This window comes from Actinomycetospora flava, assembly GCF_037400335.1.
GTDB classification, from domain to species: domain Bacteria; phylum Actinomycetota; class Actinomycetes; order Mycobacteriales; family Pseudonocardiaceae; genus Actinomycetospora; species Actinomycetospora flava.
In genome coordinates, this window is sequence record NZ_JBBEGM010000001.1 from 340,368 (window position 1) to 396,756 (window position 56,389).

Here is a 56,389-nt window from a genome sequence, read left to right on the forward strand (position 1 = left end):
GGCGCACGGCACCCGGCTCGTCGAGGGCCTGCGGCGGCTCCCCGACGCGGTGGAGACGGCGCTGCAGTCGAGCGACGACGTCGCCGAGGTGGCCCGCCGCTACGCCGACGCGCGGTCGATGTTCTACCTGGGCCGGGTGCGCGGCGCGGCCGTCGCGCGCGAGGGCGCCCAGAAGCTCAAGGAGATCTCCTACGTGCACGCCGAGGCGTACGCGGCCGCGGAGCTCAAGCACGGGCCGCTCGCGCTCGTCGACGCCGCCATGCCCTGCGTGGTGGTCGTGCCCGACGACGAGCTGCTGGCCAAGAACATCAGCACCATCGAGCAGATCCGGGCGCGCGGCGGGCCGGTGATCGCCGTGACCAACGCCCAGCTGCCCGACGGGCTCGCCGACGCCGTGCTGCGCGTCCCGCGCCTCGAGCCCGAGCTCGACCCGATCCTGCTCGGCGTCCCGCTGCAGCTCCTCGCCTACCACTGCGCGGCGGTGCTGGGCCGCGACATCGACAAGCCCCGCAACCTCGCCAAGAGCGTCACGGTGGAGTAGCCCCTCGTGAGCACTTTCCGGGCCTCTGGGCCCGGAGCTCACGTGGGGAGGCCGACCTCGATCGTCAGGGGCCCGTCCGGATCGGGGGCGTCGACGGTGGCGTGCCCGCCCGGGCGCAGGGCGCCGGCGACGATCCGGCGCGACAGCGCCCGGTCGAGGTCCCGCGTGACGGCCCGCCGCATGGGCCGGGCGTCCAGCGCCGGGTCGTGGCCCCGGGCGACGAGGACGTCGACGGCCGCGGGCGTCACCGTCAGCCCGATGTCCTGGGCGCCGAGGCGCTCGCGCGTCCCGTCGAGGAGCAGCTCGACCACCGCGCTCCGGGCGTCGTGGTCGAGCGGGGTGAACAGCACGACCTCGTCGACGCGTCCGAGGAACTCCGGGCGCAGGGCCCGCGCGAGGGCGGCGAGCACACTCGCGCGGGCCTCGTCGGGGTCGCGACCCTCGGTGAGGGCGGCGGCGCCGAGGTTGCTCGTCATGATCACCACGGCGTCGGCGAACGACACCGTGCGCCCGCGCCCGTCGGTCAGCCGCCCGGCGTCGAGCACCCCGAGCAGCAGCGCGAGCACGTCGGGGTGCGCCTTCTCGATCTCGTCGAGCAGCACCACGCACGACGGCGTGCGGCGCAGGGCCTCGGTGAGCTCGCCGGGACGGTCGTGCCCGACGTAGCCGGGGGGCGCGCCGGTGAGGCGGCTGACGGTGTGCGCCTCGCGGAACTCGCCCAGGTCGAGGCGCACGAGGCGCTCGTCGGACCCGTGCAGCGCCTCGGCCAGCGCGCGGGCGAGCTCGGTCTTGCCGACCCCGGTCGGCCCGGCGAACAGGAACGACGCCACCGGGCGGCCCGGCTGGCCCATCCCCGCCCGCCCGGCGAGCACCGCGTCGGTGACCGCCTCGAGCGCGTGGTCCTGGCCGACGACGCGGCGCCGCAGGTGGTCGGCGAGCCCGAGCAGCCGCGTGCGCTCGGAGTCGGTGAGGTGTGCGACGGGCAGGCCCGTCCGGTCGGCGACGACCTGCGCGACGTCGGTGACCGACACCGTCGCCGACGCCCCCGGGTCCTCGCCGCGCCGCAGCCGCACGCGCGCCGCGGCGGTGTCGAGCGCGTCGATGGCCTTGTCGGGCAGGAAGCGGTCGCGGACGTGGCGCGCGGTGAGCTCGACGGCGGCCCGGCAGGCGTCCTCGGGCAGCCGCACGCCGTGGTGGTCCTCGTAGCGGGCCCGCAGGCCGTCGAGGATCGCGACGGTCTGCTCGACGGTGGGCTCGTCGACGGTGATCGGGGCGAAGCGCCGTTCGAGCGCGGGGTCGGACTCGACGTGGCGGCGGTACTCCTCCAGCGTGGTCGCCCCGACGACCTGCAGCTCGCCGCGCGCGAGCGCGGGCTTGAGGATGTCGGCGGCGTCCATCGTGCCCTCGACCCCGGCACCGGCCCCGACGACGGTGTGCACCTCGTCGAGGAAGAGGATCACCGCGCGCTCGGTGGCGGTGACCTCGTCCACCAGCCGCCGCAGCCGCTCCTCGAACTCGCCGCGGTACTTCGTGCCGGCGACGAGCCCGGCCAGGTCGAGGGCGACGACGCGCCGGCCCGCCGCCCCCGGCACGGTGCCGGCCGCGATCTTGGCCGCGATGCCCTCGACGATCGCGGTCTTGCCCACGCCGGGGTCCCCCACCAGCACCGGGTTGTTCTTGGTGCGCCGCCCGAGGATCTCGAGGACGGCGGCGACCTCGCGCTCGCGGCCGACCACCGGGTCGAGACGCCCGGCGCGGGCCGCGGCGGTGAGGTCGCGGCCGAAGCGGTCGAGGACGGGCGTGCGCCCGTCGCCCCGCGGCCGACCGGCGTCCTCACCACCCTGCGGGCCCGGGCCACCCAGATCGCCGAAGCCCTCGACGAGCCGCCCGATCAGCTCCTCGAGGGGGTTGGTCCAGCCGCCGGGGCCGTCCGGACCGTCGGGTCCGCGATCACGTCGGGCGTCGTCGCTCACGCCTCCACTATGCGCGCGGCGCGGTCAGCAGGACGGCTCGACCGACAGGACGCCCGGGAGCGTCCGGACGCGGTCGGCGAACTCGGCGCACTCGGCGCTGGTCAGCGCGACGGTGCACTGGACGCACGAGCACGAGACGCCCTCGTGGACGTCGACGGAGAAGTCCGGGACCCGGTAGCCGAGCGAGCAGAGCGCCGACGCGAGGTCCATGACGCCGGGCATCCCACCCGTGGTGAGGATGGTGAACGGGCGGGGCAGGCGGGAGAGACGACGGGCGGGGGCCGGCTCGAGCGTGGTCACGGGGTGCTCCTGGGGATCCGGTGGTGGAGTGGATCCGAGCCAGGTCTCGGCGGTGCCGCTGCGAGCCCCCTAGCGGGGCGAGCGGTGGTGCGCGCCGGGGCCCTGGCTCACCCGGCGCGCCGAAGTACTACCTCTCGACGAAGAAGTCGCACGGCCTGCATGTCGACCATGTTACCCCCGCCACTCCCTCTCCGGTCAATCGGGCGCACCGCCCGTCCGGTGGGTGTTCTGGATCGTTCTGACGACGCAGAACACCCACCGTCGGTCAGACCATCACGATGCCGCCGTCGATCATCACCGCCTGGCCGGTCATGTAGTCCGCGTCGCGGCTCGCGAGGTACGAGACGAAGGACGCGACGTCCTCGGGCGTCTGCACCCGGCCCAGCGCGATGAGCTGCGAGTACTGCTTCAGCGCCTCGCCCTTGCCGGTGCCGAGGTAGCCGCCGAGGCCCTCGTCGATCTCGTCCCACATGGTCGTGCCGACGATCCCCGGGCAGTACGCGTTGACGGTGATCCGGTGCTGCGCGAGCTCCTTGGCCGCCGCCTGGGTCAGGGCCCGCACGGCGAACTTCGACGCCGAGTAGTGCCCGAGGTGGTCGAAGCCCTGGTGGCCGGCGATCGACGCGGCGTTGATGATCTTCCCGCCGTGGCCCTGCTCGATCATCGCCTCCGCCGCGGCCTGCAGGCACCACATGACGCCGCCGACGTTGATCGACAGCATCCGCTGCAGGTCGTCGGGCGTCACCTCGAGCAGCGTCTTCACCTGAGCGATGCCGGCGTTCGCGACCATCACGTCGATCGACCCGAAGCGCTCGCGGGTGGCGGCGACCAGCGCGACGACGGCGTCGCGGTCGGCCACGTCGGTGGTCGTCGCGGCGGCCTGGCCGCCCGCGTCGGTGATCTCCTTCGCCACGGCCTGCGCGGTCGCCGGGTCGATGTCGGACACCATCACCGCGAGGCCGTCGGAGGCGAGGCGGCGGGCGATCGCGGCGCCGATCCCCCGTCCGGCGCCGGTGACGACGGCGACGCGCGTCCCGGCGGCGTCCTGCGCGGCCGTCACGGGTGCACCAGGATCTTCACGTTGGTCTCCTTGTGGTCGATCAGCTCGCGGAAGCCCTGGTCGACGATGTCCTCGAGGGCGATGCGGCCGGTGATGAACTGCTCGACGTCGACGACGCCGTCGCGGATGAGGTCGATGACCTCGGGGTGGCGGCCCGCGTAGGCGAGCGAGCCGATGAGCCGGATCTCGGAGAACACCAGCGAGTTGACGTCGAAGGTCGCCGGGTGGCCCCAGATCGAGACGTTCACGCAGGTGCCGCCGGGGCGCGTCGACGCCACGGCCTGGGCGAGGACCGGGTCGAGGCCCGCGCACTCGAACGTCACGTCCGCGCCGGCGCCGTCGGTGAGCTCGCGGATGGCCTCGGGCACGTCGGTCTCGGTGGGGTCGAGGACGTGGTCGGCGCCCGCGCCCGGCGCCTTGGCCTTGCGCGCGTCGGCGGGCTCGACGACGACGATCTGGCCCGCGCCGGCCGCCCGCAGGGCCGCGGCGGTGACCAGGCCGATCGGCCCGGAGCCGAACACCGCGGCGGTCTGGCCCTTCTGGATGCCCGAGAGCTTGGTGGCGTGGTAACCGACGGCCAGGGGCTCGACGAGCGCCCCCTGCTCGGTGGTCAGGCCGTCGATGGAGTGCACCCAGCGCTGGTCGACGACCATCGTCTCGGCGAACCCGCCCTGGTCGCCGTCGAGGCCGATGAACCCGAGCTGGCGGCACACGTTGTAGCGCCCGGCGCGGCAGGCCACGCACGTCCCGCACACGTCGTAGGGCTCGACGACGACCCGGTCGCCCTCGGACACCCCGGTGACGCCGGAGCCGACGCCCGCCACCACCCCGGAGAACTCGTGTCCGAGCGTGATCGGGATGGCGCCGCCGGTCAGGGGATGGGGCGCCTGCGGGGTGGGCGTGAAGATCGGGCCGTCGAGGAACTCGTGCAGGTCGGTGCCGCAGATGCCGCACCACTCGACGGCGACCTGGACCTGGCCGGGGCCGGGACGGGGCTCGGGCACGTCCTCGACGCGCACGTCACCCCGACCGTGGAAGCGAGCAGCCTTCATGGGTGTCCTCCTGCGATGGGCTACGTCCATCCCAGGAGGGTGACCCCGGTCACGGCCAGGGTTGCAGCGGTGTTGCACGCATCCCGAAGAGCCGCACGGTGTCCTCCGGCGACGGCGGGACGACCTCGACACCCGGCGCGATCCGGTACGGGCGCGCAGCGAGCAGGCCTCCCAGCACGCGGCGCAGCCGGGAGAGCTCGGCGCGCACGGTGACGAGGTGGTCGGCGTCGTCGTAGAGCGCGCGGCTGATCGCGGCCGCGTCGAGCCCCGCGCTCCCGGCCTGCATCAGCAGGGCGACGATCTGCAGGTGGCGCCGCCCGAGCGTGTGGCGCCAGACCTCGTGGCCCTCGACCAGCGCGGCGGGCGGGTCGGCGTCGAGGTCCAGGCGCAGGCGGGTGCGGCCCTGGCCCGCGGTGTCCGACGGGCGCAGCAGCCAGCCGCCCGGGACGCGGTCGGGCAGGCACGCGCCGAGCCCGTGGACCAGCATCGCCTCGCCGGCCTGGGGCACCCCGACGCGGTCGCGCGGCGCCATGCCCGTCGCGGCGGCGACCCACCCGTGGTCGTCGACGACGAGCGCCGGCCCGGTCTGGCGGGCGAGCACGGGCGCGGCGACCGCGCGGAGGCTCTCCAGCCGGGTCTCGTGCGCGGCCCACAGCCCGGTCTCGGCGAGCCGGACGGCGGTGTGGACCAGCGCGACGGTGGTCGGGTGGACCGTCGGGGCGGGCCCGGAGAGGTCGACGACGCCGAGCATCTCGCCGGTGCGCGGGTCGTGGATGGGACTCGCGGTGCACGTCCACGGGTGCTGCGCGCGGACGAAGTGCTCGGCGGAGAACAGCTGTACCGAGGCGTGCTCGGCCAGCGCGGTGCCGATGGCGTTCGTGCCGACCGACGCCTCGGTCCAGTCGGCGCCGGGCAGGAAGCCGAGCGAGTCGGCGAGCCGGCCGACCCGCACCGCGCCCTCGCGCCAGAGCACGAACCCGTCGGCCGCGGTGATGACCATGATGTGCTCGGCGTCCTCGGCCACCGCCGTCAGGCTCGCCCGCAGCTGCGGCAGCACCCCGGCGATCGGCGACGCGGCCCGCCGCTGCTCGACGATCTCCGGCGCGGCGGGGTCGTCCAGCGAGCGCCCGTCCGGCGCGACGCCGTAGGACAGGACGCGGTCCCAGGACCGGCTCACCACCCGGCGCAGCGGCGTCGTCGGACGGCTCCCGGACAGACGAGCGTCGTGGGCCTGGTGGAGCAGGCGCGCGTGCTGGCGCAGGTCGGTGCTCCGCGTGACCGCGCAGACCCCGTCGTCGGCGTGAGGCACGGGCACCTCCTCGGCGTCGACGGACCTCGCCGCAGCCTAGGCACCGGCCCGTGACCGGCGCCATAGACCGGGCGCCGACGACGCCGCCGGCGTCACTGGACGCAGAACTCGTTGCCCTCCGGGTCGGCCATCACCAGGCACCAGCCCGTCGCCTCGTCGACCTCGCGCAGGAACCGCGCCCCGGCCGCCTCGAGCTTCTCGCGGTGGGCGTGGGCGAGCTCCCGGCGGCCCTCGCCGCCGTCGCTGACGTTGACGTCGAGGTGCACGCGGTTCTTCACCGTCTTGTCCTCGGGCACCTTCTGGAACAGCACCCGCGGGCCGGCGCCGGCCGGGTCGACGACCGCGTTCAGCCGGTCCCGGTCCTCGCGCGGGACGCCGATCTTCTCCGCGAAGGCGAACCAGCTGTCGAAGCCGGGCGGCGGGGGCTGGACGACGTAGTCGAGCGCGAGCGCCCAGAACTCGGCCTGCTTCACCGTGTCGTGGGCGTCGAAGGTGATCTGCACTCCCATGGCCATGGCGCGCAGCATGGCGGAGGTGGCGGACAGCTCGCGTCCGGCACTCAGCCGAGCGTGCCGAGGCGTCGGAGGGCGCGGTGGGAAACGGTGGGTGGGGCGAGGGTCGGGTCGAGGGCGCAGCGCACCAGGGCGGTCGCGAGGTCGTCGACGCCGAGGGCGATCGGCGCGAGCAGCCGGCGCGTCAGTGCGGTGACCGCGTCGACCCGACGAACCCGGTGGCCCCGGTGAGCACGACGCGCACGCCGCCATCCTGCTCCCCGCGTTGGCGGGCGCCCCGGCGCGGGCACCCCGCCGGGTGACCGAACCCTTGTTCACCACCGATCAGCACGCGGACCCACCGCCGGACCTCGAGACCCTCCGGGCGCAGGCCGCCGGGTGCACCGCCTGCGAGCTGCACCACGACACCACCGGCACGGTCTTCGGCACCGGTGCCCCGCAGGCGCGCCTGGTGATGGTCGGCGAGCAGCCCGGGGACCAGGAGGACCGGCAGCAGGCGCCGTTCGTCGGGCCGGCCGGTCGCCTGCTGGACGAGGCGCTGGACGAGGCCGGGGTGGCCCGCGACGACGCCTACGTCACCAACGCGGTGAAGCACTTCAACTTCCGCTACCAGGGCAAACGGCGCATCCACGAAACGCCGAAGGCCGGGCACATCCGCGCCTGCCGGCCGTGGCTCGACGCCGAGCTGGCGCTGGTGAAGCCGCAGGTGCTGCTGACCCTCGGTGCCACCGCGGGCAAGGCGCTGCTCGGGTCGTCGTTCCGGATCACCGCGGAACGCGGCGAGCCGCGGCCCTGGAACGACCTCACCCTCGTGCCGACCATCCACCCGTCGGCGATCCTGCGCGCCGACCCGGCCCGCGGGCAGGACCGCGACGAGATGTTCGCGGGCTTCGTCGCCGACCTGCGGACGGCCGGCGAGCTGCTCGCCTAGCTGACCCCCGCCGCGTCCATCCCCCGCATCTCCTTCTTGAGGTCGGCGATCTCGTCGCGCAGGCGCCCGGCGAGCTCGAACTGCAGGTCGCGGGCCGCGGCCATCATCTGGTCGGTGAGCTGCTGGATGAGGTCCGCCAGCTCGGCGCGCGCCATCCCCGAGGTGTCGCGGTGCGGGGCGATGCCCGAGCTGCCGCGGCCGCCGCCGGCCTCGCCCGCCGCGCGGCGTCCGCGGGAGCTGTTGCGCGCCGACCCGCCGATCTCGACCGACTCCTCGGTGTCCTCGGCCTCGCGGTACACGCGGTCGAGGATGTCGGCGATGTTCTTGCGCAGCGGCTGGGGATCGACGCCCCGCTCGGTGTTGTAGGCGATCTGCTTCTCGCGGCGCCGGTTGGTCTCGTCGATGGCGTACTGCATCGAGTCGGTGACCGTGTCGGCGTACATGTGCACCTGACCCGACACGTTGCGGGCCGCGCGGCCGATCGTCTGGATGAGGGAGCGCTCGCTGCGCAGGAAGCCCTCCTTGTCGGCGTCGAGGATCGCGACCAGCGACACCTCCGGCAGGTCGAGCCCCTCGCGCAGCAGGTTGATGCCGACCAGCACGTCGTACTCACCGGAGCGCAGCTGACGCAGCAGCTCGACGCGGCGCAGGGTGTCGACCTCGGAGTGCAGGTAGCGGACCTTGATGCCGAGCTCGAGCAGGTAGTCGGTGAGGTCCTCGGCCATCTTCTTGGTCAGCGTGGTGACCAGCACGCGCTCGTCCTTGTCGACCCGCGTGCGGATCTCGCCCACCAGGTCGTCGATCTGGCCCTTCGTGGGCTTCACGACGACCTCGGGGTCGATCAGCCCGGTGGGCCGGATGACCTGCTCGACGAACTCGCCGCCGGCCATGCGCATCTCGTAGTCGCCCGGCGTTGCCGACAGGTAGACCGTCTGCCCGATACGGTCGGCGAACTCCTCCCAGGTCAGCGGCCGGTTGTCGGTGGCCGACGGCAGCCGGAAGCCGTACTCGACGAGGTTGCGCTTGCGCGACATGTCGCCCTCGTACATGCCGCCGATCTGGGGCACCGTCACGTGCGACTCGTCGATGACCAGCAGGAAGTCCTGCGGGAAGTAGTCGATGAGCGTGGCGGGCGCCGTGCCCGGGCCGCGGCCGTCGATGTGGCGCGAGTAGTTCTCGATGCCCGAGCAGAACCCGACCTGGCGGATCATCTCGATGTCGTAGGTGGTGCGCATGCGCAGCCGCTGGGCCTCGAGCATCTTGCCCTGGCGCTCGAGCTCGGCCAGGCGCTCCTCGAGCTCGGCCTCGATGGCCTTGACCGCCTTCTCCATGCGCTCGGGCCCGGCGACGTAGTGGGTGGCCGGGAAGATCCGCACGTCGTCGACCTGCTTGACGACGTCGCCGGTGAGCGGGTTGAGGTAGTAGAGCGACTCGATCTCGTCGCCGAAGAACTCGATGCGGACCGCGAGCTCCTCGTACGCCGGGATGATCTCCACGGTGTCGCCGCGCACCCGGAACGTGCCGCGGGCGAACGACATGTCGTTGCGGGTGTACTGCACGTCGACCAGCGCGCGCAGCAGCTGGTCGCGATCGAGCTCGTCGCCGACGTTCAGCTGCACCGACCGGTCGAGGTACGACTGCGGCGTGCCGAGGCCGTAGATGCACGACACCGAGGCGACCACGACGACGTCACGACGCGAGAGCAGGTTGGACGTCGCCGAGTGCCGCAGCCGCTCGACGTCCTCGTTGATCGAGGAGTCCTTCTCGATGTAGGTGTCGGTCTGCGCGATGTACGCCTCGGGCTGGTAGTAGTCGTAGTACGAGACGAAGTACTCGACCGAGTTGTTGGGCAGCAGCTCGCGCAGCTCGTTGGCCAGCTGGGCGGCCAGCGTCTTGTTCGGCGCCATCACCAGCGTGGGGCGCTGCACCCGCTCGATGAGCCAGGCCGCCGTCGCCGACTTGCCCGTGCCGGTGGCGCCGAGCAGCACGATGTCGTGCTCGCCCGCCTTCACCCGCTTCTCGAGCTCGTCGATCGCGGCGGGCTGGTCGCCCGCGGGGTCGTAGTCGCTGACGACCTCGAACGCGACACCGGTGCGCTCGATCTCGCCCACCGGACGGAACTCCGAGTGCGCGAGGGCGTCGTCGGGCAGCCCCTCGGGGTTCTCCCCGTCGCGGGCCGAGCCCGGTACCTCTGTCGCGAAGGCCATGGTATCGAGGTTAACCGCGACCCCCGACAGCGTCCGTCCCGCCGGCCGCCACCCGCTGCCACGAGCTGCGCAGCGGCGCGGTGTCGTAGCAGATGAGCAGGCGGGCGATGCGGTGCCGGGCGTCGGTCAGCGTCACGAGGTCGACCACGTCGAACGGGCGCGCGTGCCGTCGCCGAGCACCCACGCGTCGTGGAAGGCGAGCGCGACCTCGCGGTCGTCGTCGGGGTCGACGTACACGCGGCGCAGCTCCGCCTGACCCGGTACGGCACGGCGATCTGGACCGGCCTGGCGGTGGTCGTCGTCGCCGCCTCGGAGATCCCCGTCGTCCTCATCGACGCCACCACCGCGACCCACATCGCCCTCGCCGCCGTCCACCTCGCCGTCGGCGCCGTGCTGATCCGCGCACGGGGGCGGGTGTCGCCGTGTCTGACCTAGGGTCACGCCCCGTGGGCCTGCACTCCCCGAAGATCGAGACCTTCGACGTCGCCGCCGGCACCAACACCGACCCCAAGGGCTTCGTCCGCGCGGTCGACGTGTACCGCGAGGAACCCTTCGGGCTCTACGTGAGCCGGGCGATGGTCGACCACCCGACCCTGACCCACCTGCGGTCGTGGCTGCTGCCCGGCCTCGGCATCCGCGTCACCGACTTCACCTGGAAGCCCGGCGAGGAGCGCCTCCAGGACCACTACATCGACGTCGCCGACGTCACCCGCGACGGCACGACCTGGTGGACCGAGGACCACTACGTCGACCTCGTGGTGCACACCGGCGAGCGCACCGAGGTCCTCGATCTCGACGAGCTCGCCGAGGCCGTCGCCGCCGGGCTCCTCGACGCCGAGCGGGCCGAGCGGGCGCTGGCCACGAGCCACCGCACGCTGGCGGGCCTCGCCGAGCAGGGCCACGACCTGGACCGATGGCTGGCCCGCCACGACGTTGCCCTGACCTGGTCGTGACCTGCGTCACCTCGTGAATGACACCGCTGGCATTCGGGTAGGGGTCGCCTCCTGGCCACTCGGACGGGTGTCCTAGGGTCCACCGCCGTGAGCCCGGTCGTCTCCCGCCAGCTGGTCGAGGTCGTCGACACCCGTGCGGCGACCCGCACCCTCCCCCTCGCCGGAGAACAGGTCCTCGAACAGGCCCTCGACCGGTGGACCGTCGCCGACGGTCACCTGCGCACGACGGTGCTGAGCCCCGAGGACCCGTTCGTCCTGGCGGAGACGTGCTGGTACGTCGCCGACCACGGGCTGCGGATACGCCGGCGCCTCCCGCGCGACGGCGACGCCGCGGCCGTGACCACCGAGATCGGCGCGGTGCGCATCGGCGTCGACGGCCCGCAGTGGCGCTGCACCGACCTGCTGCTCGGCCTCGAGGTCGTCCCGGGACGCCCGGCGCGCGTCGTCCACGACGCCGACTTCGCCGCGGCCGTCGCGGGTGGGGTGCTCTCGGGCGCCGACGCCGACGAGGCGATGAGCACCGTGCACCGCGTGCTCGGCGAGCTCGTCGACGCCCGCCACGACCTCGAGACGTGGACGGACGCGCTCGGCACGGGGTCGCTCACCCGGTGATCCACCGGTCCCCTCCGGGCACACGGTAGAACGACGGGCCATGGGCACCTTGCTGGTCGTCGTCCTCGGCCTGCTGGTGATCGCCTCCGTCCGGGTCGTCGCCGAGCGCGTCGGTGTCGCGGCGCCGCTGCTGCTGGTGCTGGTGGGCGTCGCGGTGTCGGTGCTGCCCGGCGTGCCGCCCGTCGTCGTCGACCCCGAGTGGATCCTCGCGGGCATCCTGCCGCCGCTGCTCTTCTCGTCGGCCGTGGCGATGCCCGCCATGGACTTCCGCCGCGCGTTCGGCGCCGTCAGCGGGCTGTCGGTCCTGCTCGTGGTGATCTCGTCGGTGCTGATCGGGCTGCTCGCGACCCTGCTGGTCCCCGGTCTCGGGATCGCGGGCGGGATCGCGCTCGGGGCGATCCTGTCCCCCACCGACGCCACCGCGACCGCGATCGTGCGGCGGGTCGGGGTGACGTCGCGGGTGGTCACGGTGCTCGACGGCGAGGGGCTGCTCAACGACGCGACCGCGCTGGTGCTGCTGCGCGCGGCCATCGCCGCGAGCGCGGCGTCGGTGTCGATCGGCGGTGTCGTCGGCCGGTTCGCCCTCGCGGTCGTCGTCGCGGTCGTGCTCGGCGTCGTCGTCGGTCGCCTGGGCCTCGCCGTCCGCCGGCGGATCGGCGACCCGACGGTCAACACGGTGCTCTCGTTCGCGACGCCGTTCGTCGCCTCGCTGCCCGCCGAGGAGCTCGGCGCGTCCGGGCTGGTCGCCGCGGTGGCCGCCGGGCTCGTCACCGGGCACGGCGCCACCCGCCGGCTCCCCGTGCAGCACCGCCTGTCGGACACCGAGAGCTGGCGCACCGTCGAGCTCGTCCTCGAGGGCACGATCTTCCTGCTGATGGGGCTCGAGCTCACCGCGGTGGTCGAGGACCTGCACCGTGACGGCGGGGCGGTCGGGTTCGGTGCGGGGCTCGCGGCGGTCGCGCTCGTCGCGACGGTCGTCGTCCGCGCCGGTTACGTGTCCGCGCTCGTGCTGTGGGTGCGGACGACCGCCCGGCGCGGGTCGGCGATGCAGCCCCAGCTGCAGGAGATGAACGCCCAGCTCGAGGCGGGCGAGCCGGTGACGATCCGGGGCCGGGCGGTCTCGCTCACCAGCCCGCGCCGGATCGCCGCGTTCGGCCGGCGCCTGCGCCTGCAGATCGCCGACATCGACTACTTCCGGCAGGCGCCCCTCGGACCGCGCGAGGGCACCGTGATCGTCTGGGCGGGGATGCGCGGCGCGGTGACCCTCGCCGCGGCCCAGACCCTGCCGGCCGACTTCCCGGAGCGCTCGCTGCTGGTGTTCGTGGCGTTCACGGTCGCCGCGGGGTCGCTGCTGCTGCAGGGCGGCACGCTCGCACTGCTCGTGCGGTGGATCCGGCCGGCGCCCGCCGAGGTGTCGTCGCCCGCGGAGCAGGAGGCGCTGCGGGACCGGCTGACGGAGGCGAACCTCGCGGTGCTCGACCGGCACGCCGACGAGCCGGACGTCGCGGCGTTCCGGCAGCGCCTGACCGACCGCGACGCCCGTCCGGACCAGACGCTCGCCTCCGACAGCCGCACCCGCGTGCGCCTGGAGATGATCGAGGCGCAGCGGGCGGCCCTGCTCGACGCGCGCGACGAGGGACGGTTCACGTCGTCGGCGCTGTCGGCGGCCCTGGAGAACCTGGACGCCGAGCAGATCAGCCTGGAGCTGCGCAGCAACCGCTGATCACGGCAGCGCGACCTCGGCGCGGACGGCGTCCGGGTCCGCTGCCACCCGGTCGGGGTCCCGACGCGCACGCTCGCGGGCGTCGACGATCGCCTGCGCCTGCTTCGCCTCGCGCCGGCGCTTGCCGTCGAGGACAAGCACGCGTGCCGGCCGGGCCGGGTCGGCGGAGCCGTGGCGCCCCGGGCCGGTGCGCGGGAAGCCGGCGGCCTCGAAGGCGGCGGCGAGGTCGTCGCCCGGCTTGTCGGCCTCGACGAGGACGTCGACGACGTCGGGGGCGGGCAGGCCGGGGATCGCCCCCGGTCCGACGAGCTCGACGCGGCGCACCGTGTCGCCCCCGGACGCGGCCAGGCGGGCGGCGAGGCGGCGGCCGGCCTGCTCCCGGTCCTCGGCCGGCGGCACGATCCCGGTCGGCACCGGCACGGCCTTGCCGAGCTCGACGTTCTCGGCGAACGGCACGAGCCGCTCGTGCCACAGGCGCTCGACCTGCTCGCGCAGGGCCCCGGCGGCGCCGGCGTTCTCGAGCCAGACGTCGGCGGCGGCGCGCCGGGCCTCGTCGTCGGCCTGGGCCGCCATGCGGGCGCGGGCGTCCTCGACGGTCATGCCGCGGGTGTCGACGAGGCGGGCGACGCGAACGTCCACCGGCGCGTCGACCACCACGACCAGCGCGAACGCCGCACCCATCCCGTTCTCCACGAGCAGCGGGACGTCGTGGACGATCACCGCGTCGTCGGCGGCCTCGGCGGCGATCTCGGCGGTCCGGGCGCCGATCCGCGGGTGCAGGATGCCGTTGAGCTGCTGACGCCTGGCGTCGTCGCCGAAGACGATCTGTCCGAGCGCGGGGCGGTCGAGGGCGCCGTCGGCGTCGAGCACGTCCTCGCCGAAGGCCGCGACGACCTCGGCCAGGCCCTCGGTGCCGGGTTCGACGACCTCGCGGGCGATCCGGTCGGCGTCGATCACCACCGCGCCCAGCTCGGTGAGCGTCTCCGCCACCGTCGACTTGCCCGCCCCGATCCCACCGGTGAGTCCCAGCCTCAGCACGCCCGCAGTGTGCCCAGCGGGTGGCGGGCTCACTCGACCCGGGGTCGAGACTCGCGCGCCGAGTCACTCGTGTCCCGTGCGTAACAGCGGTACGGTGGCGCCTCGTCCGCACCATCCGTCTCACCCGAGGAGCCGCCGCGTGTTCCGTTCGCGACGCCCCGCCGGCCGCCACCGCCTCGGTGACCCCGGTCTGACCTGGTGCCGGGCCCTGCCCCAGATCGCCGCGGCCCTCGACGCGCCGCACATCGCCCGCCGCGGCCTCGTCGAGCGCTTCCTCGCGGGCTCGCGGCACCTGCGCCCGGCCTTCGGCACGGCGGCGCCCCCGGCGTTCGGCTAGGTCCTCGGCGCGCGCCCGAGCGGCTCCGGTGGCGCGAGGGCGTCCCTCGCTGCCTCCCACGCACTCGAGGAGTCCCTCGCTCCACGGGGCGCGCCCGGCGCACGACGACGGGCCCCCACCCCGCGAGGGATGAGGGCCCGTCGGTCGAGCTCAGCGACCGGTGCTCGTGGGTCGAGCTCCGCTGCGCTTCGTCTCCCGCAGATCAGCCGCCGGAGAGCTTCTCGCGGAGAGCCGCGAGCTGGGCGTCGCTGGCCAGCGCGCCGCCGCCGGACTGCGAGGGCGGGCCCTGGCCCGGGTCCTCGTCGTCACGCTCGTCGGAGGCGTCGCCACCGTCGGACGGGCCGCCCGAGGAGTAGTTGGCCGGCGCGGCCTCGGCCGCCTCCGCCTCCTGCTCCTGGGTGCGCTGCAGCTGAGCGATGTGCTGCTCGTAGCGGGCGTAGGCCGCCTGGTACTGGCGCTCCCACTCCTCGCGCTGCGACTCGTACCCCTCGCGCCACTCGCCGGTGTCCGGGTCGAAGCCCTCGGGGTAGATGTAGTTGCCCGCGTCGTCGTACTCGGCCGCCATGCCGTAGAGCGCCGGGTCGAATTCGGTCTCCGGCGTCATGCCCTCGTTGGCCTGCTTGAGCGAGAGCGAGATGCGGCGACGGTCGAGGTCGATGTCGATGACCTTGACCATGACGTCGTTGCCGACCTGGACGACCTGCTCCGGCACCTCGACGTGGCGCTCGGCCAGCTCCGAGATGTGGACCAGGCCCTCGATGCCCTCGTCCACGCGGACGAACGCACCGAACGGCACCAGCTTCGTGACCTTGCCGGGCACGATCTGGCCGATCTGGTGGGTGCGGGCGAACTGGCGCCACGGGTCCTCCTGCGTCGCCTTCAGCGACAGGGAGACCCGCTCGCGGTCGAGGTCGACGTCGAGGACCTCGACCTTGACCTCCTGGCCCACCTCGACGACCTCGGACGGGTGGTCGATGTGCTTCCAGGACAGCTCGGAGACGTGGACCAGACCGTCGACGCCGCCGAGGTCGACGAACGCGCCGAAGTTGACGATCGACGAGACCTGGCCGGACCGGATCTGGCCCTTGGCGAGCTGGTTGAGGAACTCGCTGCGCACCGCCGACTGGGTCTGCTCCAGCCACGCACGGCGGGAGAGGACGACGTTGTTGCGGTTCTTGTCCAGCTCGATGATCTTGGCCTCGATCTCCTTGCCCACGTAGGGCTGGAGGTCGCGGACGCGGCGCATCTCGACCAGGGAGGCGGGGAGGAAGCCGCGGAGGCCGATGTCGAGGATGAGACCACCCTTGACGACCTCGATGACGGTGCCCTTGACGGGCTCGTCGTTGTCCTTGAGCTGCTCGATCGTGCCCCAGGCGCGCTCGTACTGCGCACGCTTCTTGGACAGGATCAGCCGGCCCTCCTTGTCCTCCTTCTGGAGGACGAGGGCTTCGACCTCGTCGCCGACGGCGACGACCTCGTTGGGGTCGACATCGTGCTTGATGGACAGCTCGCGCGAGGGGATGACGCCCTCGGTCTTGTAGCCGATGTCGAGCAGGACCTCGTCCCGGTCGACCTTCACGATGGTTCCTTCGACGATGTCGCCATCGTTGAAGTACTTGATCGTCTGGTCGATGGCGGCGAGGAAGTCCTCTTCCGACCCGATGTCGTTGATCGCGACCTGCGGGCTGGTCGACGTCGGGGCGGTGTGGGTGTCGATGGACATACGGTGGACGGCTCCGGGAACATGGTCAGATCGAGCGTGCAGGGACCCCACGTGGGGGCCGCCGTCCTGAACGCGCGCACCGTCGAGCCCGACGAACGCCGAGGTGGAGACGAGAATCGCCGCCCACCGCTGCCTGAGTAGCGGAACGCGGACAGGGCGAGACCACTCACGTGGACCTTCATCGTAACCGTGTCCGACACGGCCCGGCAATCGGGGCACCTCGTACCGGTCCCCGGCGTGTCGCAGGGCGAATCCACGGCGTGTCGCTCCCGCGGCGCCCCCGCGCGGGGGACGCGGACCCCGCATCCGGGCGTGTCAGGATGCCCCGGTGCCGAACCCGCCGCCGCCCCCTCACGCGGAGGAGCACGCGGAGGGGTCGTCGGCGGAGGTCGCGCTCGGTGCGGCGGGCGTCGCCCGGCGGGCGGTCGGGCCGGAGGAGTCGAGCGCCGCGAGCCGGGCCTGGTGGGACGCCGACGCCGACGACTACCAGGCCGAGCACGGCGCGTTCCTCGGCGACGACGACTTCGTCTGGTGCCCCGAGCGCCTGCGCGAGGCCGACGCGCACCTGCTCGGTGACCTCACCGGCGCCCGCGTCCTCGAGGTCGGGTGCGGCGCCGCCTCGTGCTCGCGGTGGCTCGCCGGCACCGGGGCGCGGGTCGTCGGGCTCGACCTCTCGGCCGGCATGCTGCGCCACGCCCGCGACGCCGACGCCCGCACCGGGGCGACCGTCCCGCTGGTGCAGGCCGACGCCGGCGCGATCCCGCTGCGCGACGGCAGCGTGGACGCCGCCTTCTCGGCCTTCGGCGCCGTCCCCTTCGTCGCCGACCCCGGCGCGGTGATGCGCGAGGTGGCGCGGGTGCTGCGCCCCGGCGGTCCCTGGGTGTTCGCCGTGAACCACCCCATGCGCTGGATGTTCCCCGACGACCCCGGCCCCGACGGCCTGACCGTGTCCCAGTCGTACTTCGACCGCACGCCCTACGCCGAGGTCGACGACGACGGCCGCGCGGTCTACGTCGAGCACCACCGCACGCTCGGCGACCGGGTCGCCGACGTCGTCCGCGCGGGCCTGGTGCTCGAGCGGTTGGTCGAGCCGGAATGGCCGGACGACCTCGACGCCGTGTGGGGCCAGTGGTCGCCGCTGCGGGGCCGGCTCTTCCCGGGCACGGCGATCTTCTGCTGCCGGAGACCCGCGTGATCGGCCGCTCGCGGGCCACGGGCCGCTCCCCCGAGCTCGTCCTCACCGAGCTGCTGCGCGACCAGCAGGCGCGCTTCGCCGAGATCGACGCCGGCCTGCCGCCGGCGGTGCTGCCCCCGCCCGGCGACGTGGTGGTCGTCGACACCGGCGCCGCGGGCGAGGCCGCCGCCGTCGTCACCCACCACAGCTGGCCCGCGGGCAGCGCTCCCCTGCTCTGGTCGGCGGCCGAGGTCACCGAGCTGCACCCGGTGCTCGGCCACTCCGGGCGCGCCGGCGCGGACGCGCTGGTCACCGAGTGGCTCGCCCGCATCCCCGCGCGGGTCCGCGCGGCGAACGACTCGGCCGCCGTGGTCACCTGGCCCAGCCGCGACGTCGCCGCGGCGCGCGCGTTCCTCGACCATGGGCTCGTGCCCCTCGCGGTGCTCGCCGTGCGCCCGCCCGGGCCGCTGCCCGCCGTCGCCGACCCCGACCCGGCGCTCGTCCTGCGCCCGGCCCGCGACGACGACCTCGACGCCTGCCTCGAGCTGGCCATGCACGAGATCGCCTACTCCAGCATGGTCGGCGGCAGCGTGCTGCGCCCCGACGCCGAGGCGGTGAAGCGCGCGGCCCTGCGCGAGCGCTGGCACCGCGGCGAGCCGATCTGGGTCGCCGAGCGCGACGCCCGGCTGGTCGGGCTGCTGGAGTGCGGCCTCACCGACGCCACCCCGGGCACCTGGCTCGCCGGCCTGCTGCCCGCCGGCCGGTGGGGCTACGTCAACTGTGCGTCGGTGCTGCCCGGCCTGCGCGGGCACGGGGTCGGGCACGCGCTCGTCACCGCCGCCCTGCCGACGCTCCAGCCGCCGGGCTCGCGGGGGACGTACCTGTACTACAACCCGCCGAACCCGGTGTCGTCGGTGTTCTGGCCCCGCCACGGCTACCGGCCGCTGTGGACGCTGTGGGAGGTCCGGCCGGCGTCGGCACTGCGCTGATCCCCTCAGCTGCGCGCCAGGGCGTGCTCGACGAGCACGATCAGCGCGCGGGTGCAGGAGTCGTCGTCACGGGCGTCGACGTGCACCAGCGGGCAGCCCGGCGGCACCGCCAGAGCGTCGCGCACGAGGTCGTCGTCGACGCCGTCGGTGCCCGGGAACTCGTTGAGGGCGACGACGAACGGCAGCCCCCGGTTCTCGAAGTAGTCGATCGCGGCGAAGCAGTCGTCGATGCGGCGCAGGTCGACGAGCACGACGGCGCCGACGGCCCCCCGCGACAGCTCGTCCCACATGAACCAGAACCGCGACTGGCCCGGGGTGCCGAACAGGTAGAGGACCAGGGAGTCGTCGATCGTGACGCGGCCGAAGTCCATGGCGACGGTCGTCGTGGTCTTCTCGGGGACGATGCTCGTGTCGTCGACACCGTCGGACAGGCTGGTCATCTGCTGCTCGGTCGACAGCGGCGGCACCTCCGAGAGGGCCCCGACCAGCGTCGTCTTGCCGACGCCGAAGCCGCCCGCGACGAGGATCTTCAGCGGGAGCAGGTCGCGGCGCGGCGCCTCGGCGACACCGCCGGCCGTACCCGCCCGATCGTCAGCGTGTACGGAGTCCATCGAGCAGCCTCTCCAGGAGTTCGCGTCGGGGGCGACCGTCCGTCCCGACCAGGGGCAGGTGCACAGCCAGGTGATCGTCGGCGGCGAGGTCGCTGACGAGGACGCGCGCGACGCCGACGGGGACGCCGAGCAGCGCGCCGATCTCGGCGAGCGACTGCGGCTCGGTGCTCGCCTCGACGATCGCCCGCGACTCGGGCGGCATCCCCGGTGCCTTCGCGAGGCCCAGCTCGGTGGCGGTCACCAGGGCCTCGATGGGCATGTCGCTCCCGGCGAGCGACCGGGTGCGGCCGCCGGTGAACGCGTAGTTCGGGACGACCCGCCCGCCGTCGGCCTGCGGTCGCTGGCGGCGGTCCACGCTCACGGCGCTGACGTGTCGCGACCGCGCCCGGCGGCCACGCCCGGGGTGAGGGCGTGGCCGACGCGCGCGGCGAGCAGGGTCATCTCGTAGCCGACGAGGCCCATGTCGGCGGACCGGTCGGTGACCACCGCCAGCGTGGAGCCCAGGCTGATCGACGTCGCGAACAGGTAGCCGCCGTCCATCTCGACGATCGTCTGCGTCACCGGCTCGGCGTCGATGAGCGTCGCGGTGCCCCGCGCCAGGCTCACGAGGCCGGACACCGCGGCGCAGAGCTGGTCGGCGAGGTGCGGGGCGACCCCGTCGCTGACGGCGAGGCGCAGCCCGTCGGCGGACACGACGAGGACGTGGAACACGCCCGGGGTGCCGTGGGCGAACTCCGAGAGCAGCCAGTCCAGTCCGCTGTCGGTCGGTGCACTCACGTCTGCCTCCCGGGGGTGCTCGACGGGGTCCCGTCGTCGGAGATCGCGGACCGCGCGGCGGCCCGGCTGGCCTGGTAGGCCGAGAGCGCGCTCATCGCGCCGCCCTCGCCGGGTGGCGCGGCCGGGCGGCCGGCGCCCGGTCCGGCACCCGGTCCGGCACCCGGTCCGGCGCCCGGTCCGGCACCGGGCGGCGTGGCGTGGGCGGCGGTCGCGGGGGTGGCCGCCGGGATGCCGGGGGTCCTGCGGATGAGCTCCGGCGCCAGGTGGGTCTGGGGCCGGCGGCGGGCGAGCACGAGGCCGTTCGGGCCGACCGCGACCGGGTCGTCCTCGTCCGAGCGGCGCGGGGCGGGGGCCGCGGGGGCGGCGGCCGCGGGTGCCTCCTCGTCGGCGGGGGCCGGCGGCGGCACGACGATCGGGTGGATCAGGCCCCGCCGGGCGGGGGCGGGCGGGACGTCCTCGAGCGTGGCGTGCGGGTCGCCGTCCCCGCCGGCGCCGTCGGCCGCGACGGGGACCTCGGGGGCGGCCGTCTCGTCCTCGGTGCCGGGCGCCGCGTGCGCACCGCGCCGCGCGCGCTCACCGTTCCCGCCGTGGCCGTTCTCCTGGTCCGGGCCCGTGCGCCCCGGCCAGGCGTGGCGGCCGTTGACGGGCACGGGACCGGAGACGGGCGCGGCGCCGTTGCCGCGCGCCGGGGTGCGCTCGCCGCCGTCGGCCGAGCCGCGGCGCGGGACCGGCACCGCGGAGGCCGGGACCCGCTCGAGGCCGCGATCACCGACCGCGGGCACGGTCGGCTCCGCGGCCAGCGCCTCGGCGAACAGGGCCGCCGGGAGCAGGAGGACGGCGGTGAGGCCGCACCCCGGGGTCGGGGTGAGCGAGACCCCGATGCCGTGGCGCTGCGCGAGGCGGGCGACGACGTGGAAGCCGAGGCGGCGCGCGGCCTCCGACACGTCGGCGTCCTGCGGCCGGGCCAGCAGCTCGTTGGCCGCGGCCAGCTCGGCGGGCGGCATGCCGATGCCCGTGTCCTCGATGACGAGCAGGTGCGCGCCCGGCGACCGGAGGTAGGCGCGGCTCTGGATCACCACGGGCGCCGAGGGCGGCGAGTAGCGGGCGGCGTTCTCCACGAGCTCGGCGATCATGTGCGTCAGGTCGGCGACCGTGCTGCCGGTGAGCCGCTGGCGCTCGTCGACGACGAGGGTGACGCGGTCGAGGTCCTCGGTCTCGGCGACGCCCGCGCGCACGACGTCGCGCAGAGCGACCGGCGCCGACCACACGCGCGCCGGCTGCTCGCCGGAGAGCACGAGCAGGCTCTCGGCGTTGCGGCGCACGCGGGTGGCGAGGTGGTCGAGCCGGAAGAGGTCGGCGAGCGCGTCGGGGTCGCGCTCGCGCTCCTCGAGATCGTTGATGATGTCCAGCTGCCGGTGGAACATGCTCTGGTTCCGGCGGGCGAGGTTCAGCAGCAGTTCGGACGTGAACTCCTGCTGGCGCACCTTCGAGTCGTGCAATTCCTTGGTGAGCTCGATGCGGCGCCGCTGCTCGTCCTGCGTGATCTTGACGAAGATCGCGACACCGGCGCACGCGAGGAGCACCGCGAAACCGTGGATCACCGACCACAGCCACGGCGAGTGCTGCGCGGCGTGGTGGTTGAAGAACAGCGTCGGCACCAGGATCGTGCCGAGGCCGTGGCTCACGGTCGTGAAGACGATGTTGACCACGAACGGCACCCAGTGCTGGTACAGCATCAGGAAACCGATGATCACGAAGAACGAGAAGTGTGCCTCGATGTAGCCGCCGGAGAGGATCACCAGGCCGCCGCACGACGCGGAGAGGCCCGCGGACACGAAGATCATCCCGGGCATCCGGCCGGGCACGAGCCAGCCGCCGGCCGCCGTGAGCAGGGGCACGAGGGCGACCAGGCCGGCGAACAGCAGCGAGTTGCCGACGGCGAGCCCGAACACCAGCAGGATCGGCGCGAGCGAGACCAGCACCCCGAGGAGGAAATGGTGACGCCGCTGCCAGGCCGCGTCGTCGACCATGTCCCCGCGGGGGAGGTAGTCCATGACACGGGTCATGCGGGCGATTTACCGTCCTCGGGTTCCGAGAGTGCTGTCGGACGAACGCCGCGGAACCGTACACGCGCCGTTCACCATGTCCGCGCGACGAAGGGGTATGCGTCCTTCTCTCGCCCACTCGGTCGTGCACGATGTGACGCAGCGCTGCAGACCCGGTGTCGTCCGGGACCGGACGACGCACATTCCCGGCGCCCGAACGGAGTGCCGCCCGCACGCCGTTCGGCCTCACCGGTCCTCGGCGCCCAGGCTGTGGAAAAAGGCTCCGAAAGAGTTCGCGGCTGCGCCGGGTGTGGGCGCGCCTCCGATGTGCGGAGCGATTCGCCCGCGCGTCCGGCCGGTCGCGCTGGCCCGAGCGGCGCACGGCGTCGCACGCGAACGCTTCGGACCCGGACGACCACGGCCCGTGACCCCGTGATCGCGCTCCGCCGACGGCCTCAGGCCGGTCCGCGGGGCCGCAGCCCGGCGGGATCGGTGAGATCGGCGGGGACCTCGTCGGGCTGCCGCGCGCCCCACTCGCTGGTCGCCAGGGCCCGGTAGACCGCGGCCAGCGCCTCCCCCGGCGCCGGGCTCATCCCGGCGTCGGCCTGGGTCGCGGCGATCTCGGTCATCTCGTCGACGAAGCGCCACGCCTTGGTCGCCGCGACGGCCGCCGTCGGCACGCCGGCGTCGGGGAAGCTCAGCCGCAGGTCGTCGACGACCGTGTCCAGCACACCGTGCTCGGCCGCGGTGACGAGCGCCTGCGCGAGCAGCGCCTGGTGGCCCTTGCGGACCGACGCCGTGCACATCTTCGCCGCGCTCGCCGCGCCGACCGGCCCGTCGAGCACCAGCCAGCGCACGCCAGGGGCGGTCAGCGCCGCGACCTCGGCGGCGCGCGGCCCGGACAGGAACACGCGCGTGGGCGCCACGGCGTCGGGGCGCGGCGGCGGGCCGGAGATCGCGCCGTCGACGACGTCGCCCGGCAGGTCGGCGGCGATCGCCGCGACGGTCGCGGGGGCGACGGCGTCCAGCTCGGCGACCAGCGGGCGCGCTCCGGTCCGTGCGCACGCCGCCGCGACGTCGGCACCCGCCGCGCGCGCCGAGCCGGGTGGCACCACGAGCAGCAGCACGTCGACGGCGGCGACGAGGCCGTCGAGGTCGCCGGCGTCGTCCAGGCCGTGCTCGCGGGCGCGCGCGACCGTCTCCGGGGAGCGGCCGGCGAGGCTCGCGAGGACCCGGTGCCCGCCGGCGGTCAGGCAGCCGCCGAGGGCCGCGCCCATGGCGCCGGGGGCGAGGACGCCCACGGTCGACATGCTCAGCCCGCCGCGCGCTCGGCCGCGGCCTCCCGCCGGGCGGACCTCGCCGGCACGAAGCGCATCGCGGCGTCGTCGACCCGGCTGCGGCGCAGCGCCACGGCGTCGACCGCGTAGTTCATCGCGAGCCGCCACGGCGCGCGGGTGCCCTGCTTCGGGAGCTCGTCGATCGAGCGCTGGACGTAGCCGGCGCCGAAGTCGAGGAACGGCGCCTCCTCGACCTCGGGGTCGCGCTCGGGCACCGCGACGCCGAGCCCGTGCTCGCGCAGGTGGCGCAGCAGCCGCACGACGTACTCGCCGACGAGGTCGACCTTGAGCGTCCAGGAGGCGTTGGTGTAGCCGATCATGTAGACGAGGTTCGGCACGCCGGAGAGCATCATGCCCTTGTACGCCATGGTGTCGGGCAGGTGCACCGGCTCGCCGTCGACGACGAGCTCGGCACCGCCGAACATCTGCAGTGTCAGGCCGGTGGCCGTGACGACGATGTCCGCCTCGAGCTCGCGGCCCGAGGCGAGCCGGATGCCGGTCTCGGTGAACGTGTCGACGGTGTCGGTGACGATCTCCGCGTCGCCGCGGCGGATCGCCCGGAACAGGTCGCCGTCCGGCACCATGCACATCCGCTGGTCCCACGGGTCGTAGCGCGGGTTGAAGTGGGTGTCGACGTCGTAGCCCTCGGGCAGCGCCGACTGCGTCGTCCGGCGCAGCAGGCCGCGGACGAAGCGCGGGAAGCGCTGGCTGATCTGGTAGAGCGCGATGATCTGGGCGATGTTCTTCGCGCGCGTGAGCGGGTCGGCGACCGCCCGGGGCAGCCAGCGCGAGAGCGTCGCGGCGACCGGGTCGGTGCGGCCGATCGACAGGACGTAGCTCGGCGAGCGCTGGAGCTGGGTGACGTGGGCGGCGGCGTTCTCCCCCTCGAGCATGGCGGGGACCAGCGTCACTGCCGTCGCCCCGCTGCCGATCACCACGACGCGCTTCCCGGCGTAGTCCAGCTCGGGGTCCCAGAGCTGCGGGTGCACGACCGTGCCGCCGAAGCGCTCCCTGCCCGGGAGGTCGGGCGTGTAGCCGTGGTCGTAGCGGTAGTAGCCCGAGCACATGAGCAGGAACGAGCAGGTCAGCGGCGCCTGCCCGGCGATCTCGAGGGTCCAGCGCTGGGCGTCGGAGTCCCAGGACGCGCGGGTGACGCGGTGCCCGTAACGGATCTTCCCCTCGACGTCGTACTCGCGCGCCGTGTCGCGCACGTACTCCAGGATCGACGGGCCGTCGGCCAGCGCCGTGGCGCTGCTCCACGGGCGGAAGCGGTAGCCGAGGGTGTGCATGTCCGAGTCCGAGCGGATGCCCGGATAGCGGAACAGGCTCCACGTGCCGCCCAGGTCCTCCCGCGCCTCCAGCACCGCGTAGCGGGTGCCGGGCAGGTCGCGCTCGAGGTGGCACGCGGTCCCGATGCCGGACAGGCCCGCACCGACGATGACGACGTCGAGATGCTCGGTACTCACGCGTACCACCCTAGCGCGTGGTACTCGTGCGTACCAGTCACAGTCCCCGACGGGTGGCGAGGGCCGCCAGGTCGGTCCGCGGCGAGGGCCCGGGCCGCGCACGCGGCCCGGGCGCTCAGTGCGCCGCCTGGTCCCAGGACCGCCCGAAGCCGACCGACACCTCGAGCGGGACGTCGAGCTCGAACGCCGCCCCCATCTCGCGGCGCACCAGCTCGGTGACCTGCTCCTTCTCCTCGGACGCGACCTCGAGCACGAGCTCGTCGTGCACCTGCAGGAGGATCCGTGACCGCAGACCCTCGTCGCGCAGCGCCTGGTGCACCCCGAGCATCGCGACCTTGATGATGTCGGCCGCGCTGCCCTGGATCGGGGCGTTCAGCGCCATCCGCTCGGCCATCTCGCGGCGCTGGCGGTTGTCGCTGGTGAGGTCGGGCAGGTAGCGCCGCCGCCCGAGGATCGAGGACGTGTAGCCGTCCTTGCCGGCCTGGATGACCACCTGGCGCAGGTAGTCGCGCACGCCGCCGAACCGTGCGAAGTACTCCTCCATCAGCTCCTTGGCCTCGTCGGTGGAGATCCGGAGCTGGGCGGAGAGCCCGTAGGCGGACAGGCCGTACGCCAGCCCGTAGTTCATCGCCTTGATCTTGGCGCGCTGCGCGGGATCGACCTCGTCCTCGCCGACCCCGAACACGCGCGCGGCCGTCGCCGAGTGGAAGTCGTAGCCCGACTGGAAGGCCTCGATGAGCGCGTCGTCGCGGGAGAGGTGCGCCATGATGCGCATCTCGATCTGCGAGTAGTCGACGGTCATGAGGTCGGAGAACGCGCCGTCGGCGGAGTCGGACCCGACGACGAACGTGTCGCGGATGCGCCGGCCCTCGGCGGTGCGCACCGGGATGTTCTGCAGGTTGGGCTCGGTGGAGCTCAGCCGCCCGGTGCGCGCAATGGTCTGGTTGAACGTGGTGTGGATGCGCCCGTCGTCGGACAGCGCGTCGAGCAGGCCCTTGACCGTCACCCGCAGCCGCGTCGCGTCGCGGTGCTCCAGCAGGTGTTCGAGGAAGGGGTGGGGGTTCGACTCGTTGAGGGTCTGCAGCGCGTCGGCGTCGGTGGTGTAGCCGGTCTTGGTGCGCTTGGTCTTCGGCATCTCGAGCTCGTCGAACAGCACGACCTGCAGCTGCTTCGGGGAGCCGAGGTTGATCTCCTTGCCGATGACGTCGTACGCCGACTGCGCCGCCGCCTGGACGCGGGCGCCGAACTGCGACTCGAGGTCGTGCAGGGCGCTGACGTCGACCGCGACGCCGGCGGCCTCGAGATCGGCGAGCACCGCGAGCAGCGGCAGCTCGAGCTCGGTGAGCAGGGCGGTGCCGCCGAGCTCGGCGAGGTCGGCGTCGAGCTTGTCGGCGAGGTCGATGACGGCGCGGGCGCGCAGCATCTCGGCCTGCGCGAGCGCGGTGTCGGCCTCCTCCTCGCCGCCGTCGAGCGTGAGCTGCTCGCTCCCGCCGCTCTCCTCGACCCGCAGCTCGCGGCGCAGGTAGCGCAGCGCGAGATCGGCGAGGTCGAAGCTGCGCTCGCCGGGGCGGGCGAGGTAGGCCGCGAGTGCGGTGTCGCTGGTGACGCCGTCGAGCGTCCAGCCCCGCGCGCGCACCGCGTGGATCGGCCCCTTGATCTCGTGGCCGGCCTTGGGGACATCGACGTCGGCGAGCCACGCCGCGAGCGCCTTCTCGTCGGACTCGTCCATCGCGTGGACGTCGAGGTAGGCCGTCTCGCCGTCGGCGGCGGCGAGCGCCACGCCCTCGAGATCGCCCGTGCCGTGCGCCCAGTGCCCCCGGAACGCGAGCCCGACCCGCGAGCCGTCGCGCGCGTGGTCGGTGAGCCAGTCGGCCACCGCGCCCGTCTCGAGCGCGGACCCGCGGACCTCGAAGCCCTCGTCCGCCTCGGGCTCGGGGGCCGTGAGCGTGGAGAACAGCCGCTCGCGCAGGACCCGGAACTCGAGCTGGTCGAACAGCTGGTGCACCGCGTCGCGGTCCCACTGCCGCACCACCAGGTCGTCCGGGCCCATGCCGATGCCCTCGACGTCGCGCACGAGCTCGGTGAGCTGGCGGTTGAGCACCACCGAGCTCAGGTGCTCGCGCAGCGCGTCGCCGGCCTTGCCGCGCACCTCGTCGACCCGGTCGACCAGCGCGTCGAGGGACCCGAACTCGCGGATCCACTTCTGCGCGGTCTTCTCCCCCACCCCCGGGATGCTCGGGAGGTTGTCGCTCGGGTCGCCGCGCAGGGCCGCGAAGTCCGGGTACTGCTCGGGGGTGAGCGTGTACCGCTCCATGACCTGCTCGGGCGTGTAGCGCACGAGATCGGACACGCCCTTGCGCGGGTAGAGCACGGTGACGTCGGGGCTGACCAGCTGGAACGCGTCGCGGTCGCCCGTACAGATCGACACCGACATCCCCTCCGCGACCGCCTGGGTGGTCAGCGTGGCGATGAGGTCGTCGGCCTCGTAGCCCTCCACCGCCAGCACCGGGATCGCCAACGCGGCGAGGATGTCCTTGATGAGGTCGATCTGGCCCCGGAACTCGTCCGGCGTCGAGCTGCGGTTGGCCTTGTACGCGGCGAAGGTCTCGGCGCGGAACGTCTGCCGCGAGACGTCGAAGGCCACCGCCAGGTGCGTCGGCTCCTCGTCGCGCAGCAGGTTGATGAGCATCGACGTGAAGCCGTAGACGGCGTTCGTCGTCTGCCCCGTGGTGGTGTTGAAGTTCTCCGTCGGCAGCGCGAAGAACGCCCGGTAGGCCAGTGAGTGCCCGTCGAGGAGCAGCAGCCGTGGCCGCCCGCCCGCCGGGGCGTCCGGGACGGTCTCGGGCTTGGTCTCAGTGCTGGTCGGAGCCACGTCGAGGAGTCTAGGCGCGACCCCCGACACACCCCGGCCGCCCGGGGAGCCGCGGCGCCGGGACCGCCCTACCCTGCGGGGATGACCAGCTCCCCGGCCCCCGAGTCCGCCGCGGTCCCCGACATCGAGGTCCAGTACCCCGACGAGCAGCTCGCCGCGAAGATGGGCATCGAGGTCACGGAGTGGACCAAGGACCGCGTCGTCGGCACCATGCCCGTCGCCGGCAACCGCCAGCCGTTCGGCCTCCTGCACGGCGGCGCCAACGGCGTCCTCGCCGAGACCCTCGGCTCGACCGCCGCGGCGATGCACGGGTGGCCGGAACGCCTGCCTGTCGGCCTGGAGCTCAGCTGCACGCACCACCGCTCCGCACTGGGCGGGAAGGTCACGGGCGTCTGCACCCCGCTCTCGGTCGGGCGCACCATCGGCACCTTCGAGATCGTGATCACCGACGACGAGGACCGCCGCGTGTGCACCGCGAAGCTCACCTGCGTCTACCGGAACCGTCCGCCGGGGTCGACGAGCTGACGCCCGTGATCACCACGGGCCGGCGCTAGCTCACGCCCAGGTACGCGTCCTGGATCGTCGGGTCCGCGAGGAGTTCGGCGCCCGTGCCCGAGCGGGTGACCTCGCCGGTCTCGAGCACGTAGGCCTCGTGCGCGAGCCCGAGGGCCTGGGTGGCGTTCTGCTCCACGAGCAGGACCGTGGTGCCCTGGGAGTTGATCTCCTCGATGACCCGGAAGATCTGGGCGATGAACTGCGGCGCGAGGCCCATCGACGGCTCGTCGAGCAGCAGCAGGCGCGGCTTCGCCATCAGCGCGCGGCCGATGGCGAGCATCTGCTGCTCGCCGCCCGAGAGCGTGCCCCCGGTCTGCGACCGGCGCTCAGACAGGCGCGGGAAGAGCTCGTAGACCCGTTCGAGGTCGGCCGCGAACTCCGGGCTGCGCCGGTCCTTGCGCACGTAGGCGCCCATGTCGATGTTCTCGGCGACCGTCATGCCCGGGAAGATCCCGCGGCCCTCGGGCACCTGGCAGATGCCCTTCACGACGCGCAGGTCGGCCCGGACCTTCGTGAGGTCCTCGCCGTCGAAGCGCATCGCCCCCGACTGCAGGCCGAGGATCCCGGAGATCGCCTTCATGGTCGTCGTCTTGCCGGCGCCGTTGGCCCCGATCAGGGCGACGATCTGGCCCTCCTCGACGCGCAGGGTGATCCCCCGCAGCGCCTGGATGCGGCCGTACGCGACGTTGACGTCGTCGAGCTCGAGCATGCTCACGACGGCTCCTCCCCTGGGGTCGCGGTGGCCTCCTCGTCGACGGCACCACCGAGGTAGGCCGAGATCACGGCGGGGTCGCGGCGGACGTCGTCGGGGAGCCCGTCGGCGATCTTGCGACCGAAGTCGAGCACGACGAGCCGGTCGGTCACGCCGAGGACGACGCGCATGTCGTGCTCGACGATCACCACCGTGTACCCGTCGTCGCGGATCTTCAGGATGAGCTCGGACAGCGCGTCCTTCTCGGTGGCCGAGAAGCCGGCCGCGGGCTCGTCGAGGCAGAGCACCTTCGGCTCGGTCGCCAGTGCCCGCGCGATCTCGAGCCGGCGCTGGTCGCCGTAGGGCAGCGCCGTCGCCTTGTCCGCCGCGCGGTGGGCGATCCCCACGAACTCCAGCAGCGCCATCGCCTTCTCGACGCCCTCGCGCTCCTCGCGGCGGTGGCGCGGGAGGCGCAGCAGCGCCCCCGGAATCGACGTGCGGTGCCGCGCGTCGGTGCCGACCACCACGTTCTCCAGGGCCGTCATCGCCCCGAACAGCCGGATGTTCTGGAACGTGCGGGCGATGCCGGTCTGGATGATCCGGTAACGCTTCATCGTCGCGAGCGAGCTGCCCTCGAGGCGGATGTCGCCCTCGGACGGCCGGTAGACCCCGGTCATGATGTTGAAGCAGGTGGTCTTGCCGGCGCCGTTGGGGCCGATCAGCCCCAGGATCTCGCCGCGCCGGACGTCGAAGGAGACGTTGTCCAGCGCGGTGAGGCCGCCGAAGCGGACCGTCAGCCCGTCGACGGCCAGCAGCGTCTCCCCCATGCCGACCGCGATCTCGCGGTCCGGCGCGACCGTGCCCGAGACCTCGGCCTCGTGCTCGGCACGGGCCGTCGCGTCCATGTGCTCGAGGTCGGTGAGCAGGCCCTCGGACGTCGGCTCCCCGGTGGTCATTCGCCACCCCCTCGCGGTGACGTGCCCGCGTGGTCGTCGGGTGTGGTCTCGGGCAGGTCGCCCTCCGCCCTCGTCGACGGCGTCATCCCGGTCGGGGCGACGCCGGTCCGTCTGCCGAAGAGCTTCTGGTAGGCCTCGCGCCCGTAGGCGAGCAGGTGCTGGCGCATCCCGAGCAGGCCCTGGGGCCGGAAGGCCATGAGCACCATCAGGGCCACACCGAACACCAGGAAGCGGTACTGCGGCTCGAACTGGAAGCGGTCGGGGATGTACGACACGAGGAACGCGCCGACGATGACGCCGACCTTGTTCCCCGCACCCCCCAGCACCACGGCGGCGAGGTAGAGGATCGACGTCGCCACGTCGAAGCGCTGGTTGTTGACGTAGCCGACCTGCGCCGCGAACAGCGAGCCCGACAGCCCGCCCACCGCGGCGCCGATCGCGAACGCCCAGATCTTGAAGCGGTAGGTCGGCACGCCGGTCAGCTCGGCGGCGTCCTCGTCCTCGCGCACCGCGATCCAGGCGCGGCCGACCCGGGACCGTTCCAGGTTCCCCATCAGCATCAGCACGATGACGATCAGACAGACCGCCAACCAGTAGAAACCCAGGACGTCGGTCTGCGTGAACACCGGCGACCCGTCGGGGTAGCTCAGCTCAGGGCGGGCGATGTTCTGGAAGCCCCGGTTGCCGCGCAGCGGGTCGATGTTGTCGGCGAGCAGCCGCACGATCTCGCCGAAGCCCAGCGTCACGATCGCGAGGTAGTCGCCGCGCAGCCGCAGCGTCGGCGTCCCGAGGATGACCCCGGAGATCATCGTGACCAGCATGGCGATCGGGACGATCACCAGCCACGGGTAGCGCACCCCGAGGATCGAGTCCGGGCTCGAGAGCAGCGCCGTGGTGTAGGCACCGATCGCGAAGAAGCCGACGTACCCGAGGTCGAGCAGGCCGGCCTGCCCGATGACCACGTTGAGGCCGATCGCGATCAGCGCGAGCACCGCCGCGTTGAACAGCGCGATCGGGAAGTCGGTGGCCGGCTCCGTCGTGATGATCGGCGGGTTGAGCACCGGCAGCCACAGCAGGAAGACCACGACCGGGATCAGCAGACCCCACTGCTGGAAACGGCTGCGGGCGTTCCAGAACGTCGAGACCTGCGCCATCCGTTCCCTCACGCCCGCGACCTCGCCAACGACTCGCCGAGGATGCCGGTCGGGCGGAACATCAGCACGACCACCAGCAGCACGAAGGCCACGATGTCACGCCAGTCGCCGCCGAACAGGCTCTGTCCGTAGTTCTCGGCCACACCGAGGATCAGGCCCCCGAGCAGCGCGCCGCGCAGGTTGCCGATCCCGCCGAGGACCGCGGCGGTGAACGCCTTGATGCCCAGCAGGAAGCCGCCGTTGTAGACCGCGCCCTGCGGGATGGTCATGAGGTAGAAGAGCCCGGCCGCGCCGGCGAGCACCCCGCCGACCATGAACGTGATCGTGATGACCCGCTCCCGGTTGACGCCCATGAGCGTCGCGGTGTTCGGGTCCTGCGCCACCGCGCGGATGCCGCGTCCGAGGCGCGTGCGGTTCACGAAGGTGTCCGCGACGAAGAACATCGCGAGCGAGGCCACGAAGATGATGATCTGCAGGTTCGTCACCGGCGCGCCGAAGATCGAGAACACCGGTGACGGCGGCAGCAGCCGGATCGTGCCCTCGGGGTTGGAGCCCCGCCAGATCCGGATGACCTGCTGCAGCACGAACGACGCGCCGATGGCGGTGATCAGGAACGCGAGGCGCGGCGCGTTGCGCCGCCGCAGTGGTCGGTAGGCCGTGCGTTCGAGCAGGATCGCGGCGAGGCCCGAGACGGCCATGCCGACCAGCCCGGCGACGATCAGGTCGATGATGATGAACCCGAGCGGCAGGTTGGGGATCGCGCCGGGTTCGAAGCCGAACGCCAGGAACGTCAGGTACACGCCGAACACCCCGAGGATGAAGATCTCGGAGTGCGCGAAGTTGATCAGCTGGAGCACGCCGTAGACCAGGGTGTACCCCAGCGCGACCAGGGCGTAGATGCTCCCGTAGGCCAGGCCGTTGACCGTGTTGGCCCAGAACCGGTCGATCAGCAGACCGACGTCGAAGTTGATCCAGGGCTCGGTGCTCGCGGCCAACGGCGCCGCGTGTGCGAGTACCGCGAAGGAGGAGATGACGCGCTCCCCGGGGCGTCGGGCGCCCGCAGGGGCGCAGAGGGTTCGAGTGGTGTCGCGGGATGGTGCCAGGCGGTCCTGTCGGCGTCACCGACACCGTCACCGACAGCCGCCGGCCGCGCCCCCTCCGCGACGATGCGGAGCGGACGCGGCCGGCGGTCGGAGATCAGATCTGGCTGTCGGTGACGATCTGGTTGCCCTGCACCCGGTACATGTAGACCGGGGTCTGGGTGAGCTCACCGGTCGGGCTCCACTGGAACCGCTTGGTGAGGCCCTGCCCGTTGTAGCTGCGCACGAAGTTCAGCAGCGCGGCCCGGTCCGCCGCACCACGGTCGATGCCCTGGAGCAGGATCGTGGTGGCGTCGTACCCCTCGGCCGAGTAGGTCTGCGGCGGGACGCCGAAGGCCTGCCGGTAGGCGTTGGTGAAGTCGGTGAAGCCCTCCTGCGGCACGCACGGGCAGGACAGCAGGGCACCGTCGGCGGCACCGGCCGCGTTGACGACGAACTGCTCGTCCTTCACGCCGTCCGGGCCGATGAACGGGGTCTGCACACCGGCGTCACGCAGCTGCTGGACCAGCGGCGAGGCCTCCTGGTAGTAGCCCGAGTAGAAGATCGCCTGCGGGTTGGCCTGCTGGACCTGGCCGATGACCGCGGAGAACTCGCGCTGGTTGGTGCGGACGTCCGCCTGGCAGGAGGCTGCCGGGCCGAGCGCCTGCGTGACCTGCTGGGCGAGCCCGATGCCGTAGTCGGAGTCGTCCTTGATGACGCAGACGTTCTGGGCGTTGAGCCGCTGCTGGATGTAGCGGGCGATCGCCGGACCCTGGACCGCGTCGTTGCCGAGACCGCGGAAGAAGTTCGTCCAGCCGTTCGTGGACAGCGCCGGGTTGGTGGCCGACGGGGTGATGTTCACGAGGCCGGCGGCGTTGAGGGCCGGGCCGACCGCCCGCGACTCGCCGGAGAACGGCAGGCCCACGATGCCCAGCACCTGCGGGTTGTTGATCACGGCCGTGACCGGGCCGACGGCGGTGTCCGGCGTGCCGCCGGTGTCCGCGCGCACCAGGGTGACCTGGCAGTTCGGGTTGGCCGCGTTGTGCTGGTCGACCGCGAGCTGCACCGCGTTGACGATCGCGATACCGAGGGCCGCGTTCTGTCCGGCGATGGTGCCGGTGTAGGCGATCGACGTGCCGGGGGCGCAGCGCCCCTGCCCGTCACCGGCCGGGAGAACCGCATCGGTGGGCTGGCTCGGTGCGCCCGCCTGCGAACCACCGCCCTGCTGCTGCCCGCCCCCCTGGTTGGCGCAGCCACTCAGGACCAGCGCCACCGCAGCCACGAGCGCACCCGCGGCCGCGAGCCGTCGTCGGAACACGTCCACCTCCGTCACCTGCCGTCAGGAATTCACGTCGGGTTCGCGTGATCGCTCGCCCGGTCGGGTGTGGAAGGTATAGGCGTGTGAGCCCCATCGCGCAAGCGGATGCGCCGTCGTATTCGGACCGTAACGCCCGAAGTCCTGCGGAGATCCGGTCCGGCGGCTCGTGGAGATCCGCCGGACGGCTCAGTCGGCCGGACCGAGGACGGTCCAGCGCCCGCCCTGCACGCGGTAGACGGTGACCGCGTCCGTGCTGACGTCGCCGAAGCGGTCGAACGACAGCGGGCCGGTGATCCCGTCGCCGTGGAAGCCCTGCACGGACCGCACGACGTCCGGTCGCAGCGCCGGACTCCACTCGCCGTCCTCGCCGAGGGCGCGGACGGTCGAGTCGACGAGGACGTTCGTCGCGTCGAAGGTCGACGCGCCGTACGACCCGATGCTCTCGGGGTAGCCCGCCTGCCGGTACGCCTCGACGAAGTCGCGTGCCGCCGGCAGCGTCTCGGGCGGCGGCCCGACCGACGTGCCCAGGTCCCCCTCGCGCCCGCCCGCGGTGACGTAACCGGGGTTCACGATGCCGTCACCGCCGACCACCGGCACGGACAGGGAGGCGAGCGCGGCCGACAGCGGCCCGCCCTCGGGGTACTCGCCGCCGTAGAAGACCGCGTCGGGGCGGGCGGCGGTGACCCGCGAGACGACCGCGTCGCGGCCCGTCCCCGGCGCCGCGGTCACCCGGGCGACGACCTGCCCGCCCTCGGTCGCGAGCTGCTTGGCGAACTCCTCGGCGATGCCCTCGCCGTAGGTCTTGCCGTCCGAGACGACGGCGACGCGGCGCTTGTTCTCGCTGCGCGTGAGGTAGCTGGCCGCGGCGGGGCCCTGGACGCCGTCGGTGGCGACGGTGCGGAAGAACGTCTGGTACTGGCGCAGCGGCGCGGTGACGGCGTTGGCGCCGCGGGTCAGCGACGTCGCGGTGCTCCCCGGGGAGATCTGGACGATCCCCGCGTCGCTCAGCACCGGCTGCACCGCCTGCGCGACCGACGAGTTGAAGGGCCCGAGCACGCCGATCAGCGAGGGGTCGCGCGCCAGCGTCGTGGCCGCGGCGGCGCCGGTCGCCGGGTCGGCGCGGTCGTCCTGGCTCTGCACGGCGAGGTGGTAGCCGGGGACGGCGCACCGGGCGTTGGCCTGCGAGACGGCCAGGTCCGCGGAGTTCTTCATGCCGAGCCCCACCGACGCGAGCTCGCCGGAGAGCGGGGCCACGAGACCGACGACGAGGGTGCCGCGGCTGGTGTCGCAGTCGCCGCCGTCGCCCGACGACCCGCCCGCTCCCCCGCAGGCCGCGAGCACCAGCGTGCACGCCGCAAGGGCTGCGACCGTCCCGCTCCGACGAAGCCGTCGCACTCGTCCGACCTCCTGGCGTGTCCCACCGTGCTCGCCCGCGTGGCGGGTGCCCACGGTAGGTCACGGCCGAGTGAGGGCCGCGCAGGGGACGGCACAGGCGCGTCCGTCCTGGTCAGCGCACCGGCGGGCGCGTGGGTGAGCGCATGTCACCCACCCGGGTGATGCACGCTGCGTAGCGTCAGCCGAAGGTCTCGACCACGGCGTCGGCGACGGCCCGCATCGTGGTGCGGCGGTCCATGGCGGTGCGCTGGATCCAGCGGAAGGCGTCGGGCTCCGACATCTTCTTCTTCGCCATGAGCAGGCCCTTGGCGCGCTCGACCGCCTTGCGGGTCTCCAGCCGCTCGGTGAGGCCGGCGACCTCCTCCTCGAGCGCCGCGACCTCGGCGTAGCGCGAGGCGGCCAGCTCGATGGCGGGCACCACGTCGGTCTTGGAGAACGGCTTGACCAGGTAGGCCATCGCGCCGGCGTCGCGCGCGGACTCGACGAGCTCGCGCTGGCTGAACGCGGTGAGCATGACGACGGGCGCCAGCCGCTCCCCCGCGATCGTGCGCGCGGCCTCGAGCCCGTCGGTGCCGGGCATCTTGATGTCCATCATGATCAGGTTCGGCCGGAGCTCGCGGGCGAGGCGCACGGCCTCCTCGCCGTCGCCGGCCTCGCCGACGACCTCGTAGCCCTCCTCGCGGAGCATCTCGACCAGGTCGAGGCGGATCAGCGCCTCGTCCTCGGCGACCACCACGCGCAGACCGGCCGGGGCCTCGGTGCCGGGAGCGCTCTCGGGCTCGCTGATGGTGTCGGCCGGCTGGCTCATGGCGGCTCCTGGTTCCTCGCCTCGGTGCGCCGCCCCTCGTCGGGCCGCCCCGGTGAGACCGCGGGAGGAACGGCCGACCCACCCCGGCAGGACACCGTCGGAGCAGGCCGTTTCGATTCAGGAGGATACCCGCCGAACCGCGTCCTCCCGACGGTGACGCTGGCTACGCGGCCCGGCGGTAACGCGTGACGGGTCACGGCCGACGCGGTGCCCCCGGTGGGACTCGAACCCACACTGTACGGATTTTGAATCCGCTGCCTGCTGCCGTTTGGGCTACGGGGGCCGACTGTCCGGCGTACAGCGACGCCCATCCCAGCCAGCGGCAGCATAGTCGGGGGCGTCGACGCCGTTCCGACCGCCGCGACCGGCACCGTACCCATGATCAGGACGGCTCCCGAGCTGCGGATCGTGCCGCTCGCCGGCGCGCCACCAGCCCGACACCGAAGCCGATCACGGCGGCGATGAGGTGCCCCACCGACGTGGAGTCGGGCCGGCGCCCGGTCCACTCGGCGCCGAGCAGCGGCCGGCCCGCGACGACGAGCGCCGACGAGTGCGGCCGGCACGGCCGCCCGCCGGGGCAGGAGCACCGTCGCGGCCGCCGCCGGGCCCGCGCCCGTGGCGGCGAGGACGACGTGGGTCCCGACGAGCGTCGCGAGGAACGCCGCCGTCACCGGGCCCGCGCGGACCCACGAGCCGATCACCCCGCGCGGTGGACGCGGTTGCGGCCGGCGTTCTTGGCCGCGTAGAGCGCGCGGTCGGCCTCGCTGAGCAGGGCCTCGCCGTCCCCGGCGTGCTCGGGCAGCCCGGCCACGCCGAACGAGGCCGTGAGCAACTGCTTGTCGCCGCGCCGGAAGTCCTCCTCGACGCGGACCCGAAGCCGCTCCGCCAGCGCCGTCGCCTCGTCGGGGCCGCCGCGCGGCACGAGGACCGCGAACTCCTCGCCGCCCCAGCGGTAGGCGACCTCGCCGTCGTGCACGGCCGCGCGCAGGACGCCCGCGACCTGCTGGAGCACGACGTCGCCCTGCTGGTGGCCGTAGCGGTCGTTGAGCTCCTTGAAGTGGTCGAGGTCCAGGATGATCACCGACATCGCGGTCGAGTACCTCTTGGCGTCGGACACCGCCCGCTCCAGGTCCACGCCGAGACGGCGGCGGTTGGCGAGCTGGGTGAGCGGGTCGAACTCCGAGAGCCGCTCGGTGGCCGCGTGCAGGCGACTCGCCTCGATCGCCGACCCGGCGAGGGTCGCGAGCATCTCCACCGACGACAGCCGCTGCCCGTCCACCTCGCCGTCGGGCGAGTCCCAGCACTCCACGACGCCGATCACCCGGGCGCCGACGACCATCGGGACCGCGACCGCCGGGTCCTCCCCCGCGCCGGGGTCCCCGCGCGAGATCTGGCCGTAGCGGGCCGAGCGCCCGACCACCCCGACGGCCAGCGGGCAGTCCTCCTCCATCGGGGAGACCGTCCCGCGGTCGGAGTCGTGCGCCAGCTCGAGCGCCGTGCCGTCGTCGAGCAGCAGCCACAGCAGGACGCGCCCGTCGGTGACCGCGACCGCGGCCTGCACGGTGGCGTCGATGACGTAGCGGGTGTTGAGGCTGCCCGCGATCTCGCGCGTCATGATCAGGATCGTGCGCAGCCGGTCGGTGCGGACCTGCAGGCGCTCGGCCTGCGCCGCCGCCTGCTCCTGCTGGGCGCGCAGGGCGACCGTCATCTCCGCGATGCCGTCGCGCAGCGCGACCAGCTCGGCGGAGCCCGCCACCGGCTCCGGGGGCGTCAGGCGTCCCTCGCCGATGCCCCGGACCGCGGCGAGCAGCCCGTCCACCGGGGCGACGACGTGCGCGAGGAGCCGTCGCCGCGCCCGCAGCGCGACCACCAGGGCGGCGGCCGCGACGAGGGCGGTCACGACGATGAGCGAGCGCTGGACCAGACGGACCATGGCTTCCTGGTCGTCGATCTCCGCGAGGAGCGCGGTCCGCGCGGCGCCGCTCGCGGCGCGGTAGTCGCCCATGAGCTGGTCGCCCCGGGCGACGAACCCGGGGATCCGGTCGGGGGGCACCGAGGACACCTGGCCGACCCAGCCGGCCTGCCACTCGCGCTGCGTCGTGACGAGGTCGAGGACCTTCGGGAAGACCCCCGGCAGGTCCAGGTACGCGAGCATCGCCCCCTCCGCCGCGGCGATCTCGGGGGCCCGCGACGCGGCCTGCGCGACGAAGTAGGGGTCGCGGGTCGCGAGGTAGGCGCGCAGGAGGGAGTCGGTGCCCATGACCGCGTCCTGGGAGTCCTCCAGCGCGAGGAGCCCGGTGCGCAGGTCGTCGCTCTCGGGGATCGTCACGAGGGCGGCCCAGGACAGGCGGCCCACGGAGATCACGACGACCACGAGGGCCGCGATCGCCACGACGGCGCCGAGACGCTGCACCTCGGTGACCAACCGCAGCGGAGGCGCCACGTCCGTCCTCCAGGGGCTCGCGGCCGGCCGGGGCACACGACCGGGAGCCCCCGTGCTCACCGGCTGTCGCCCCCCAACGACGGATGGACGCTACCCCGGCTCGGCTGTCCGGTCGACGTCGCCGCCGTCCGGATCGCGCAGCGTGACCGCCGGTCAGCGGGGACGCCGCTCCCGACTGCAGGCCGTGAGCGCCTCCAGCAACGGGGCGAGGCGCCGGCCCTCCGCGGAGAGCCCGTACTCGGTGCGGGGCGGGCGGGTGTCGAGCACCCGCCGCTCGATGAGACCGGCTTCCTCGAGATCGGCCAGGCGCGCCGCGAGCGTCGCGGGCGGCACCTGGCCGAGGGCCTGCTCGAACTCGGAGAACCGGACCGCACCGAGGTGCGCGGCGTAGAGCACCGAGAGCGACCAGCGTCGCTCCAGCAGTGCCGTCAGCGCGCGCACCTCGGGCGGTACCGGCTCCCGCGAGCACATGTCAGGCGGCCACCTCGAGAGCCGGGTCGGTCGCCGGCTCGAGCGCCACCGAGAGGACCTCGTTGATGGTCATCGACGGGTGGAACTCCAGCTGCGCGGCCACGTCGGCAGGGACGTCGTCGAGGTCGGCGCGGTTGCGCTCCGGGACGACGATCTGCGTCAGGCCCGCCGCGTGCGCGGCCAGCACCTTCTGCTTCACCCCGCCGATCGGCAGGACCCGGCCCTGCAGGGTCAGCTCCCCCGTCATCGCGACGGTGTGCCGGACGGGACGGCCCGTCAGGAGCGAGACCAGCGCCGTCGCCATGGTGACGCCGGCCGACGGCCCGTCCTTCGGGATCGCGCCCGCGGGGACGTGCACGTGGAACGAGCGCCCCGTGAACGCGTCCTCGGCGATGCCCAGCTCCGCGGCGTGCGAGCGCACCCACGACAGGGCGATCCGGGCCGACTCCTTCATGACGTCGCCGAGCTGGCCGGTGAGGACCAGTCCCTCCTCGCCCTTCATGGCGGCGGCCTCGATGAACAGGACGTCGCCGCCCGCGCCGGTCACGGCCATGCCGGTCGCGACGCCGGGGACCGCGGTCCGCTCGACGGCCTCGGTGAAGACCCGCTGCCGTCCGAGGTGCTTGCGCACCACCTCGGTGTCGACGACGACCGCGTCCGAGCCGGACGCGATCTCGGTCGCGATCTTGCGGGTCAGCTTGCCCAGCTCGCGGTCGAGCTGCCGGACGCCGGACTCGCGGGTGTACTCCGACACCACGAGGCGCAGCGCCGACTCGTCCGCGGTCACGTCGCCATCGACACCGTCCGTGAGGCCCGCTGCACGGATCTGCCGCGGCAGCAGGTGGTCCCGCGCGATCGCGACCTTCTCCTCGACGGTGTAGCCGTCGAAGGAGATGACCTCCATGCGGTCGAGCAACGGGCCCGGGATCGTGTCGAGCTGGTTGGCCGTCGCCAGGAACACCACCTGCGACAGGTCGATCTCGACGTCGAGGTAGTGGTCGCGGAACGCGTGGTTCTGCGCCGGGTCGAGCACCTCGAGCAGCGCGGCGGACGGGTCGCCGCGCCAGTCGGCGCCGACCTTGTCCACCTCGTCGAGCAGGATCACCGGGTTCATCGTGCCCGCGTCCCGCATGGCCCGCACCAGCCGGCCCGGCAGGGCGCCGACGTAGGTCCGCCGGTGACCGCGGATCTCGGCCTCGTCGCGGACGCCGCCGAGCGACATCCGGACGAACTTGCGGCCCATCGCGCGGGCGACGGACTCGCCGATCGACGTCTTGCCGGTGCCCGGGGGACCGACCAGCGTCAGGATCGTCCCCGCCTTCTTGTCGTCCTCGACGCCGCGGTCGCGGCGCAGCTTGCGGACGGCCAGGTTCTCGACGATGCGGTCCTTCACGTCCTCGAGGCCGGTGTGGTCGGCGTCGAGCACCGTGCGGGCCGCGATCGGGTCGAGCTGCTCGTCGGAGCGCTCCGACCACGGCAGCGCCAGCAGCCAGTCGAGGTAGGTCCGGATCATCGACGACTCGCCCGACTGCTCGCCGCTGCGCTCGAGGCGGGCGAGCTCGCGCTCGGCCTGCTCGCGCACGTGGTCGGGCATGCCGGCCTCGGCGATCTTCGCGCGGTAGTCGTCGCCGCTCTCGGCTCCGCCGTCAGGGCCCTCACCGAGCTCCTTGCGGATCGCCTCCAGCTGGCGGCGCAGCACGTACTCGCGCTGCTGCTTCGCCGCGCCGGACTCGACGTCCTCGCGCAGCGACTTGCGCACCTGCAGCTCCGCGAGCCGCTCGCGCTGCAGGCGCAGGGCGAGCTCGAGGCGCTCGCGGACGTCGAGCGTCCCCAGCAGGGACACCTTCTCGTCGTAGGGAATCTCGGGCGCCCAGCCGGCCGTGTCGGCCAGCGCGCCCGGCTCGTCGATGCCGCGGAGGAAGGCGGCACCGCGGCCGTCGTCACCGCGCAGCTCGAGGACCTCCTCGACCACCGCGCGGTACGTGCTCTCCAGCTCGCGGATCCGCCCGTCGCGCTCCGTGGCGTCCGGGTGGGCCGTCACGTCGACGCGCAGGCGGCCCTCGTCGTCGGTCCGTCCCGACCCCGCCCGCCCGCGGCCGACACCGGTCAGCTGGACGGCGGTCACGCCGTTGGGCAGGCGGGTGCGCTCGCTGACGTCGGCGACCGTGCCCACTCCGGCGAACGTGCCCTCGTGCCGCGGGACGAGCAGGACCTGCTCGCCCGCCTCGACGGGCCCGACCTCCGCGGCCGGGATCACCACGGTCATGCCCGGGAAGACCACGTTGTCGTCGACGGGGACCAGCAACAGCTCGGTCATCTCGTCACCCCATCACTCGTGCTTGATAGCAGCTACAAGTGTTGAAGTGGCTCTGGTATTCCGAGGGCCGGGGACGGTCGAGTCGATCGTTGACTCAGCTCTCGGGAGCGGTGACGTCCAGCCGCGTGACGATCACCAGCGCGTCGCGCAGCAGGATCGTCACCGGCGTGCTGTCGACGACGGCCGAGAGCTGGGCGCGCCGGTCGGTGTCGAGGTCGCCGGCGAGCGACACCCGCCGGTGCAGGACCGCCGGCGGGCCGGGCTCGAACGAGACGTCGACCTCGACCGCCGAGCCGTCGACCTCCCAGCGCTGGAGGAAGGTCCGCACCGACATCGCGGTGCACGACGAGAGCGCGGCGGCGAGCAGCCCGAACGAGGTCGCCCCGTCGGGCTCGCCGTGCTCCGCCGGCACCGTGCAGTTCACCGACAGCCCGTTCACGTCGACACAGACGACGCGACCGTCGCCGTCGGCGAGGCGACCACGGGCCCACACCGCGGGCTTGTCCATGGTCACCAGCCTGGCACGGGCTCAGCCGTGGTCGCTGTGCGCCAGGTACGCGCGGCGTTCCTGCTCGCTCTCGCCGCCCCAGATGCCGTAGGGCTCGTTCACCCGCCGCGCCCACGCGCGGCACGGCTCCTGCACGGGGCACCCGGCGCAGATGCGCGCGGCCTCCGCCACGCGCCGGCTGCGCTTGGGGTCACGCTCGCCGTCGGGATGGAAGAAGAGCTCCGAGTTCATGCCGCGACAGGCGGCGTGGCGCTGCCAGTCCCAGTGGTCGGTGATCGCCCACGGGAGCCGGGACACATCGGCCATTGATGCACACCTCCTACCGACTGTCGTACACCTCGTCGGCGTGCGTCGGTGTGAGATCCCCGTCTCCCCGGCGACGGGGTGTGCCGGGGAACGGTTGCGGGCAACCGCAGGGGCTTCAGGCCGCAGAGGCCAGCGGCGCCGGCACCGCCTCGGGCGTCCACGGACGCCCGGAACGGTCCTTCCCCGCACCGGACAGCCCGTGCGACACGGCCTGCGACCACCGGAACGGCCGCCACCGGTCGAGCGGGACCTCGAGGCGGTCGGCGACCGCGACGAGCGCGGCGGGATTGTGGGTCAGCCCGCAGTGGCTGCCCGGGACGACGACGTTCTCGCAGAGGTCCCCGTCGTCCTGCCGGCAGCCCTCGCCGTGGAGGAGGCCGTCGAACGGCGAGTACACCGCGACCGACCGCACGGGCACCGGCCGGCGGATCAGGTCGATCACCGCCTCGGTGTCGGCGGAGAAGCCCCAGTGCCGCTCGGCGGCCCGGAAGGCGCCGGTGACGCGGTTCTCCTCGGCCTCGGCGCGCCACGGCGAGCCGAGGCAGATGATCCGCTCGACGGCGTCGGGACGCAGCTGCGCGAGCCAGCGGGCCATGAGGCCGCCCAGGCTCCACCCGACGATCGCCACCGGGCGCCCGTGGCGGGCGTGCAGGTCGTCGAGACGGTCGATGAGCCCGTCGAGGATCGCGTCGGTGAAGCCGTGGTTGAGCCCCAGCGTCCAGCGGTGGGTGTGGAAGCCGCGGCTGCGCAGGTGGGCGCGCAGGGCGGCGGTGGTGATGTCGCTCGTCAGGAACCCGGGGATCACGAGCACCGGGCGGCCGTCGCCGCGTCCGCCGCCGGGCAGGACGTGACGGACGGTGTGCCACGCGGCCGTCTCGACCGAGGCGCGCACGAGGTCGGTGGCGGTGAGCCACCAGGAAGGGAACGGGAGGGACGTGGCCGAGGGGTCGACCGTGACGTCCGCGGGGCTCCGCCAGATGGCGGTGGGCGTGGCGTCCATGACGACCACCTCCTCGCCCGGTCACGCTCCGCTGCGGACCGGTAGGCGTGAGTTACCCCTCGGTCGTCGGCACCAACCGCACGCCCCCGGACGATCCGGTCGGGTGACCCGATCGTGTGCCGAGCGGCCGGTCGTCGCACCGCACGGCCCGTCCGCCTCTCCGCGGTCACGGGATCACCCGCTGTAGTGACGGCACTCTTGCGCCGACCGGCCGCACCGACGACGCTGAGTGTCCGAAGGCGTACACAGGGTCGGGGGACCGCGCATGGAGCAGGCGTTCGAGATCGCCTACGACCCCGTGCGCACGCGCGTCGAGGTGAGTCGCGCGGGCAGGGCACTCGGGTTCGTCGAGTACGGCCTGCGCGCGGACGCCGCGGTCCTCGCGTTCACCCAGCTCGACGGCGCCGACGAGGACGCCGTCACCGCGCTGCTCGACGGGGCCCTGGACCTCCTGCGCGACCGCGGCTACCGGATCGTCCCGCTGTGCCCGCTCGTGCGCGGCTTCCTCCAGGCGCACCCCGACCGGCAGGTCGGGGTCGACACCCGCTTCCTCGACCCGCCGGCCGTGCGCCCCGTCGCGTGACCGCTCAGAAGTAGGCGCGGGTCACGAGGTCCGCCACGCAGGCGGGCTTCTCCGAGCCCTCGACCTCGATGGTCACGCGGGTGACGAGCTGGAGCCCGCCGTCGCCGACGTCGGTGGCGTCGACGAGCGTCGAGCGCGCCCGGACCCGCGTGCCGGAGCGCACCGCGGACGGGAACCGGACGCGCTCCAGCCCGTAGTTCAGGCCCATCGTCGTGCCCTCGACCCGGCGGATCCCGTCGAGCAGCAGCGGCACGAGCGACAGCGTCAGGAACCCGTGGGCGACCGTCGCGCCGAAGGGCCCGGAGGCCGCGCGCTCGGGGTCGATGTGGATCCACTGGTGGTCGCCGGTGACGTCGGCGAACCCGTCGATGCGGTCCTGGCCGATCTCCAGCCACTCCCCCGGCCCGAGCTCGCGGCCCAGCGACGCGAGGAGCTCCTCGCGCCCGTGCAAGGTCTCCATGCCCCGGAAGTTACAGGCGGGCCGCCCGGACGGCGTCGACGAGCGGCGTCGGCGCGCGCCCCAGGAGGTTCTCCAGCGCCGGGCTGTCGGTCGCCAGCTCGCCCTCGGCCGCCGAGGTCTCGAGCGCGGTGACGAACGCGGCGGTGTCCTCGTCCATCCCCGCGCGGCGCAGGCCGTCGGCGAACTCCTCGGGCGCGAGGTCCCGGTAGGAGACGTCGGTGCCCGTGACCTCGGTGATCGTCGCGGCCAGGTCGGCCATCGTGAACGCGGGCCCGCCGAGCTCCCAGTAGCCCTGCTGGTCGGCGATGTCGCCCGTCAGCAGCGACACCGCGGCCTCGGCGTAGTCGGCGCGGGTCGCGGCGGACACCCGCCCGTCCCCCGAGGCGCCGACGATCTCGCCGCGCGCGAGGTACTCGTCGAGGCGGCCGGTGTAGTTCTCCGTGTACCAGCCGTTGCGCGCCACGGCGAACGGCAGACCCGAGCCCTGCAGCGCGTCCTCGGTGGCGGCGTGCTCGGGCGCGAGGACCAGCTCGGTCTCGTCGGCGTGCAGCACGCTCGTGTAGACGACGAACCCGACGTCGGCGGCGTCCGCCGCGCGCAGGACGTTCGTGTGCTGCTCGACGCGGTTGCCGACGGTCGGGCTCGACACGAGCAGCAGCCGCTCGATGCCCTCGAGCGCCGCATCGAGGGTCTCGGGCCGGTCGTAGTCGGCCTCGCGCACCCCGACGCCGAGATCGGCGAGGTCGCCGGCCTTGTCGGGGCGGCGGACCAGGGCGAAGACGTTGCGTGCCGGGACGCCGCGGCGCAGCAGGGCGTCCACGGCGAGGCGCCCGAGGTGGCCGGACGCGCCGGTGACGGCGTAGGTGGCGGTGGGGAGGACGGGCGGCTCGGTCATGCGTCGCAGGTGCCCCGTGGCCCTCGCCCGGGAAACGACCTGCCCGCGTGGGTGATGATGGACGCGTGGCGGGTGCGGTCGGCGGGAGCGTCGCCACCTACCGGGCGGTGCTCGGGCTCCCCGGCCTCGCTCCGCTCTACGTCGTCGGGTTCGCCGCGCGCCTGCCCGTGACCGCCACGGGCGTCGTCCTCACCCTGCACGTCGCGATCGGGCTCGACGAGGGCTTCGCCGCGGCCGGGCTGGTCGGCGGCGCGATCACCGCCGGCATCGCGCTCGGCGCACCGGTCGTGGGCCGCCTGGTCGACCGCCACGGCCTGCGCCCGGTGCTCGTGCTCTGCGGGCTCGCGCAGGCCGTGTTCTGGGGCTGCGTCCCGCTCCTCGACGCCACCGCGCTGGTCCCCGCCGCGCTCGCCGCCGGGCTGCTGGCGCCGCCGGCGTTCGCCGTGGTGCGCCAGTCGCTCGCCGCGTCGGTGCCGGCCGGGCACCAGCGCCCCGCCTTCGCCCTCGACGCGATGTCCACCGAGGTCGCCTACGCCGTCGGCCCGGCCCTCGGGACGCTCGTGGTGCTCGCGCTGCCCGGCACCGGCCCGTGGCTCGTCGGCGCGGCGTTCGTCCTCGCCACCGTCGCGCTCGGGTGGCTCGACCCGCCGGTCCGCGCCGGCGGGGCGCGGCCCGGCGAGCGTCCGGCGCCGCCGGTGCGGACGTGGCTGCGCGGCGCGATGCTCGTCGCCCTCGGTTCGACGGCCGCCGCGATCCTCATGCTCACGGCCACCGAGCTGTCCGTGGTCGCGATGCTCACCGCGCGGGACGAGACCGCGTGGTTCGCGCTCGCCAACACCGTCTGGTGCGCGGCGTCGCTGGTGGGCGGCTGGATCTACGGGGCGGCACGGCGCCCGCCGCCGACCGCGGTCCTGCTCGGGCTGCTCGCGCTCGGGTCGCTCCCGGTCGCGCTCGGCGGGCCGTGGTGGACGCTGACGCTGCTGCTCGTGCCGGCCGGGGCGTTCTGCGCGCCCGCGCTCGCCGCGGCGGCCGAGACCGTGGGGCGCCTGGCCCCCGACGACGCCCGGGGCGTCGCGACGGGCCTGCACGGCTCGGCGCTGATGGTCGGCGCCACGGTCGCCTCGCCGCTCGCGGGCGTGCTCATCGACCGGGTCGCGCCGGCGGCCGCGGTCGGGGCGGCCGCCGGGATCACGCTGCTCGTCGCCGTGGTCGCCGCGCTCGTGACCGGGACCCGTACGGGCAGCCGCGCCCGGTGACACGGTCAAGCCTGACCGTTTATGGTGCGGGCCACGTCACCCCGTCCACCGAAGGGACCTGATCATGGACTTGCAGGGCGTCTCGGCCCTCGTCACCGGCGGCGCGTCCGGCCTCGGGCTGGCCACCGCGAAGGCGATCACCGCCGCCGGCGGGCGCGTCGTCGTCGCGGACCTCCCGTCGTCGAACGGCAAGGAGGTCGCCGCCGACCTCGGGGGCGAGTTCGTGGCCGCCGACGTCACCGACGCCGACGCCCTGGGCTCCGCGGTCGCCGCGGCCGAGGCCGCCGGCCCGTTCCGCGCGCTCGTGCACTGCGCCGGCATCGGGAGCCTGACCCGCGTCGTGGAGAAGAACGGCGACCCGGGCGACATGGAGGCCTTCGAGCGGGTCATCCGCGTGAACCTGTTCGGCTCGTTCAACGCCCTGCGCCTCGGCGGCGCGGCGATCGCCCGCACCGAGCCCGTGGACGGCGAGCGCGGCGCGATGATCATGACGGCGTCGGTGGCCGCGTTCGAGGGCCAGATCGGGCAGATGGCCTACTCGGCGTCGAAGGGCGGCGTCGTGTCGATGACCTTGTGCGCCGCACGCGACCTCGCCTCCAAGCTGGTCCGCGTCAACACGATCGCGCCCGGGCTGTTCGACACCCCGCTGTTCGCGACGCTGTCCGAGGACGTCCGCAAGGCGCTCGGCGACTCGGTGCCCAACCCGCGCCGCCTCGGCGACCCCGCCGAGTACGGGCAGATGGCGGTCTCGATGCTGCAGAACCCGATGCTCAACGGCGAGACGATCCGCCTCGACGGCGCGATCCGGATGGCGCCGCGGTGACCGCCCCCGCGTCCGACGACGAGGTCGTCCTGCGCACCGAGCGGGAGGGCACCACGCTGGTCATCACCATCGACCGGCCGAAGGCCCGGAACTCGGTCAACACCGCCGTCGCCCAGGGGATCGCCGACGCCCTCGACGAGCTCGACGGCGACGACGAGCTCGTGACCGGCATCCTCACCGGCGCGGGCGGGTTCTTCAGCGCCGGGATGGACCTCAAGGCGTTCCTGCGCGGCGAGCGCCCGCACATCGGGGACCGCGGGTTCGCCGGCATCACGCAGCGCCCGCCGTCGAAGCCGCTGATCGCCGCGGTCGAGGGCCCGGCGCTCGCCGGCGGCTGCGAGCTGGCGCTGTCCTGCGACCTCGTCGTGGCCTCGGAGGAGGCGAGCTTCGGGATCCCGGAGGTCAAGCGGGGGCTCGCCGCCGCGGCCGGCGGCCTGATGCGGCTGCCCGCGCGGATCCCGCGCACTGTCGCGATGGAGCTCGCGCTCACCGGCGACCCGATCTCCGCCGCCGACGCGCAGCGCTGGGGCCTGGTCAACCACCTGACCGCCCCCGGCGGCGCGCTCGACGGCGCCCGCGAGCTGGCCGGCCGGATCGGCGCCAACGGCCCGCTCGCGGTGCGGGCGAGCAAGCAGGTGATCGTCGAGTCGGCGTCGTGGACGGCCGGCGAGATGTGGGAGCGCCAGGGCACAATCCTCGGGCCGGTGCTGAACAGCGAGGACGCCCGCGAGGGCGCCGCCGCGTTCGCCGAGAAGCGCGCCCCGCAGTGGAAGGGCCGCTGACCGGGCAGGAGGGACGAAACCACTCGTCCGAGTGGATCTCCGGGAGGGCCCGCGTCGACGCTCGTTGAGGGCGTCGACGGCTCCGGTGATCACGAAGCCGCCTCGAACGCTTCGTGATGGGGGCTCTCCATGTTCAGGTCCGGTCGCGCCCGGCACCGTCGCCGTCCGGCCGGGCGCCGGACCCGGCTCGCGGTGGTGGGCGCCGCGGTGGCGCTGCTCTCCGCGGGCGCGGTGGCGGAGGGGGCGGCCACCACGCCCCCGGGCGCGACGCCGCCGCCGATCGTCGCGTGCGACCTCACCGCGCCGACGGGCTGCACCCTCACCGCCGCGGGCGGTCGGGTCGGCGTCCGGGTCCCGCCCGGGATCGGCCGCGTGGTCGCCTTCGTGACCGGCGGACAGGGCGGCTCGCCGGGCTCCGAGCGCGGGGGCGGCGGGGGTGGGGGCGGCGAGACGATCGCCGAGTTCCCCGTGCGGGACGGGCAGGTGCTCACCGTGTGGCCGGGCACCCGCGGGGGTGCCGACGCGGTCGGGCGCGGCCTCGCCGACGGCGGCTCGCGGGGACGTGGCTACACCGCGTACGACGGCGCCGCCGGGGGCGCGGCCAGCGCGGTGCTCGACGGCACGACACCGCTGGTCGTCGCGGGCGGCGGCGGCGGGGGCGGCGGCAACAACGGCACCCGGGGCGGTGGCGGCGGCGCGGGAGGCCTGCCGGCGGACGACGGCGAGGACGGGATCGGGGCCTGCTACATCGGGACCCGCCGCCACGTCCAGGTCGGTTTCCAGGGCGGCGGCGGACCGGGCGGCGGTGCCCGGACGACGCGCGGCGACGCGGGCCAGACCGGCTACCTGGGCGCCGGCGGGGGCGGCGGGGGCGGCGGGGTCACGCGCGGCGGAGGCGGCGGCACCACCGGCGCGGGGATCTGCGGCGGTGCCGGTGGAGGCGGCGGCGGGCGGTCCGCGGTGGGCGGCGGCGCCCGCGCCCTCGCGTACAGCGGCGTCGCCGGCAACGGGGACGGCACGGTCACGCTGCGGCGCTACACCGGCAGCCGGCGCGTCGACTGCTCGCGCAGCCCCTTCCGCTGGCCGATCCCCACGGGGGTCGGGCGGATCTACGCGATCGCCGTCGGCGCCGAGGGAGGCCGTCCCACGGGCGCCACCTCCGGCCACGAACCGGGACACGGCGCGCGGGTCGCCGGCGACCTCGACGTGTCCGGGCGGACCGGTCTCGAGATCACGACCGGGTGCGACGGCAACCGGGGCGCCGGGTACGGGCGGGGGCACGGCGGGTCCCGCGGCACGGCGAGCCCCGCGGACTCCGACGACGGCGGCGGGGGCGGCGGCGCCAGCGCGGTCCGCGACGGCGACACGTCGCTGCTCGTCGCCGGCGGCGGAGGTGGCGCCGGGGGCAGCACCGCGACCGGGGCGCCGAACGGCTCGCGCTACGCCGGCGGCGCCGGCGGGCAGGCCGGCTTCGGGGCGGGGCGCGACGGCGCGCGGGGCGGTGCCCGCGGCGAGGGCGACCTCGGTGAGGGCGGCGGTGGCGGGGCGGGCGCCCGCCGGTCCGGCATCGACGGCGGCAACGGCGGGACCTCGTCCACCGGCGGGGGCGGCGGGGGCGGCGGAGGCGGCTGCCTGCACGGCGGCGAGTACGGCAGCCACGGCGGCGAGTTCGGCGCGGGCGGCGGCGGAGGCGCCGGCGACTCCTGCACCGACGCCGCCCTGATGGGCGCCCGCATCACGCCGAGCACCGACCCGGGCGACGGCTTCGTGCTCCTCGTCTACTGAGGGTCTACTGAGGGCTGCGCCTGGTGAGTGATGTGGGTCGTCGGGACGACTCACATCACTCACGAGCGGCGGAGCCGCATCGTCGTCGCCTACGATGCGGGGCCACGCCGCCCGGGAGGGATCCCGCATGCACCTCCATCACTCCGTCGTCGAGGCCGAGGTGCTGCTCACCCGCGTGGCGCGTGGGGAGCTCGAGACCGGGTGGGACGCGGCGGACGGGTGGGACCGGCGACGCCAGCAGCTCCTCGTCGACACGGTGCTGCGGAACTGGCCGCTCCCCGCGCTCGTCATCGCGACCGACGACGAGCGCGACGTCCTGCTCGACGGCAACGAGCGCCTCCGCGCCCTCTGGCGGTTCACCCACGACGAGCTGCCCGTGGCGGGCGCGACCCCCTCGGCGGGCGAGTACCTCGAACAGCTCGACGGCCTGCGGTTCAGCCAGCTGCCCCAGCGGTTCCAGCGCCGCGTCGCGCGCTACGGCGTCCCCGTCGTCCGGGTGCCGGCCGCCACCGACCGGGAGGTGCGCGAGCTGATGGCGCGCTGGGACCCGGCGACGCCGACGGTCCGGGCGGCTCCCCCCGCGCCCGCCGAGCCGGTGACGCCCCCCGAGCCGCTGCCGGTGACACCCCCGCTGCCGGCGGCCCGCACCCCCAGCGAGGCCTTCCAGCCCGTCGAGACCGTCCCGCCGCCGCCGGCACCGGGTGCGCCCGAGCGGGCCGGCGGTGCGCACCGCCGGGCCGCGACCAGCGAGCCGATCTTCGACGAGCTGTCGGCGTGGTTCCTGGAGTCCTCGGAGCCCGCCACCACCTGGACCTCGCCGGCCGACAGCGGCCACGAGGCGGCGCGCGCCGCCCTGCGCGAGTCGACGGTGGAGCTGACGCCGGCCGGGCTCCCGATCCGCGAGCCCTCCGCCCGTCTCGCCCCCGGCGGCATCCAGGCCCCGGCGCGGGCCCGCCCGGCGCCGACGCCGGACCCCCGCACGGTCGGCGCGCACCTCAACCGCTTCCGCGAAGGCGCCAGCGCCGCGCGCAGCGACCTCTCCCCGCCCGCCTGACCGCCAGCAACGCCGCATCGCTCGCACGGGCGGGGCCTCTTCTAGACGGTGTCCTCGCCGTACATCTCGCCGAGCGGGTCCATGATGAACTCGACGCGCGCGCCGTCGGGGTCGTGCGTGTAGATCGAGACCTCGGACTCGACCATGTACTCCGCGCCGCGCTCGTCGAGGCGCCGCTTGATCCCGTACCACTGGCTGCCGGGCACCGAGATCGCGATGTGGTGCAGCCCGCCGAGCACCTCGGCGTAGGGGCCGGGCTCGACGCCGGGCAGGTCGAAGAAGGCGAGGCAGTTGCCGTTGCCGACGTCGAAGAAGAAGTGCGTCGAGCCGGCGAGGTCACGGTTCTCGAACAGCACCGTGACCGGGAAGCCCGCCACGTTCTGGTACCACTCCACGGTGGTGCGCACGTCGCGGCACACGAGCGCGGTGTGGTGGATGCCCTTGCCGGTCGACGGCGGGCGGTTCTCCCGCGAGTAGAGGAACTCCTCGCGGATCCGGTCGCGCTCCGCAGTGAGCCGCTGGCGCTCGTCCTCGCTGATCAGGGAACTCTTGTCGGCGCTCATGCCGGAGACCGTAGACCGTTCAACCGAGATCGTGGACCGCCAGTGATCCCGCGTCCCGCTCGGCCTTGCCGCTGCTCGCGCCGCCGTCGCGGGTGAGCTCCGCGAGCATCCGGTAGGTCAGCCCGCGCGGGCGCAGCCCGAGCTCGGCGGCGGTGTCGTCGTCGAGACGTTCGACGAGGTTCTTGGTGACGAGCCGCTGGCCCCCGGTCGCGACCTGCTCCACGCGCGCGCACTCGTTGACCTCGTCGCCCAGCGCCGTGACCTCGAGCCGCCCGCCGGTGACGATCTGCCCGATGAACAGCCCCGCGCCCCAGTGCGCGCCGACGTTCATGCGGCAGTCCTCGGCGCGGACCTCGGCCCCGGTCTCGGCCAGGCCGGCGACGACGTCGGCCACGACGCCCGGCAGCTCCTGGACCACGCGCAGCGCGGCGCTCGCGGCGGCGGCGTCGGACCCGTGGGAGTCGCTGAGGAAGTACGCGCTCGCCCCGTCGCCGGCGTGCTTGCCGACGATGCCGCCGTACCGGGCGACGAGCTCGTCGAACGCCGTGGTGACGCCGCGGATCAGCTCGAAGTACACCGGCGTCGGGAGGCGGCGCGACAGCGGACCGGAGCCGTCGATGTCGGCGAACACCACCGCCGCCGGCCGCTGGGCGGGCGCCGAGAGGTCGGCCATCCGCTCGAACATGGCCTCGTCGCCCTCGGTGACCAGCGCGATCACCCGCGCCGGCAGGAGCGGCGCGTAGATCAGGACCGCGCCCAGCGGGCTCCCGTCCGGGTGGCGCAGCGTCACCCCGAGCATCCCGACGGTCCGGTGCCGCCCGCCGACCCGCAGGTCGAGCGACAGCACCCACAGCGGCGTGGTCGTCGGGTCGGCGAGGCGCGGGTGCAGCTCGTGGCGCAGGGTGTCGGCGGCCTCGGAGGTCAGGAGGTCGTTCCAGACCTCGCGCTCGAGCACCTCGTCGAGGTGCCGGCCGATCCCGAGGTCGGTGCCCTCCGCGACACCGGCGAGCAGCTGCATCTGCTCGGACACCCACGCGAGGCGCCCCTCCGCGTCGACGACCTGCGCCGCCGTCCGGCCCGCGGCCAGCGCCGCCACCACCTCGCCCAGCTGACCCTCCGGCTCCCCCACGGCGCCGGACCCTACGGCGCGGCCTCCCGCGGGTGCGCGGTCATCGCCCGACGGTGTCCCGCGTCGTGGAGGAGCACGTCGAGCAGATCGCCGACGTGGTGGTCGCGGGCACGCGAGAGGACGTGACGTCCCGCACGTCGCTGGGTGACGAGGCCGGCGAGCCGGAGCTTCGCGAGGTGCTGCGAGATCGCGGGCCGCGTCGCCCCCAGGCGCCCGGCGAGCGTCGACACGTCGAGCTCGTCGCCGCAGAGCAGCCACAGGATCCGCAACCGCGTCGGGTCCGCCAGCATCCGCAGACCCTCGACCGCGACGTCGACGTGCTCGCCCGCGGGCAGGTCCGCGAACGCGCCGTCCGGCGATCCGGCGTTGTCAGTTGCGTACACGTTTACGTATCGTGCCAGAGCGAGAGATCGTGTTCCATGGGCTCTCGGACGATGTCGCCCGCCGGTGGGAGGTCCGCCCGGAATGAGCACCCCGTACAACCGCGCGATCACCCGCCCCGCCGGCCGCCCCCGCGGCGCCGGGCGCCTGCCGGTCCGCGCGTGCGGCACGGAGCGCAGCGGAGCTGCCGCGCCGGAGGCGGATCACTGCGGCACCGGTGCCGAGCACACCGCCCTGCTCGCCGAGATCGTCTCCCTGCACGACGCCCTGGTCGCCGCGCCCGACCTCGAACCCGGCCCCGACACGAACGCGCTGTTCACCCGGCTCGTCGGCCTCGCCGTCACCCCGCACCCGCACCACGTCGTGGACGCCGTGCTGGCCGACCCGGACCTCACCGACCGCCTGCCCGACCTGCGCGCCCGATGTGCGAGCGGCGAGTACGCCCTCGAGCGGGCCTGGGCCCGCCGCGTGCTCGCCGCGCCCGACCCCGCCGCGGAGCTCGAGCGCTTCCCGTACCTGCAGAACTACCGCGACCTCACCCGCATCGAGTACCACGCCGTCGCCGGTCACGCCCCCCTCGCGCCCCGCCGCGCCCTGTTCGTCGGCTCCGGCCCGCTGCCGCTCTCGGCGCTGCTGCTCGCCCGCCACGGCGTCGCCGTCGACGCCGTCGACCTCGACGAGGAGGCGGTCGTCCTCGGCGGCGCCGTGGCCCGCGCGCTGGGCGACGACGTCACCGTGGCGCAGGGCGACGCCCTGGCCCTCGACGACCTCACCGGCTACGACCTCGTGTGCGTCGCCGCGCTCGTCGGCCTCGCCCCCGACGACAAGGCCGCCGCGCTCGCCCACGTCCGCGCGCGGATGCGCCCCGGGGCGACCGTGCTCGCCCGGAGCGCGCACTCGCTGCGTGGCCTGCTCTACCCGGTGCTCGACGTCGCCGACGAGGGGCTCGGCGGGCTGGAGCCGCTCGCCGTGCTGCACCCGCACACCGACGTCGTCAACTCCGTGGTGCTCGCCCGCGTCCCCGGATGACCGGGCCGACAGGCATGCTCGGGACGTGCCCCGCACCCGCCCGCACCCCGTCGCGGTCGTCTCGGTCGCCCTGCTCGTCGCCGTGATCGCCGCCGCGCTGTGGCGCTCCGACGAGTCGGGCACCGGCGCGCGGAACGTGGGCGCCACGGAGATCGTGGTCCCCGCCGCCGTCCCCGGCACGACCTGCCCGCCGACGGTCACCAACCCCGGCGGGCGCAACAACTACCGCGAGGACGCCCCGCTCGACGTGCCGCTCGGTCGCGGTCTGGAGATCACCGGCGTCGTCCGCGACACCGCGTGCCGGCCCCTGCCCGGCGTCCCCGTGCAGGTGTGGCTGCAGACCGCGCTGGGCAGCGAGCGCGAGAACCGGACCACCGTGCTCACCGGCCCGGACGGTCGCTACCGCGTCGACACCGACCCGGCCGTCGCCCAGTTCGGCGAGCCCAACGTGCACGTCGCCCACGATCCCGACCGCAGCCCCTGGGCCTCGGTGTGGCAGCGCCACGTCGTCGACCCCGAGGACCCCCTCGCCGTCGTCGACCTCACGCTGGCGCCGGCGTCGTGAGGGTCGTCCTCGCGGTGTCGACGCTGGGCGGGGTGCTCCTGCTCGGCCTCGCGGCCGCCGCGCCGCACCTCGCCCAGGCCTCCCCCGTGCTCGTCGTGTCGACGCTCGCGGCCTGCGTCGCCGTCGCCGCCCTCGCCGCCCAGCCCTGGCTCACGCGCCGGAAGGTCGGGGCGCACATCCGGGTCGGCGGGGTCGTCGCCGTGCTCGTGGCCGTGCACGTGATCGCGCTGCTGGTCGAGAGCCCGGACGACGCGCTCTACGCGATGTCGATCGACGGCCCCACGCGGGCCCGCATGGCGCTGATCGCCACGGTCCTGCTCGTGGTGGTCACGCTGCTCGGGCTCCTGCGCCGGCGGCTGCGCTGGTCGGCGGCCACGTGGCGGTTCGTCCACGGGAGCCTGGCCGGGCTGGTCGTCGTGCTCGGCGTGGGGCACGCCGTGCTCATCCAGGGCGCGCTCGACGGGTGGGGCACCGTGGTGCTGCTCGCGCTCGGGGGGCTCGGCGCGGTCGGCGTCGTGGTGCGGCTGACGAAGGTCCTGCGGGCGGGGGACGAAGCGAAGCCGGAGCTCGACCCGTCGAACGGGTGACGTGATTCCGCACGACCGTGGGCGCGTCGGTCCGTGAGCGGACGGGCGCGGCTAGCTTCGCCGCGGTGGAGCCGACGCCGATCTTCGCCGACCTCGTGAGCACGGAGCGCCCGCGGCCGACGTCCCACGGCGCCCACGACGGCGGCCGGTCGGTCACCGACCTGCTGCGCGAGCTGCGCGACGAGGCCCCGCGGGCGTCGCGGCCCGCGAGCGTCGGGCGCGTCCCCGGGCTGCTGACGTTCCCGGCGCGACCCGGCGAGCGATGAGAGGGATCCGTCACGGGTTCCGTCGGCCGGACTAGCGAGCGCCCCGAGGACTCCGCGTGACCCGCCGGTCGCCGTTAGGGTCGGCGACCGTGAGCGCTCCGCCTCGTCCGTTCCAGCGCCTGGCGATCGTCAACCGTGGCGAGCCCGCGATGCGCCTCATCAACGCCGTCCGGGAGTGGAACGTCGAGAACGACGGCGTGCTCCCGCCGATCCGCACCATCGCCGTGCACACGGCGGTCGACCGTCACGCGATGGCGGTGCGCGAGGCCGACGAGGCCGTGCTCATCGGCCCGGACGACCCGGACGACATGGGCCCGGTGCCCTACCTCGACCTCCCCGAGCTCGAGCGGGCGCTGGTCGCGTGCCGCGCCGACGCCGTCTGGCCGGGCTGGGGCTTCGTCTCCGAGCGGGCCGAGTTCGCCGCGCTGTGCGAGCGGCTGGGCATCACGTTCGTCGGGCCGACGTCGGAGACGATGCAGCGGCTCGGCGACAAGATCGAGTCGAAGCGGATCGCCGAGAGCGTCGGCGTGCCGATGGCGCCCTGGAGCGGCGGCCCGGTCGCCGACGTCGACGCCGCCCGCGAGGCCGCGGAGAAGATCGGCTTCCCGCTGATGGTCAAGGCCACGGCGGGCGGCGGGGGCCGCGGCATCCGCTTCGTCGCCCGCGCCGAGGACCTGGACGACTCGTTCACCCGCGCCTCGGCCGAGGGCGAGCGCACCGCCGGCGACGGCACGGTGTTCCTCGAGGGCGCCGTGCGCGGGGGGCGCCACGTCGAGGTGCAGGTGGTCGCCGACGGCGCCGGCGGGGTCGTCACGCTCGGCGTGCGCGACTGCAGCGTCCAGCGCCGCAACCAGAAGGTGCTCGAGGAGTCCGCGTCCACGGCGCTGGACGCCGAGCAGGACCGGCTGCTGCGCCAGAGCGCCGCCGACCTCGCCCGCGCCGCCGGCTACGTCAACGCCGGCACCGTGGAGTTCCTCTACGACCCGGCGAACGAGGTCCTCTCGTTCATGGAGGTCAACACCCGCCTGCAGGTCGAGCACCCGGTCACCGAGGCCGTCACCGGCGTCGACGTCGTCAAGCTCCAGCTGCACGTGGCCATGGGCGGGTCGCTCGCCGAGGTGCTGGGCGATGTGGATCCGATCCGCCCGCCCGCCTCCGGGCACGCCATCGAGGCCCGCCTGACCGCCGAGGACCCCGAGCGCGGGTTCGCGCCCGCCCCCGGCGCGATCCGCCACCTCGTGCTCCCCGCCGGCCCCGGCATCCGCGTCGACACGGGCGTGGCCACCGGCGACGTCATCCCGCCCCAGTACGACTCGATGATCGCCAAGGTGATCGCGTGGGGCCGCACCCGCGACGAGGCCCGGGCCCGGCTGGCCCGCGCGATCCGGCAGACCGCCGTGGTCGTCGAGGGCGGCACCACCAACAAGGCGTTCCTGCTCGACCTGCTCTCCCGGCCCGAGGTCATCGGCGGCACCGCCGACACCACGTGGCTCGACACGATGATGGCCGACGGCTACACCCCGCCGCGCCGCGTCGACATCGCCCTGCTCGCGGCCGCGGTCGAGGCCCACGAGGCGCACGAGTTCCGCCAGCAGGGGCGCCTGTTCCTCTCCGCCGAGCGCGGCCGGCCCGAGGTCGGCCACGAGGTGTGGCACCAGGTCGACGTCCGCGTCGTCGGCGAGTCCTAC

At 74.3% G+C, this 56,389-nt stretch carries 56 protein-coding genes and 1 tRNA gene (2 of these 57 only partly in view); 21 read left to right on the forward strand and 36 right to left on the reverse strand.

What is annotated here, in order from left to right:
• Positions 1-541, forward strand: the 3' portion of a protein-coding gene (gene glmS / locus WCD58_RS01625) for a glutamine--fructose-6-phosphate transaminase (isomerizing) (protein WP_337698880.1). It extends 1,271 nt beyond the left edge of the window; only the last 541 of its 1,812 coding nucleotides appear in the window; its start codon lies off the left edge, out of view; it ends in the stop codon at positions 539-541.
• Between the two features lie 38 nt (positions 542-579).
• On the opposite strand, the gene WCD58_RS01630 is transcribed toward glmS, so the two are convergent.
• The 6 genes from WCD58_RS01630 to WCD58_RS01655 form a co-directional block, all read right to left on the reverse strand.
• Complete coding sequence (locus WCD58_RS01630) at positions 580-2,514, reverse strand: ATP-dependent Clp protease ATP-binding subunit (protein WP_337698881.1); 1,935 nt, start codon at positions 2,512-2,514, stop codon at positions 580-582.
• 24 nt (positions 2,515-2,538) lie between these two features.
• A complete protein-coding gene (locus WCD58_RS01635; RefSeq protein WP_337698882.1) occupies positions 2,539-2,814 on the reverse strand; it encodes a hypothetical protein in 276 nt (91 codons plus the stop codon).
• Between the two features lie 265 nt (positions 2,815-3,079).
• Positions 3,080-3,874, reverse strand: a complete 795-nt coding sequence (locus WCD58_RS01640; protein WP_337698883.1) for an acetoin reductase — start codon at positions 3,872-3,874, stop codon at positions 3,080-3,082.
• The gene (locus tag WCD58_RS01645) at positions 3,871-4,926 is read right to left on the reverse strand and encodes a 2,3-butanediol dehydrogenase (protein ID WP_337698884.1); all 1,056 of its coding nucleotides are present in this window, start codon (positions 4,924-4,926) and stop codon (positions 3,871-3,873) included. Before WCD58_RS01645 ends, WCD58_RS01640 begins: the two co-directional genes overlap by 4 nt.
• A gap of 49 nt (positions 4,927-4,975) precedes the next feature.
• Positions 4,976-6,235: a GAF domain-containing protein gene (locus WCD58_RS01650; RefSeq protein WP_337698885.1), complete on the reverse strand. Its 1,260-nt coding sequence runs from the start codon at positions 6,233-6,235 to the stop codon at positions 4,976-4,978.
• Between the two features lie 92 nt (positions 6,236-6,327).
• A complete protein-coding gene (locus WCD58_RS01655) occupies positions 6,328-6,750 on the reverse strand; it encodes a VOC family protein (RefSeq protein WP_337698886.1) in 423 nt (140 codons plus the stop codon).
• Between the two features lie 295 nt (positions 6,751-7,045).
• Here WCD58_RS01655 and WCD58_RS01660 point away from each other — a divergent pair, with 295 nt between their 5' ends.
• Positions 7,046-7,678, forward strand: a complete 633-nt coding sequence (locus WCD58_RS01660; RefSeq protein ID WP_337698887.1) for a UdgX family uracil-DNA binding protein — start codon at positions 7,046-7,048, stop codon at positions 7,676-7,678.
• On the opposite strand, the gene uvrB is transcribed toward WCD58_RS01660, so the two are convergent.
• Both uvrB and WCD58_RS01670 read right to left on the reverse strand, forming a co-directional pair.
• Positions 7,675-9,885 (reverse strand): excinuclease ABC subunit UvrB, encoded by a 2,211-nt coding sequence (gene uvrB / locus WCD58_RS01665; RefSeq protein ID WP_337698888.1) that lies wholly within the window; start codon positions 9,883-9,885, stop codon positions 7,675-7,677. The two genes, WCD58_RS01660 and uvrB, sit on opposite strands and share 4 nt — an antisense overlap.
• A 10-nt stretch (positions 9,886-9,895) precedes the next feature.
• Complete coding sequence (locus WCD58_RS01670) at positions 9,896-10,021, reverse strand: hypothetical protein (protein WP_337698889.1); 126 nt, start codon at positions 10,019-10,021, stop codon at positions 9,896-9,898.
• 53 nt (positions 10,022-10,074) lie between these two features.
• Here WCD58_RS01670 and WCD58_RS01675 point away from each other — a divergent pair, with 53 nt between their 5' ends.
• The 4 genes from WCD58_RS01675 (at position 10,075) to WCD58_RS01690 (ending at position 13,173) form a co-directional block, all read left to right on the forward strand.
• Complete coding sequence (locus tag WCD58_RS01675) at positions 10,075-10,320, forward strand: DUF6069 family protein (protein ID WP_337698890.1); 246 nt, start codon at positions 10,075-10,077, stop codon at positions 10,318-10,320.
• 11 nt (positions 10,321-10,331) lie between these two features.
• A complete protein-coding gene (locus WCD58_RS01680; protein ID WP_337698891.1) occupies positions 10,332-10,838 on the forward strand; it encodes a ribonuclease FAU-1 family protein in 507 nt (168 codons plus the stop codon).
• An 87-nt stretch (positions 10,839-10,925) separates the two neighbouring features.
• Positions 10,926-11,450, forward strand: a complete 525-nt coding sequence (locus WCD58_RS01685; RefSeq protein ID WP_337698892.1) for a DUF402 domain-containing protein — start codon at positions 10,926-10,928, stop codon at positions 11,448-11,450.
• Between the two features lie 40 nt (positions 11,451-11,490).
• A complete protein-coding gene (locus tag WCD58_RS01690) occupies positions 11,491-13,173 on the forward strand; it encodes a cation:proton antiporter (protein WP_337698893.1) in 1,683 nt (560 codons plus the stop codon).
• Here the strand turns inward: WCD58_RS01690 and coaE are convergent, their stop codons facing one another.
• Positions 13,174-14,211: a dephospho-CoA kinase gene (gene coaE, locus WCD58_RS01695; RefSeq protein WP_337698894.1), complete on the reverse strand. Its 1,038-nt coding sequence runs from the start codon at positions 14,209-14,211 to the stop codon at positions 13,174-13,176.
• 139 nt (positions 14,212-14,350) lie between these two features.
• Between coaE and WCD58_RS01700 the strand changes: the two genes are divergently transcribed.
• Positions 14,351-14,548, forward strand: coding sequence for a hypothetical protein (locus WCD58_RS01700; protein WP_337698895.1), 198 nt, complete (start codon positions 14,351-14,353; stop codon positions 14,546-14,548).
• A gap of 202 nt (positions 14,549-14,750) precedes the next feature.
• On the opposite strand, the gene rpsA is transcribed toward WCD58_RS01700, so the two are convergent.
• Positions 14,751-16,271 carry a 30S ribosomal protein S1 gene (gene rpsA, locus WCD58_RS01705; RefSeq protein ID WP_337698896.1) on the reverse strand — a complete coding sequence of 507 codons (1,521 nt, stop codon included), beginning with the start codon at positions 16,269-16,271 and terminating at the stop codon, positions 14,751-14,753.
• Positions 16,272-16,599: 328 nt separating this feature from the next.
• Here rpsA and WCD58_RS01710 point away from each other — a divergent pair, with 328 nt between their 5' ends.
• Entirely contained in the window at positions 16,600-17,466 is an 867-nt protein-coding gene (locus WCD58_RS01710) for a class I SAM-dependent methyltransferase (protein WP_337698897.1), read from the forward strand.
• The gene (locus WCD58_RS01715) at positions 17,463-18,434 is read left to right on the forward strand and encodes a GNAT family N-acetyltransferase (protein ID WP_337698898.1); all 972 of its coding nucleotides are present in this window, start codon (positions 17,463-17,465) and stop codon (positions 18,432-18,434) included. Before WCD58_RS01710 ends, WCD58_RS01715 begins: the two co-directional genes overlap by 4 nt.
• Positions 18,435-18,439: 5 nt before the next feature.
• On the opposite strand, the gene WCD58_RS01720 is transcribed toward WCD58_RS01715, so the two are convergent.
• From WCD58_RS01720 to polA, 7 genes are all read right to left on the reverse strand, one after another.
• Positions 18,440-19,045, reverse strand: coding sequence for a GTP-binding protein (locus WCD58_RS01720; RefSeq protein ID WP_337698899.1), 606 nt, complete (start codon positions 19,043-19,045; stop codon positions 18,440-18,442).
• The gene (locus tag WCD58_RS01725) at positions 19,026-19,406 is read right to left on the reverse strand and encodes a DUF742 domain-containing protein (protein WP_337698900.1); all 381 of its coding nucleotides are present in this window, start codon (positions 19,404-19,406) and stop codon (positions 19,026-19,028) included. Before WCD58_RS01725 ends, WCD58_RS01720 begins: the two co-directional genes overlap by 20 nt.
• The gene (locus tag WCD58_RS01730; protein WP_337698901.1) at positions 19,403-19,822 is read right to left on the reverse strand and encodes a roadblock/LC7 domain-containing protein; all 420 of its coding nucleotides are present in this window, start codon (positions 19,820-19,822) and stop codon (positions 19,403-19,405) included. The genes WCD58_RS01725 and WCD58_RS01730 overlap by 4 nt, the downstream gene beginning before the upstream one ends.
• Positions 19,819-21,888, reverse strand: a complete 2,070-nt coding sequence (locus WCD58_RS01735) for an ATP-binding protein (RefSeq protein ID WP_337698902.1) — start codon at positions 21,886-21,888, stop codon at positions 19,819-19,821. Before WCD58_RS01735 ends, WCD58_RS01730 begins: the two co-directional genes overlap by 4 nt.
• 434 nt (positions 21,889-22,322) lie before the next feature.
• Positions 22,323-23,168, reverse strand: a complete 846-nt coding sequence (locus tag WCD58_RS01740; protein WP_337698903.1) for an NAD(P)-dependent oxidoreductase — start codon at positions 23,166-23,168, stop codon at positions 22,323-22,325.
• Positions 23,169-23,179: 11 nt separating this feature from the next.
• Positions 23,180-24,670 (reverse strand): flavin-containing monooxygenase, encoded by a 1,491-nt coding sequence (locus WCD58_RS01745; protein ID WP_337698904.1) that lies wholly within the window; start codon positions 24,668-24,670, stop codon positions 23,180-23,182.
• A gap of 115 nt (positions 24,671-24,785) precedes the next feature.
• Positions 24,786-27,542, reverse strand: a complete 2,757-nt coding sequence (polA, locus tag WCD58_RS01750; protein ID WP_337698905.1) for a DNA polymerase I — start codon at positions 27,540-27,542, stop codon at positions 24,786-24,788.
• 81 nt (positions 27,543-27,623) lie between these two features.
• Here polA and WCD58_RS01755 point away from each other — a divergent pair, with 81 nt between their 5' ends.
• Positions 27,624-28,067 (forward strand): PaaI family thioesterase, encoded by a 444-nt coding sequence (locus tag WCD58_RS01755; protein ID WP_337698906.1) that lies wholly within the window; start codon positions 27,624-27,626, stop codon positions 28,065-28,067.
• 25 nt (positions 28,068-28,092) lie between these two features.
• Here the strand turns inward: WCD58_RS01755 and WCD58_RS01760 are convergent, their stop codons facing one another.
• The 14 genes from WCD58_RS01760 to WCD58_RS01825 form a co-directional block, all read right to left on the reverse strand.
• Positions 28,093-28,806 carry an ABC transporter ATP-binding protein gene (locus tag WCD58_RS01760; protein WP_337700772.1) on the reverse strand — a complete coding sequence of 238 codons (714 nt, stop codon included), beginning with the start codon at positions 28,804-28,806 and terminating at the stop codon, positions 28,093-28,095.
• A 2-nt stretch (positions 28,807-28,808) separates the two neighbouring features.
• Entirely contained in the window at positions 28,809-29,744 is a 936-nt protein-coding gene (locus WCD58_RS01765; RefSeq protein WP_337698907.1) for an ABC transporter ATP-binding protein, read from the reverse strand.
• Complete coding sequence (locus WCD58_RS01770) at positions 29,741-30,898, reverse strand: branched-chain amino acid ABC transporter permease (RefSeq protein WP_337700774.1); 1,158 nt, start codon at positions 30,896-30,898, stop codon at positions 29,741-29,743. The genes WCD58_RS01765 and WCD58_RS01770 overlap by 4 nt, the downstream gene beginning before the upstream one ends.
• 8 nt (positions 30,899-30,906) lie before the next feature.
• Positions 30,907-31,893 (reverse strand): branched-chain amino acid ABC transporter permease, encoded by a 987-nt coding sequence (locus WCD58_RS01775; RefSeq protein ID WP_337698908.1) that lies wholly within the window; start codon positions 31,891-31,893, stop codon positions 30,907-30,909.
• A gap of 202 nt (positions 31,894-32,095) precedes the next feature.
• Complete coding sequence (locus tag WCD58_RS01780; RefSeq protein ID WP_337698909.1) at positions 32,096-33,295, reverse strand: branched-chain amino acid ABC transporter substrate-binding protein; 1,200 nt, start codon at positions 33,293-33,295, stop codon at positions 32,096-32,098.
• Between the two features lie 186 nt (positions 33,296-33,481).
• Positions 33,482-34,636: a branched-chain amino acid ABC transporter substrate-binding protein gene (locus WCD58_RS01785; RefSeq protein ID WP_337698910.1), complete on the reverse strand. Its 1,155-nt coding sequence runs from the start codon at positions 34,634-34,636 to the stop codon at positions 33,482-33,484.
• 232 nt (positions 34,637-34,868) lie between these two features.
• Positions 34,869-35,498 (reverse strand): ANTAR domain-containing response regulator, encoded by a 630-nt coding sequence (locus WCD58_RS01790; RefSeq protein WP_337698911.1) that lies wholly within the window; start codon positions 35,496-35,498, stop codon positions 34,869-34,871.
• A 208-nt stretch (positions 35,499-35,706) separates the two neighbouring features.
• Positions 35,707-35,781 (reverse strand) — tRNA-Leu (locus tag WCD58_RS01795).
• A 414-nt stretch (positions 35,782-36,195) separates the two neighbouring features.
• Complete coding sequence (locus WCD58_RS01800) at positions 36,196-37,941, reverse strand: GGDEF domain-containing protein (protein WP_337698912.1); 1,746 nt, start codon at positions 37,939-37,941, stop codon at positions 36,196-36,198.
• A 153-nt stretch (positions 37,942-38,094) separates the two neighbouring features.
• Complete coding sequence (locus tag WCD58_RS01805) at positions 38,095-38,412, reverse strand: winged helix-turn-helix transcriptional regulator (protein ID WP_337698913.1); 318 nt, start codon at positions 38,410-38,412, stop codon at positions 38,095-38,097.
• A gap of 1 nt (position 38,413) precedes the next feature.
• Complete coding sequence (lon, locus tag WCD58_RS01810) at positions 38,414-40,729, reverse strand: endopeptidase La (protein ID WP_337698914.1); 2,316 nt, start codon at positions 40,727-40,729, stop codon at positions 38,414-38,416.
• 94 nt (positions 40,730-40,823) lie between these two features.
• Complete coding sequence (locus WCD58_RS01815) at positions 40,824-41,237, reverse strand: OsmC family protein (RefSeq protein WP_337698915.1); 414 nt, start codon at positions 41,235-41,237, stop codon at positions 40,824-40,826.
• Positions 41,238-41,258: 21 nt separating this feature from the next.
• On the reverse strand, positions 41,259-41,543 hold the full coding sequence (locus WCD58_RS01820; protein WP_337698916.1) for a WhiB family transcriptional regulator: 285 nt from the start codon (positions 41,541-41,543) through the stop codon (positions 41,259-41,261).
• 115 nt (positions 41,544-41,658) lie between these two features.
• Positions 41,659-42,543, reverse strand: a complete 885-nt coding sequence (locus WCD58_RS01825) for an esterase/lipase family protein (protein WP_337698917.1) — start codon at positions 42,541-42,543, stop codon at positions 41,659-41,661.
• 265 nt (positions 42,544-42,808) lie between these two features.
• Between WCD58_RS01825 and WCD58_RS01830 the strand changes: the two genes are divergently transcribed.
• Positions 42,809-43,126, forward strand: a complete 318-nt coding sequence (locus WCD58_RS01830) for an N-acetyltransferase (RefSeq protein WP_337698918.1) — start codon at positions 42,809-42,811, stop codon at positions 43,124-43,126.
• A 4-nt stretch (positions 43,127-43,130) separates the two neighbouring features.
• Here the strand turns inward: WCD58_RS01830 and WCD58_RS01835 are convergent, their stop codons facing one another.
• Entirely contained in the window at positions 43,131-43,586 is a 456-nt protein-coding gene (locus tag WCD58_RS01835; protein WP_337698919.1) for a MaoC family dehydratase, read from the reverse strand.
• A gap of 10 nt (positions 43,587-43,596) precedes the next feature.
• A complete protein-coding gene (locus tag WCD58_RS01840; RefSeq protein WP_337698920.1) occupies positions 43,597-44,481 on the reverse strand; it encodes an SDR family oxidoreductase in 885 nt (294 codons plus the stop codon).
• A 65-nt stretch (positions 44,482-44,546) separates the two neighbouring features.
• Here WCD58_RS01840 and WCD58_RS01845 point away from each other — a divergent pair, with 65 nt between their 5' ends.
• The 5 genes from WCD58_RS01845 to WCD58_RS01865 all read left to right on the forward strand — a co-directional run bounded on the left by WCD58_RS01845 (position 44,547) and on the right by WCD58_RS01865 (position 50,181).
• Positions 44,547-45,737, forward strand: coding sequence for an MFS transporter (locus WCD58_RS01845; protein WP_337698921.1), 1,191 nt, complete (start codon positions 44,547-44,549; stop codon positions 45,735-45,737).
• 64 nt (positions 45,738-45,801) lie between these two features.
• Positions 45,802-46,560: an SDR family NAD(P)-dependent oxidoreductase gene (locus WCD58_RS01850; RefSeq protein WP_337698922.1), complete on the forward strand. Its 759-nt coding sequence runs from the start codon at positions 45,802-45,804 to the stop codon at positions 46,558-46,560.
• Complete coding sequence (locus tag WCD58_RS01855; RefSeq protein WP_337698923.1) at positions 46,557-47,342, forward strand: crotonase/enoyl-CoA hydratase family protein; 786 nt, start codon at positions 46,557-46,559, stop codon at positions 47,340-47,342. Before WCD58_RS01850 ends, WCD58_RS01855 begins: the two co-directional genes overlap by 4 nt.
• A gap of 129 nt (positions 47,343-47,471) precedes the next feature.
• Entirely contained in the window at positions 47,472-49,127 is a 1,656-nt protein-coding gene (locus WCD58_RS01860) for a hypothetical protein (RefSeq protein ID WP_337698924.1), read from the forward strand.
• 127 nt (positions 49,128-49,254) lie between these two features.
• Positions 49,255-50,181 carry a hypothetical protein gene (locus tag WCD58_RS01865; RefSeq protein ID WP_337698925.1) on the forward strand — a complete coding sequence of 309 codons (927 nt, stop codon included), beginning with the start codon at positions 49,255-49,257 and terminating at the stop codon, positions 50,179-50,181.
• A 41-nt stretch (positions 50,182-50,222) separates the two neighbouring features.
• Here the strand turns inward: WCD58_RS01865 and WCD58_RS01870 are convergent, their stop codons facing one another.
• The 3 genes from WCD58_RS01870 to WCD58_RS01880 are packed head-to-tail and all read right to left on the reverse strand — an operon-like array spanning position 50,223 to position 52,256.
• Positions 50,223-50,744 (reverse strand): VOC family protein, encoded by a 522-nt coding sequence (locus WCD58_RS01870; protein WP_337698926.1) that lies wholly within the window; start codon positions 50,742-50,744, stop codon positions 50,223-50,225.
• Between the two features lie 19 nt (positions 50,745-50,763).
• Positions 50,764-51,873 carry an adenylate/guanylate cyclase domain-containing protein gene (locus tag WCD58_RS01875; RefSeq protein ID WP_337698927.1) on the reverse strand — a complete coding sequence of 370 codons (1,110 nt, stop codon included), beginning with the start codon at positions 51,871-51,873 and terminating at the stop codon, positions 50,764-50,766.
• Between the two features lie 11 nt (positions 51,874-51,884).
• Positions 51,885-52,256, reverse strand: a complete 372-nt coding sequence (locus tag WCD58_RS01880; protein WP_337698928.1) for an ArsR/SmtB family transcription factor — start codon at positions 52,254-52,256, stop codon at positions 51,885-51,887.
• Between the two features lie 82 nt (positions 52,257-52,338).
• Between WCD58_RS01880 and WCD58_RS01885 the strand changes: the two genes are divergently transcribed.
• The 5 genes from WCD58_RS01885 to WCD58_RS01905 form a co-directional block, all read left to right on the forward strand.
• Positions 52,339-53,283 carry a nicotianamine synthase family protein gene (locus WCD58_RS01885; protein ID WP_337698929.1) on the forward strand — a complete coding sequence of 315 codons (945 nt, stop codon included), beginning with the start codon at positions 52,339-52,341 and terminating at the stop codon, positions 53,281-53,283.
• Between the two features lie 25 nt (positions 53,284-53,308).
• Positions 53,309-53,848 (forward strand): peptidase associated/transthyretin-like domain-containing protein, encoded by a 540-nt coding sequence (locus WCD58_RS01890; protein ID WP_337698930.1) that lies wholly within the window; start codon positions 53,309-53,311, stop codon positions 53,846-53,848.
• Entirely contained in the window at positions 53,845-54,435 is a 591-nt protein-coding gene (locus tag WCD58_RS01895; RefSeq protein WP_337698931.1) for a ferric reductase-like transmembrane domain-containing protein, read from the forward strand. Before WCD58_RS01890 ends, WCD58_RS01895 begins: the two co-directional genes overlap by 4 nt.
• Positions 54,436-54,500: 65 nt before the next feature.
• Positions 54,501-54,701, forward strand: a complete 201-nt coding sequence (locus WCD58_RS01900) for a hypothetical protein (protein WP_337698932.1) — start codon at positions 54,501-54,503, stop codon at positions 54,699-54,701.
• An 89-nt stretch (positions 54,702-54,790) separates the two neighbouring features.
• Positions 54,791-56,389: the 5' portion of an ATP-binding protein gene (locus WCD58_RS01905; protein ID WP_337698933.1), read on the forward strand. The gene runs 4,122 nt beyond the window's last position; only the first 1,599 of its 5,721 coding nucleotides appear in the window; it begins with the start codon at positions 54,791-54,793; its stop codon lies off the right edge, out of view.

What these genes read in the sequence shown, in the direction of transcription:
- WCD58_RS01860 (WP_337698924.1), top strand. Translation starts at nt 47,472, where the DNA reads ATGTTCAGGTCCGGTCGCGCCCGGCACCGTCGCCGTCCGGCCGGGCGC.
- WCD58_RS01885 (WP_337698929.1), top strand. Translation starts at nt 52,339, where the DNA reads ATGAGCACCCCGTACAACCGCGCGATCACCCGCCCCGCCGGCCGCCCC.
- WCD58_RS01645 (WP_337698884.1), bottom strand. Translation starts at nt 4,926, where the DNA reads ATGAAGGCTGCTCGCTTCCACGGTCGGGGTGACGTGCGCGTCGAGGAC.
- WCD58_RS01655 (WP_337698886.1), bottom strand. Translation starts at nt 6,750, where the DNA reads ATGGCCATGGGAGTGCAGATCACCTTCGACGCCCACGACACGGTGAAG.
- WCD58_RS01825 (WP_337698917.1), bottom strand. Translation starts at nt 42,543, where the DNA reads ATGGACGCCACGCCCACCGCCATCTGGCGGAGCCCCGCGGACGTCACG.
- WCD58_RS01820 (WP_337698916.1), bottom strand. Translation starts at nt 41,543, where the DNA reads ATGGCCGATGTGTCCCGGCTCCCGTGGGCGATCACCGACCACTGGGAC.
- WCD58_RS01830 (WP_337698918.1), top strand. Translation starts at nt 42,809, where the DNA reads ATGGAGCAGGCGTTCGAGATCGCCTACGACCCCGTGCGCACGCGCGTC.
- WCD58_RS01735 (WP_337698902.1), bottom strand. Translation starts at nt 21,888, where the DNA reads ATGACCCGTGTCATGGACTACCTCCCCCGCGGGGACATGGTCGACGAC.
- WCD58_RS01835 (WP_337698919.1), bottom strand. Translation starts at nt 43,586, where the DNA reads ATGGAGACCTTGCACGGGCGCGAGGAGCTCCTCGCGTCGCTGGGCCGC.
- WCD58_RS01865 (WP_337698925.1), top strand. Translation starts at nt 49,255, where the DNA reads ATGCACCTCCATCACTCCGTCGTCGAGGCCGAGGTGCTGCTCACCCGC.
- rpsA (WP_337698896.1), bottom strand. Translation starts at nt 16,271, where the DNA reads ATGTCCATCGACACCCACACCGCCCCGACGTCGACCAGCCCGCAGGTC.
- WCD58_RS01840 (WP_337698920.1), bottom strand. Translation starts at nt 44,481, where the DNA reads ATGACCGAGCCGCCCGTCCTCCCCACCGCCACCTACGCCGTCACCGGC.
- WCD58_RS01850 (WP_337698922.1), top strand. Translation starts at nt 45,802, where the DNA reads ATGGACTTGCAGGGCGTCTCGGCCCTCGTCACCGGCGGCGCGTCCGGC.
- WCD58_RS01690 (WP_337698893.1), top strand. Translation starts at nt 11,491, where the DNA reads ATGGGCACCTTGCTGGTCGTCGTCCTCGGCCTGCTGGTGATCGCCTCC.
- WCD58_RS01815 (WP_337698915.1), bottom strand. Translation starts at nt 41,237, where the DNA reads ATGGACAAGCCCGCGGTGTGGGCCCGTGGTCGCCTCGCCGACGGCGAC.
- WCD58_RS01770 (WP_337700774.1), bottom strand. Translation starts at nt 30,898, where the DNA reads ATGGCGCAGGTCTCGACGTTCTGGAACGCCCGCAGCCGTTTCCAGCAG.
- uvrB (WP_337698888.1), bottom strand. Translation starts at nt 9,885, where the DNA reads ATGGCCTTCGCGACAGAGGTACCGGGCTCGGCCCGCGACGGGGAGAAC.
- WCD58_RS01760 (WP_337700772.1), bottom strand. Translation starts at nt 28,806, where the DNA reads ATGCTCGAGCTCGACGACGTCAACGTCGCGTACGGCCGCATCCAGGCG.
- lon (WP_337698914.1), bottom strand. Translation starts at nt 40,729, where the DNA reads ATGACCGAGCTGTTGCTGGTCCCCGTCGACGACAACGTGGTCTTCCCG.
- WCD58_RS01765 (WP_337698907.1), bottom strand. Translation starts at nt 29,744, where the DNA reads ATGACCACCGGGGAGCCGACGTCCGAGGGCCTGCTCACCGACCTCGAG.
- WCD58_RS01805 (WP_337698913.1), bottom strand. Translation starts at nt 38,412, where the DNA reads ATGTGCTCGCGGGAGCCGGTACCGCCCGAGGTGCGCGCGCTGACGGCA.
- WCD58_RS01755 (WP_337698906.1), top strand. Translation starts at nt 27,624, where the DNA reads ATGACCAGCTCCCCGGCCCCCGAGTCCGCCGCGGTCCCCGACATCGAG.
- WCD58_RS01720 (WP_337698899.1), bottom strand. Translation starts at nt 19,045, where the DNA reads ATGGACTCCGTACACGCTGACGATCGGGCGGGTACGGCCGGCGGTGTC.
- WCD58_RS01790 (WP_337698911.1), bottom strand. Translation starts at nt 35,498, where the DNA reads ATGAGCCAGCCGGCCGACACCATCAGCGAGCCCGAGAGCGCTCCCGGC.
- WCD58_RS01870 (WP_337698926.1), bottom strand. Translation starts at nt 50,744, where the DNA reads ATGAGCGCCGACAAGAGTTCCCTGATCAGCGAGGACGAGCGCCAGCGG.